55 protein-coding genes (1 of these 55 cut by a window edge) are annotated in these 55,917 nt (G+C 64.1%); 26 read left to right on the top strand and 29 right to left on the bottom strand.

Annotated elements, in window-relative coordinates:
- The first annotated feature begins 75 nt into the window (after positions 1-75).
- Positions 76-891: an exodeoxyribonuclease III gene (xth, locus tag UB31_RS25430; RefSeq protein ID WP_045012847.1), complete on the top strand. Its 816-nt coding sequence runs from the start codon at positions 76-78 to the stop codon at positions 889-891.
- Positions 892-948: 57 nt separating this feature from the next.
- On the opposite strand, the gene UB31_RS25435 is transcribed toward xth, so the two are convergent.
- Together UB31_RS25435 and UB31_RS25440 are read right to left on the bottom strand one after the other, a co-directional pair.
- A complete protein-coding gene (locus tag UB31_RS25435; RefSeq protein ID WP_045004601.1) occupies positions 949-1,392 on the bottom strand; it encodes a cyclic nucleotide-binding domain-containing protein in 444 nt (147 codons plus the stop codon).
- A gap of 58 nt (positions 1,393-1,450) precedes the next feature.
- Positions 1,451-2,137 (bottom strand): response regulator transcription factor, encoded by a 687-nt coding sequence (locus UB31_RS25440; protein WP_007598630.1) that lies wholly within the window; start codon positions 2,135-2,137, stop codon positions 1,451-1,453.
- Positions 2,138-2,340: 203 nt separating this feature from the next.
- Between UB31_RS25440 and UB31_RS25445 the strand changes: the two genes are divergently transcribed.
- Complete coding sequence (locus UB31_RS25445; protein WP_045012990.1) at positions 2,341-2,910, top strand: L,D-transpeptidase family protein; 570 nt, start codon at positions 2,341-2,343, stop codon at positions 2,908-2,910.
- Between the two features lie 5 nt (positions 2,911-2,915).
- Complete coding sequence (locus UB31_RS25450; protein ID WP_045012848.1) at positions 2,916-3,689, top strand: 2-keto-4-pentenoate hydratase; 774 nt, start codon at positions 2,916-2,918, stop codon at positions 3,687-3,689.
- Positions 3,690-3,741: 52 nt separating this feature from the next.
- Here the strand turns inward: UB31_RS25450 and UB31_RS25455 are convergent, their stop codons facing one another.
- The gene (locus UB31_RS25455; RefSeq protein WP_045012849.1) at positions 3,742-4,431 is read right to left on the bottom strand and encodes a YggS family pyridoxal phosphate-dependent enzyme; all 690 of its coding nucleotides are present in this window, start codon (positions 4,429-4,431) and stop codon (positions 3,742-3,744) included.
- 109 nt (positions 4,432-4,540) lie between these two features.
- On the opposite strand from UB31_RS25455, the gene UB31_RS25460 reads away from it, so the two are divergent.
- Positions 4,541-6,238 carry a diguanylate cyclase domain-containing protein gene (locus tag UB31_RS25460; protein ID WP_045012850.1) on the top strand — a complete coding sequence of 566 codons (1,698 nt, stop codon included), beginning with the start codon at positions 4,541-4,543 and terminating at the stop codon, positions 6,236-6,238.
- A gap of 3 nt (positions 6,239-6,241) precedes the next feature.
- Here UB31_RS25460 and UB31_RS25465 read toward each other — a convergent pair whose 3' ends face one another.
- The gene (locus UB31_RS25465; RefSeq protein WP_197090856.1) at positions 6,242-7,288 is read right to left on the bottom strand and encodes a GGDEF domain-containing protein; all 1,047 of its coding nucleotides are present in this window, start codon (positions 7,286-7,288) and stop codon (positions 6,242-6,244) included.
- 194 nt (positions 7,289-7,482) lie between these two features.
- Here UB31_RS25465 and leuS point away from each other — a divergent pair, with 194 nt between their 5' ends.
- The 3 genes from leuS to holA are packed head-to-tail and all read left to right on the top strand — an operon-like array spanning position 7,483 to position 11,703.
- On the top strand, positions 7,483-10,107 hold the full coding sequence (gene leuS / locus UB31_RS25470; protein WP_045012851.1) for a leucine--tRNA ligase: 2,625 nt from the start codon (positions 7,483-7,485) through the stop codon (positions 10,105-10,107).
- Positions 10,094-10,645: an LPS assembly lipoprotein LptE gene (lptE, locus tag UB31_RS25475; RefSeq protein ID WP_045012852.1), complete on the top strand. Its 552-nt coding sequence runs from the start codon at positions 10,094-10,096 to the stop codon at positions 10,643-10,645. Before leuS ends, lptE begins: the two co-directional genes overlap by 14 nt.
- A 29-nt stretch (positions 10,646-10,674) precedes the next feature.
- Complete coding sequence (gene holA, locus UB31_RS25480; RefSeq protein WP_045012853.1) at positions 10,675-11,703, top strand: DNA polymerase III subunit delta; 1,029 nt, start codon at positions 10,675-10,677, stop codon at positions 11,701-11,703.
- Positions 11,704-11,865: 162 nt separating this feature from the next.
- On the opposite strand, the gene UB31_RS25485 is transcribed toward holA, so the two are convergent.
- From UB31_RS25485 to hemJ, 7 genes are all read right to left on the bottom strand, one after another.
- Positions 11,866-12,750, bottom strand: a complete 885-nt coding sequence (locus UB31_RS25485) for a ParB/RepB/Spo0J family partition protein (protein ID WP_045012854.1) — start codon at positions 12,748-12,750, stop codon at positions 11,866-11,868.
- A gap of 149 nt (positions 12,751-12,899) precedes the next feature.
- Positions 12,900-13,754, bottom strand: coding sequence for a ParA family protein (locus UB31_RS25490; RefSeq protein ID WP_045012855.1), 855 nt, complete (start codon positions 13,752-13,754; stop codon positions 12,900-12,902).
- A 29-nt stretch (positions 13,755-13,783) separates the two neighbouring features.
- Positions 13,784-14,425: a 16S rRNA (guanine(527)-N(7))-methyltransferase RsmG gene (gene rsmG / locus UB31_RS25495; protein WP_045012992.1), complete on the bottom strand. Its 642-nt coding sequence runs from the start codon at positions 14,423-14,425 to the stop codon at positions 13,784-13,786.
- A gap of 75 nt (positions 14,426-14,500) precedes the next feature.
- Positions 14,501-16,381 (bottom strand): tRNA uridine-5-carboxymethylaminomethyl(34) synthesis enzyme MnmG, encoded by a 1,881-nt coding sequence (gene mnmG, locus UB31_RS25500; protein ID WP_045012856.1) that lies wholly within the window; start codon positions 16,379-16,381, stop codon positions 14,501-14,503.
- 244 nt (positions 16,382-16,625) lie between these two features.
- Positions 16,626-17,957, bottom strand: a complete 1,332-nt coding sequence (mnmE, locus tag UB31_RS25505) for a tRNA uridine-5-carboxymethylaminomethyl(34) synthesis GTPase MnmE (RefSeq protein ID WP_045012857.1) — start codon at positions 17,955-17,957, stop codon at positions 16,626-16,628.
- 311 nt (positions 17,958-18,268) lie between these two features.
- Positions 18,269-19,534, bottom strand: a complete 1,266-nt coding sequence (gene rho / locus UB31_RS25510) for a transcription termination factor Rho (RefSeq protein ID WP_045004625.1) — start codon at positions 19,532-19,534, stop codon at positions 18,269-18,271.
- 247 nt (positions 19,535-19,781) lie between these two features.
- The gene (gene hemJ, locus UB31_RS25515; protein WP_045012993.1) at positions 19,782-20,216 is read right to left on the bottom strand and encodes a protoporphyrinogen oxidase HemJ; all 435 of its coding nucleotides are present in this window, start codon (positions 20,214-20,216) and stop codon (positions 19,782-19,784) included.
- A 459-nt stretch (positions 20,217-20,675) separates the two neighbouring features.
- Here hemJ and UB31_RS25520 point away from each other — a divergent pair, with 459 nt between their 5' ends.
- From UB31_RS25520 to dnaQ, 4 genes are read left to right on the top strand one after another with little or no spacing between them, the layout of a single operon-like run.
- The gene (locus tag UB31_RS25520; RefSeq protein WP_045004629.1) at positions 20,676-21,515 is read left to right on the top strand and encodes a pyruvate, water dikinase regulatory protein; all 840 of its coding nucleotides are present in this window, start codon (positions 20,676-20,678) and stop codon (positions 21,513-21,515) included.
- 8 nt (positions 21,516-21,523) lie between these two features.
- Complete coding sequence (locus UB31_RS25525; RefSeq protein ID WP_045012858.1) at positions 21,524-22,132, top strand: Maf family protein; 609 nt, start codon at positions 21,524-21,526, stop codon at positions 22,130-22,132.
- Positions 22,133-22,155: 23 nt separating this feature from the next.
- The gene (gene coaE / locus UB31_RS25530; protein WP_045012859.1) at positions 22,156-22,755 is read left to right on the top strand and encodes a dephospho-CoA kinase; all 600 of its coding nucleotides are present in this window, start codon (positions 22,156-22,158) and stop codon (positions 22,753-22,755) included.
- 25 nt (positions 22,756-22,780) lie between these two features.
- Positions 22,781-23,506 (top strand): DNA polymerase III subunit epsilon, encoded by a 726-nt coding sequence (gene dnaQ, locus UB31_RS25535; RefSeq protein WP_045012860.1) that lies wholly within the window; start codon positions 22,781-22,783, stop codon positions 23,504-23,506.
- On the opposite strand, the gene secB is transcribed toward dnaQ, so the two are convergent.
- On the bottom strand, positions 23,497-23,979 hold the full coding sequence (gene secB / locus UB31_RS25540) for a protein-export chaperone SecB (RefSeq protein WP_045004637.1): 483 nt from the start codon (positions 23,977-23,979) through the stop codon (positions 23,497-23,499). The two genes, dnaQ and secB, sit on opposite strands and share 10 nt — an antisense overlap.
- 401 nt (positions 23,980-24,380) lie before the next feature.
- Here secB and UB31_RS25545 point away from each other — a divergent pair, with 401 nt between their 5' ends.
- Genes UB31_RS25545 through UB31_RS25555 form a run of 3 tightly spaced genes read left to right on the top strand, consistent with a single transcriptional unit; the run spans position 24,381 to position 27,191 of the window.
- A complete protein-coding gene (locus tag UB31_RS25545) occupies positions 24,381-25,085 on the top strand; it encodes a Tim44/TimA family putative adaptor protein (RefSeq protein ID WP_045004638.1) in 705 nt (234 codons plus the stop codon).
- Positions 25,063-26,601, top strand: coding sequence for a murein transglycosylase A (gene mltA / locus UB31_RS25550; protein ID WP_045012861.1), 1,539 nt, complete (start codon positions 25,063-25,065; stop codon positions 26,599-26,601). Before UB31_RS25545 ends, mltA begins: the two co-directional genes overlap by 23 nt.
- Positions 26,598-27,191, top strand: a complete 594-nt coding sequence (locus tag UB31_RS25555) for a Smr/MutS family protein (protein ID WP_045012862.1) — start codon at positions 26,598-26,600, stop codon at positions 27,189-27,191. Before mltA ends, UB31_RS25555 begins: the two co-directional genes overlap by 4 nt.
- Before the next feature lie 52 nt (positions 27,192-27,243).
- Here the strand turns inward: UB31_RS25555 and UB31_RS25560 are convergent, their stop codons facing one another.
- The 4 genes from UB31_RS25560 to hslV all read right to left on the bottom strand — a co-directional run bounded on the left by UB31_RS25560 (position 27,244) and on the right by hslV (position 31,081).
- The gene (locus UB31_RS25560) at positions 27,244-28,368 is read right to left on the bottom strand and encodes a hypothetical protein (protein WP_045012863.1); all 1,125 of its coding nucleotides are present in this window, start codon (positions 28,366-28,368) and stop codon (positions 27,244-27,246) included.
- A 179-nt stretch (positions 28,369-28,547) separates the two neighbouring features.
- A complete protein-coding gene (hslU, locus tag UB31_RS25565; protein WP_045004642.1) occupies positions 28,548-29,852 on the bottom strand; it encodes an ATP-dependent protease ATPase subunit HslU in 1,305 nt (434 codons plus the stop codon).
- A gap of 52 nt (positions 29,853-29,904) precedes the next feature.
- On the bottom strand, positions 29,905-30,516 hold the full coding sequence (locus UB31_RS25570) for a DUF2585 domain-containing protein (protein WP_045012864.1): 612 nt from the start codon (positions 30,514-30,516) through the stop codon (positions 29,905-29,907).
- A gap of 4 nt (positions 30,517-30,520) precedes the next feature.
- On the bottom strand, positions 30,521-31,081 hold the full coding sequence (hslV, locus tag UB31_RS25575) for an ATP-dependent protease subunit HslV (protein WP_045012865.1): 561 nt from the start codon (positions 31,079-31,081) through the stop codon (positions 30,521-30,523).
- 184 nt (positions 31,082-31,265) lie between these two features.
- On the opposite strand from hslV, the gene hisB reads away from it, so the two are divergent.
- From hisB to coaA, 7 genes are all read left to right on the top strand, one after another.
- A complete protein-coding gene (hisB, locus tag UB31_RS25580; protein ID WP_045012866.1) occupies positions 31,266-31,859 on the top strand; it encodes an imidazoleglycerol-phosphate dehydratase HisB in 594 nt (197 codons plus the stop codon).
- Positions 31,860-31,924: 65 nt separating this feature from the next.
- Positions 31,925-32,452: a DUF2628 domain-containing protein gene (locus UB31_RS25585; RefSeq protein WP_045012867.1), complete on the top strand. Its 528-nt coding sequence runs from the start codon at positions 31,925-31,927 to the stop codon at positions 32,450-32,452.
- Positions 32,449-33,099, top strand: a complete 651-nt coding sequence (hisH, locus tag UB31_RS25590; RefSeq protein ID WP_045012868.1) for an imidazole glycerol phosphate synthase subunit HisH — start codon at positions 32,449-32,451, stop codon at positions 33,097-33,099. Before UB31_RS25585 ends, hisH begins: the two co-directional genes overlap by 4 nt.
- Positions 33,096-33,833, top strand: coding sequence for a 1-(5-phosphoribosyl)-5-[(5-phosphoribosylamino)methylideneamino]imidazole-4-carboxamide isomerase (gene hisA / locus UB31_RS25595; RefSeq protein ID WP_045012994.1), 738 nt, complete (start codon positions 33,096-33,098; stop codon positions 33,831-33,833). The genes hisH and hisA overlap by 4 nt, the downstream gene beginning before the upstream one ends.
- Before the next feature lie 10 nt (positions 33,834-33,843).
- On the top strand, positions 33,844-34,620 hold the full coding sequence (hisF, locus tag UB31_RS25600; RefSeq protein ID WP_045004650.1) for an imidazole glycerol phosphate synthase subunit HisF: 777 nt from the start codon (positions 33,844-33,846) through the stop codon (positions 34,618-34,620).
- Positions 34,621-34,694: 74 nt separating this feature from the next.
- Complete coding sequence (locus tag UB31_RS25605) at positions 34,695-35,018, top strand: phosphoribosyl-ATP diphosphatase (RefSeq protein ID WP_045004651.1); 324 nt, start codon at positions 34,695-34,697, stop codon at positions 35,016-35,018.
- Positions 35,019-35,036: 18 nt separating this feature from the next.
- Positions 35,037-35,993 (top strand): type I pantothenate kinase, encoded by a 957-nt coding sequence (coaA, locus tag UB31_RS25610; protein ID WP_045004653.1) that lies wholly within the window; start codon positions 35,037-35,039, stop codon positions 35,991-35,993.
- Between the two features lie 125 nt (positions 35,994-36,118).
- Here coaA and UB31_RS25615 read toward each other — a convergent pair whose 3' ends face one another.
- The 3 genes from UB31_RS25615 to UB31_RS25625 all read right to left on the bottom strand — a co-directional run bounded on the left by UB31_RS25615 (position 36,119) and on the right by UB31_RS25625 (position 40,571).
- Complete coding sequence (locus tag UB31_RS25615; protein WP_045012869.1) at positions 36,119-38,344, bottom strand: PAS domain-containing hybrid sensor histidine kinase/response regulator; 2,226 nt, start codon at positions 38,342-38,344, stop codon at positions 36,119-36,121.
- Between the two features lie 122 nt (positions 38,345-38,466).
- On the bottom strand, positions 38,467-38,934 hold the full coding sequence (locus UB31_RS25620; RefSeq protein WP_045012870.1) for a hypothetical protein: 468 nt from the start codon (positions 38,932-38,934) through the stop codon (positions 38,467-38,469).
- Positions 38,935-39,032: 98 nt separating this feature from the next.
- On the bottom strand, positions 39,033-40,571 hold the full coding sequence (locus UB31_RS25625) for a YifB family Mg chelatase-like AAA ATPase (RefSeq protein ID WP_045012871.1): 1,539 nt from the start codon (positions 40,569-40,571) through the stop codon (positions 39,033-39,035).
- 397 nt (positions 40,572-40,968) lie between these two features.
- On the opposite strand from UB31_RS25625, the gene UB31_RS25630 reads away from it, so the two are divergent.
- From UB31_RS25630 to UB31_RS25640, 3 genes are all read left to right on the top strand, one after another.
- Positions 40,969-42,027 (top strand): DNA sulfur modification protein DndB, encoded by a 1,059-nt coding sequence (locus UB31_RS25630; RefSeq protein WP_045012872.1) that lies wholly within the window; start codon positions 40,969-40,971, stop codon positions 42,025-42,027.
- A gap of 220 nt (positions 42,028-42,247) precedes the next feature.
- Complete coding sequence (locus UB31_RS25635) at positions 42,248-42,493, top strand: PilZ domain-containing protein (RefSeq protein ID WP_045004729.1); 246 nt, start codon at positions 42,248-42,250, stop codon at positions 42,491-42,493.
- Between the two features lie 83 nt (positions 42,494-42,576).
- A complete protein-coding gene (locus tag UB31_RS25640) occupies positions 42,577-43,353 on the top strand; it encodes a tetratricopeptide repeat protein (RefSeq protein ID WP_045012873.1) in 777 nt (258 codons plus the stop codon).
- Between the two features lie 80 nt (positions 43,354-43,433).
- Here the strand turns inward: UB31_RS25640 and UB31_RS25645 are convergent, their stop codons facing one another.
- The 7 genes from UB31_RS25645 to rsmI all read right to left on the bottom strand — a co-directional run bounded on the left by UB31_RS25645 (position 43,434) and on the right by rsmI (position 50,621).
- Positions 43,434-44,723, bottom strand: a complete 1,290-nt coding sequence (locus UB31_RS25645; protein ID WP_045004732.1) for a CpaE/TadZ family protein — start codon at positions 44,721-44,723, stop codon at positions 43,434-43,436.
- The gene (locus UB31_RS25650) at positions 44,720-45,457 is read right to left on the bottom strand and encodes a CpaD family pilus assembly protein (RefSeq protein ID WP_045012874.1); all 738 of its coding nucleotides are present in this window, start codon (positions 45,455-45,457) and stop codon (positions 44,720-44,722) included. The genes UB31_RS25645 and UB31_RS25650 overlap by 4 nt, the downstream gene beginning before the upstream one ends.
- Before the next feature lie 55 nt (positions 45,458-45,512).
- Positions 45,513-47,030: a type II and III secretion system protein family protein gene (locus tag UB31_RS25655; RefSeq protein ID WP_045004734.1), complete on the bottom strand. Its 1,518-nt coding sequence runs from the start codon at positions 47,028-47,030 to the stop codon at positions 45,513-45,515.
- 14 nt (positions 47,031-47,044) lie between these two features.
- Positions 47,045-47,860, bottom strand: a complete 816-nt coding sequence (gene cpaB / locus UB31_RS25660; protein ID WP_045004735.1) for a Flp pilus assembly protein CpaB — start codon at positions 47,858-47,860, stop codon at positions 47,045-47,047.
- 455 nt (positions 47,861-48,315) lie between these two features.
- Entirely contained in the window at positions 48,316-49,260 is a 945-nt protein-coding gene (gene gshB / locus UB31_RS25665) for a glutathione synthase (RefSeq protein WP_045004736.1), read from the bottom strand.
- Between the two features lie 10 nt (positions 49,261-49,270).
- Positions 49,271-49,684, bottom strand: coding sequence for a YraN family protein (locus UB31_RS25670; RefSeq protein WP_045012875.1), 414 nt, complete (start codon positions 49,682-49,684; stop codon positions 49,271-49,273).
- Positions 49,671-50,621, bottom strand: coding sequence for a 16S rRNA (cytidine(1402)-2'-O)-methyltransferase (gene rsmI, locus UB31_RS25675; protein WP_045012876.1), 951 nt, complete (start codon positions 50,619-50,621; stop codon positions 49,671-49,673). The genes UB31_RS25670 and rsmI overlap by 14 nt, the downstream gene beginning before the upstream one ends.
- Positions 50,622-50,974: 353 nt before the next feature.
- On the opposite strand from rsmI, the gene UB31_RS25680 reads away from it, so the two are divergent.
- Positions 50,975-52,228: a penicillin-binding protein activator gene (locus tag UB31_RS25680; RefSeq protein WP_197087316.1), complete on the top strand. Its 1,254-nt coding sequence runs from the start codon at positions 50,975-50,977 to the stop codon at positions 52,226-52,228.
- A gap of 110 nt (positions 52,229-52,338) precedes the next feature.
- Here the strand turns inward: UB31_RS25680 and hemW are convergent, their stop codons facing one another.
- The 3 genes from hemW to rph are packed head-to-tail and all read right to left on the bottom strand — an operon-like array spanning position 52,339 to position 54,840.
- Entirely contained in the window at positions 52,339-53,493 is a 1,155-nt protein-coding gene (gene hemW, locus UB31_RS25685; protein ID WP_045012877.1) for a radical SAM family heme chaperone HemW, read from the bottom strand.
- On the bottom strand, positions 53,480-54,115 hold the full coding sequence (gene rdgB, locus UB31_RS25690; RefSeq protein WP_045012878.1) for an RdgB/HAM1 family non-canonical purine NTP pyrophosphatase: 636 nt from the start codon (positions 54,113-54,115) through the stop codon (positions 53,480-53,482). Before rdgB ends, hemW begins: the two co-directional genes overlap by 14 nt.
- 11 nt (positions 54,116-54,126) lie before the next feature.
- Positions 54,127-54,840 carry a ribonuclease PH gene (gene rph / locus UB31_RS25695; protein WP_045004741.1) on the bottom strand — a complete coding sequence of 238 codons (714 nt, stop codon included), beginning with the start codon at positions 54,838-54,840 and terminating at the stop codon, positions 54,127-54,129.
- Between the two features lie 173 nt (positions 54,841-55,013).
- Here rph and hrcA point away from each other — a divergent pair, with 173 nt between their 5' ends.
- Positions 55,014-55,917 carry the 5' portion of a heat-inducible transcriptional repressor HrcA gene (hrcA, locus tag UB31_RS25700; RefSeq protein WP_045004742.1) on the top strand. Its footprint extends 185 nt past the window's final position, so the window shows 904 of its 1,089 coding nt (coding positions 1-904); the start codon lies at positions 55,014-55,016; its stop codon lies off the right edge, out of view.

Raw genomic sequence — 55,917 nt, forward strand, 5'->3', positions numbered from 1 at the left:
AAGTGGTGGGCACGCTTCGCTTTGCCCACCCTACGGCTGGATCACCCTACGAGAGCTTGCTAAGACGCATGCCTCATGCGTTTTTCCCTGACAACCTGGAACATCAATTCGGTGCGGCTGCGCATCGATCTGGTCGCGAAGTTTCTCAAGAGCGCGCGGCCGGACGTGCTGTGTCTCCAGGAGACCAAGTGCATCGACGACGCCTTTCCACTGAAGCGCTTCAAGCGGCTCGGCTATGAGCACGTCGCGCTGAACGGGCAGAAGGGCTATCACGGCGTTGCCATCGTCTCGAGGATTCCGTTCGAGTCGAAGGACATCCGCACCTTCTGCGACAAGGTGGATTCGCGCCACATTTCCGTGTCCTTTGGTGAAAAAGCCAACATCGCAAAGCCGCTGGTGCTGCATAATTTCTATGTCCCCGCCGGCGGCGACATTCCCGATCCCGCGCTCAACGAAAAGTTCGACCACAAGCTTCGCTTCCTCGACGAGATGAAAGCGTGCGAGCCGCTGCATCCGCGCGGCGAGGACCGCCACATCCTGGTCGGCGATCTCAACGTCGCGCCGCACGAGAACGACGTGTGGTCGCACAAGCAGCTTCTGAAGGTGGTCTCGCACACGCCGATCGAAACCGAGAAGCTACAAGCCGCGCTCAGCGCCGGCGAATGGGTCGACGTCGCACGCGAGCGCATCCCGATGTCGGAAAAGGTCTACACGTGGTGGAGCTACCGCTCCGCCGACTGGACCGTCGGCGATCGCGGCCGCAGGCTCGACCACATCTGGGTCTCGCGCGCGCTGAAAGACGCCGTCAGCGATTTCAAGATTTTGCGCGATGCACGAAGCTGGGAGCGGCCGTCGGACCACGTGCCGGTGACGGTGACGCTGGAGGTTTAGCCTCTTGTCATTCCGGGCTCACGACTTCGTCGCGCCCCGGAATGACGAGCGAGAGACCTAGGTGCTCAGCTTCGCACCCGCCATCAGAATATCGCTGGCGATTTGGCTGGAGCGAATCGCGAATTCATCGCGCAGGCGCAGCGCAGCGGCAGGGTCGCTCTCCAGCACACGCTGAAACAGGCTGCGCGCGACGCGGATGACGGAAGAATGCTCCAGCGCGATCGCGCCCGACGGCCGCTTCATCGGCACCACCAGCGCGAGCTCGCCGATCAGCGTGCCGGGGCCGGCGATCATCTCGGCGCCGGCACCGTCATCGACGCGAAAGGCGCCGCGCTGGACCACGAAGCCGGCATCGGCGTCATCACCGAGATTGAACAGGACGTCGCCGCGGACGAAATCACGTTGCTCGGAGCCGATCGCCAGCATGCGCAACGAGGCTTCTCCCAACAGGCGCAGTGTCGGGACACGCTCGAGAAGCGCTACGTCGTCGTCGATTGACATTCAGATCCGAGGCTCAAGGGCACGCGATCTAAAACGATTCGCATGCCCCCGAAGCGTATCACGGCACCAGCTTGTAGCCACCGGCTTCCGTCACCAGGATTTCCGGGTTGGCGGCATCCTTCTCGATCTTCTGGCGGAGGCGGTAGATGTGGGTTTCCAGCGTGTGGGTGGTGACGCCGGAATTGTAGCCCCAGACCTCCTGGAGCAGGGTCTCGCGCGACACCGGCATCTGGCCGGCCCGGTAAAGGAAGCGCAGGATCGCGGTCTCCTTTTCCGTCAGCCGCACCTTGCGGGCGTTGGCAGCGGTCAGCATCTTGGAGCCGGGACGGAAGCTGTAGGGCCCGACCGAGAACACCGCATCCTCGCTGGCCTCGTGCTGGCGAAGCTGGGCGCGGATGCGGGCCAGCAGCACGGCAAAGCGGAAGGGCTTTGCGACATAGTCGTTGGCGCCTGATTCCAGGCCCAAAATCGTATCGGAATCGGTGTCATGCCCGGTGAGCATGATGATCGGCGCCTTGAAGCCGCCCTTGCGTAAGGAACGGACCACCTCGCGGCCGTCGGTGTCGGGGAGGCCGACGTCCATCAGGACGAGATCGGGGGCATTGGCCTTGGCCGCGCTCGCGCCCTTGGCGCCGGTATCGACGGCAGAGGCTTCAAATTCTTCGTGTAGCGATAATTGCTCCACCAACGTGTCGCGCAGATCGGTATCGTCGTCCACGATCAGGATCTTGCGGGCATTGGCCATAGGGGGTCATCCTTTTGGGGTCCGGCTCGGCGCGCATTCATGCCGCACCCAGCCGTAATGGAAAGTTTTGGGGTCGCTGTTTTTATTGTTGTTCGTGTTGAAGTAGTGGGCTGTTACCGATTCACAAGCCGGAATTACTCTAACCTAGAATAGCAGGGCGGTCTGATGAATGTCCTGTAATGAATTCGACACCGCGCTTTCACATGAAAAACAACGCCAATTCAACCGGTTACACCAAGATTCGGCGCTCCGGGCAGCTCTCCGCGATCCGCGTTAAGCCTTCCGCCGGCAATCCACGCCGCGGCTGGCTGACCGCCGGACCGCTGACGATCCCGGTGGCGCTGGGTCGCGGCGGCATTTTGGCCAACAAGCGCGAGGGCGACGGCGGCACCCCCAGAGGCAGCTTCCGGCCGCGGCAATTGTGGTGGCGGGGCGACCGTCACAGCCGGCCGCGAACATTCCTGCCGGCCCGGATCATCACCAGCGCGGACGCCTGGTGCGAGGACCCCGGCGATCGCCACTACAACCAGTGGATTCGGCGCGGAAGCGAGCAGGGCGGTGACCGGCTCAAGCGCGCCGACCATCTCTATGACTTCATCATCGAGATCGATCACAATACCAGGCCGCGGATCGCCGGCCGCGGCAGCGCGGTGTTCCTGCATCTGACCCGCGACAATTTCGGCCCGACCGCGGGCTGCGTCTCCATGACGAAATCTGCGATGCTGCGATTGCTGCGGCGATTGGGGCCACGAACAAGAATCATCATCGGGTGAGACACATGCTCGACAAGGATCAGATCGCCGCCGCATCGCGAATCCTCGCTCAACACTGGCGCGACGGCACCAAGCTTGATGCGCTCGAGCCACGCTTGCGGCCGCAGACCCGCGCCGAAGGTTACGCGGTACAGGCCGCGCTCAGCGGAAAAGTGTTTGGTTGGAAGATCGCGGCGACAAGCGAGGCTGGCCAGAAGCACATCAATGTCGCTGGCCCAATGGCTGGAAGGATTCTCAGCGACACCGTCATTGCCGATGGCGGCACCGCGTCAATGAAGGCCAATGCGATGCGCGTCGGCGAACCGGAATTCTGCTTCCGCATGGGCCGCGATCTGGCGCCGCGGCCGGCGCCTTACAGCGTCGATGAAGTGCTCGCGGCCGTCGACACATTGCACCCCGCGATCGAGATTCCCGATTCGCGCTTTGCCGATTTCGCCAGCGCCGGCGAAGCCCAGCTCATTGCCGACCATGCCTGCGCACATCTGTTCGTATTGGGCGCGCCGACCACAACCAATTGGCGCGCGATGGACCTGGTCGAGGAACGGCCAGAGATCACACTGCGCGGCCAGCGCTATATCGGCCACGGCAAGAACGTGCTCGGCGATCCCCGTGTTGCGTTGACCTGGCTCGCCAATGAATTGCGCGGGCTCGGTATCACCTTGCGGGCAGGGGAGGTGGTGACAACAGGCACATGCCATCCGCCGCTGCCGATTGAGGCGGGCGATCAGTTTGCGGTGGATTTTGGGGCGCTGGGGAAGGTGTCGGTGAGGTTCGCGTAATCACTACTGTCGTCCTGGCTTTCGCCAGGACGGCCCAAAACAACTTCGCAAACTACCGATGCCCGAAAATCGCACTCCCCACGCGCACATGCGTGGCGCCGAGCATGATGGCGGTCGCATAGTCCGCGCTCATGCCCATTGACAGGTTCTGCAAGCCGTTACGCGCGGCGATCTTGGCGGTGAGCGCGAAATGCGCGGCCGGAGGCTCGTCGACCGGCGGGATGCACATGAGGCCGGAGATCGTCAGCCCATAGGTGTCGCGGCAGCTCGCGAGGAAGGCGTCGGCCTCACCCGGCGCGATGCCGGCCTTCTGCGGCTCCTCGCCGGTATTGATCTGGACGAAGAGCTGCGGGTGCTTTTCCTGGGATTCGATTTCTTTGGCTAACGCCTGGCAAATGCTCGGACGGTCAACCGAGTGGATGGCATCGAACAGCGCCACCGCCTCTTTCGCCTTGTTGGATTGCAGCGGCCCGATCAGATGCAGCGCGATATCCGGGTAAGCAGTCGTTAACTCCGGCCACTTGCCTTTGGCCTCCTGCACGCGATTCTCGCCGAATACGCGCTGTCCGGCGCCGATTACCGGGATAATTGCATCCGCGGCGAAGGTCTTGGACACTGTGATCAACGTCACCGCGCTCCGTTCACGGCGCGCATCCTTGCAGGCGCGCGCAATTTCCGCTTCGACCGCGGCAAGCGCGTTTGGTGAATGGCCGGTTACCGGCGCAGCGTTGGCTTCTGTCATGACGTCGATCGACTCGCGCGAGTAACGGAAGTAGTTCCAATTTTACCGAGTTCAAGAAAGGGTTTTTGAACCCTTCGCTTTACCTTGCCAATTGGGGTGGGTAGCGAAGATGGCGAACGTCAGTTTCAACCGCAAACGCGTAAAACTCAAGCAGGTCCTCGGAATCCGGGCGCGGCTTGCGTTGCTCGCGGTGATTCTTGTAGCCCCCTTGATGCTCGAGCGCATCCGCTCGCTCGAAGACACCCGTACCAAGCAGATTGCACAGGCCACGGCCGAATTCACCACCGTGGCAAGGCACAGCGCCGATGCGCAGCGCGAGGTGATTTCGTCAGTCGAGACCATCCTGAAATCCGAGGCCTTCATCCGCGCTTCTGCCGGCGGCGTCAGCAAGAGCTGCGACGTGCTGCGCGCGAGCCTGCCGACGAGCCTTCCCTGGATCCGCACGCTGCTGATCGCCAGTCAGGAAGGCCGCATCCAGTGCGCGACAAATAACATGTATGTGGGTCTCGACCTCAGCGACCGGCCCTACTTCCAGCAGGCGCAGGAGACCGGCCGCTTCGTGCTGTCCGACTTCATCCTGTCGCGCCCCGTGCAGACGCCGACCGTCATGGCGGTGTATCCGGTCTCCGCATTCAGCGGCGTCGCCGACGCCGTCGTGCTTGCGACCGTCAATCTCGACTGGATGTCGAAGGTCATGAATAATCTCGGCGGCCGCGCCGGCATCACGGCGGTGCTGGTCGACAGCGCCGGCACCGTGCTGGCTGCGCCCGCCGACCAGCATAACGCGGTCGGACGCCCGCTCGACAACATGCCGCTGATGTCGGCGATTGCCGACATGGCGCTGCGGTCCGACCAGGATGAAGGCTCGCTGTCGTTCCTCGCCGCCGATGGCTCACGCCGCGCGGTCAGCTATACCCGCATCGCCGGCACCAATGCCCGCCTGATCGCCAGCATCGACGAGGACAAGGTGTCCGCGGCGGTCAGCCGCGACATCCGCACCGCCTATCTCCAGTTGGCCTTCGTCGTCGTGTTCGTGCTGTTCGGCGCGCTAATCGCTGCCGAGAAGCTCGTTATCAAGCCGATCGAGATGCTGGCAGACATGGCCAAGCGTCTCGGCGAAGGCGATTTGTCGGCGCGCGCAGCGCGCAATCGCCTGCCGTCCGAATTCGTGCCGCTGGCGCGCGCATTCAACGGGATGGCCGCGCAGCTCAGCCAGCGCGAGCGCCAGCTGATCGAGAGCAACGATCGGCTGACGGTGATGGCCTCGATTGACATGCTGTCGGGGCTCGCCAACCGCCGCGGTTTCCAGAGCCGCCTCGACTTCGAATGGATGCGCGCCCAGCAATATGGCAGTGAGCTCGCGCTGCTGATGATCGACGTCGACCATTTCAAGCTGTTCAACGACACCTACGGCCATCTCGAAGGCGATTCCTGCCTGACCCGGCTCGGAGAGTCGCTGTCCGGCATCGCCGCCGACACCATGGGCTTTGCGGCGCGCTATGGCGGCGAGGAGTTCTGCCTGCTGCTGCCGAACACCGACGTGATGCGCGCGGTCGAGATCGGCGAGCTGGTGCGCGCAGCCGTGCTCAAGCTCTGCCTGCCGCACATCACATCCGCCCACATGATCGTCACCGTCTCGATCGGCGTTGCCGCGACGCGGCCCAACGAGACCTTGCGTCCGGGCGATCTGATCGAGGCCGCTGACGCCGCGCTCTACGCAGCAAAGCACCGCGGCCGCAACAATGTCGTCGAGCACGGCATTTTGCGGATCGAGGGCACCACGGCCGAAATCGCGATGGCAGGCTAGCGGCTAACCCGCGGCCCAGGCGCGATCGAGCTCGGTCTCCGTCACCACCCGATTGCGGCCCCCGCCCTTGGCAAGATAGAGCGCGCGGTCACAGCGCTCGACCAGATCGGCGATCGTCTCGCCCGCCCGATATTGAGCCACACCGATCGACACCGTGATGTTGGGCAAGACCTCGCCGGTCGAGCGGCGCGTGATCTTGCACTCCCCGATCGCACGCCTGATGCGCTCGGCAATCTCTGTGCAAGCCGCAAGATCGGCATCCGGCAGCACCGCGATCAGCTCTTCGCCGCCATAGCGGGCCGAAAGATCCTGCTCGCGCACCTTTTCACGCAACACCTTTGCGATCAGGCGCAGCACCTGATCGCCCACGCCGTGGCCGAAATTGTCGTTGAAGGTCTTGAAGTGGTCGATGTCGAGCAAGAGCACGCTGAGCGGCTCGCCCCAATCCGCCGTCGTCTGCGCCTTGCGCAGGAATTCATCCAGCGCCCGCCGGTTCGCTAATCCCGTCAACGTATCGGTGCGGGCCCGCTCCTCGGATTTGGTCAGCGAATCGCGGATCACATCGAGCTCACGGGTCTTCTCCGCAAAGCCGGCCTCCAGCCGCGTCGCCCGGGTCGCGGCACGGGCCAGCTCGCTCATGAGCTGTGCCACCAGCGCCTTCGGATCGACGCCGGCCTGGCCCTGATCGGCAACGTCGCTGATCGCCTGCATCTGGGAATGATTGTCGGCGATCGCGGTGGCCAGAAACTCCTTCGCCGCGCCCATCAACCCATGCAGCCGCTCGGAGGTCTCGGAGGCGACGGCGCCCGCATTGGGCGCGACATAGGTCTCGAACAGGTCCTGATTGGTCCCTGTCTCAAAGGGACGGTTGTGGTCGATCAGAAGATCGATGGCATTGCGCAGATCGTCATTGCTGCCTGCGAAATAGTGGAACCAGACCGCGAAATTGGTCGGCGTCGGCGGAATCCGTTGATCGGCCATGCCGCGCATCGCCCTTTCGGCGACGGAGGCGGCATAGTCGTGGTCGAGATCGTCGAAGCTGGAATCCATCGCGGGCTTTGGGGTCCTGTCTGGCCCAACCTCGCATCGAGCCCTTAATCGTACCCAAATAGCGACCTCAGTAGTTATGCGGGGGGCGGCCCGGCAGACTCCGCCCCCACGGCAACCCATTGACCCCTTGAGGACTTCTATGGCCTAGTCCCGCCTCTTTGGACGGCCCGAACTCACGAAAACCCAACGATTCCATGACCTCCGAACGCTACAACGCCCGCGACGCCGAACCGCGCTGGCAACGCCAATGGGACGAACAAGCGATCTTCGTCTCCAAGAACGACGATTCGCGGCCGAAATACTATGTGCTGGAGATGTTCCCCTACCCGTCCGGGCGCATCCATATCGGCCATGTCCGCAATTACACGCTCGGCGACGTGCTGGCCCGCTTCATGCGCGCCAAGGGCTTCAACGTGCTGCACCCGATGGGTTGGGACGCCTTCGGCCTGCCGGCTGAGAACGCCGCCATCGAGCGCAAGGTCGCGCCAAAAGCCTGGACCTACGACAACATCGCCGCGATGAAAAAGCAGCTCCGTTCGATCGGGCTGTCGCTGGACTGGTCACGCGAATTCGCGACCTGCGACCCCAGCTACTACAAGCATCAGCAGAAGATGTTCCTGGACATGCTCGCCGCGGGCCTCGCCGAGCGCGAGAAGCGCAAGCTCAACTGGGACCCCGTCGACATGACCGTGCTCGCCAACGAGCAGGTGATCGACGGCCGCGGCTGGCGCTCGGGTGCCGTTGTCGAACAACGCGAAATGAGCCAGTGGGTCTTCAAGATCACGAAGTACGCGCAGGAGCTGTTGTCGGCGCTGGATGGGCTCGACCGCTGGCCCGACAAGGTGCGGCTGATGCAGCGCAACTGGATCGGCCGCTCCGAGGGCCTGCTGGTCCGCTTCGCGCTGGATCCGGCGACGACGCCTGCCGGCGAGAGCGAGCTGAAGATTTTCACGACGCGCCCCGACACGCTGTTCGGCGCGAAATTCATGGCGATTTCGTCGGATCATCCGCTGGCTCAGGCTGCCGCCGCGAAGAACCCGAAGCTTGCGCAGTTCATCGCCGACATCAAGAAGATCGGCACGGCGCAGGAGATCATCGACACCGCGGAGAAGCAGGGTTTTGACACCGGCATCCGCGCCGTGCATCCGTTCGATCCGTCCTGGAAGCTGCCGGTCTATGTCGCCAACTTCGTACTGATGGAATACGGCACCGGCGCGATCTTCGGCTGCCCTGCGCATGACCAGCGCGACCTCGACTTCGTCAACAAGTACAGCCTCGGTGTCACGCCGGTGGTGTGCCCCGAAGGCCAGGATCCGAAGACGTTCGTCATATCGGACACCGCCTATGACGGTGACGGCCGCATGATCAATTCGCGCTTCCTCGACGGCATGACGATTGATCAGGCCAAGGACGAAGTCGCAAAACGGCTTGAAAACGAGCTGCGCGGCAACGCGCCGGTCGGCGAGCGGCAGGTCAATTTCCGCCTGCGTGACTGGGGCATTTCGCGGCAGCGCTATTGGGGCTGCCCGATTCCGGTGATCCACTGTCCGAAGTGCGACGTGGTGCCGGTGCCGGATGCCGATCTGCCGGTGGTGCTGCCCGAGGACGTGAGCTTCGACAAGCCGGGCAACGCGCTCGACCATCATCCGACCTGGAAGCACGTGACGTGCCCGAAATGCGGCGGCAAGGCTAGCCGCGAAACCGACACCATGGACACCTTCGTGGATTCGTCCTGGTACTTTGCGCGCTTCACCGATCCGTGGAACGAGAACGCACCGACGACGCCTGCCGTCGCCAACCGGATGCTGCCGGTCGACCAATATATCGGCGGCGTCGAGCACGCGATCCTGCATCTGCTCTACAGCCGCTTCTTCACCCGGGCGATGAAGGCGACCGGCCATATCGCGCTGGACGAGCCGTTCGCCGGCATGTTCACGCAGGGCATGGTGGTGCACGAGACCTATCAGAAGGCCGACGGCACCTATGTGCAGCCGGCCGAGGTGAAGATCGAAGTCGGCGGCAACGGCAAGCGTGCTGTTTTGATGGCGACCGGTGAGGACATCACGATCGGTCCGATCGAGAAGATGTCGAAGTCGAAGAAGAACACGGTCGACCCCGACGACATCATCGAAACCTACGGCGCCGACGTCGCGCGCTGGTTCATGCTGTCGGACTCCCCGCCCGACCGCGACGTGATCTGGAGCGACGAGCGCGTCCAGGGCGCCTCGCGCTTCGTACAGCGGCTCTGGCGGCTGGTGAACGACTCCCAGGAACTCGGCAAGGACGCACCGGCGGCTCGACCGGCCAACTTCGGTCCGGATGCGACCGCCTTGCGCAAGGCCGCCCATGGCGCGCTGGACAAGGTCACCACCGGCATCGAGCGGCTGCACTTCAATGTCTGCCTCGCCCATATCCGCGAATTCGCCAACACGTTCTCGGAGGTGCTCCAGCGCCCCGGCCAGCCTGCTCCTGACTTGACCTGGGCGATCCGGGAGGCCGGCCAGATCCTGGTCCAGCTGTTCTCCCCGATGATGCCGCATCTGGCCGAGGAGTGCTGGCAGGTTCTGGGGCACACCGGGCTGGTTTCGGAGGCCGATTGGCCCCAAATCGAACGCGATTTGCTGGTTGAAGACGCTGTGACCCTGGTGGTCCAGGTCAACGGCAAGAAGCGGGGTGAGGTCACGGTTGCAACAGCGGCCCAAAATCCGGAAATCGAGGCTGCCGTTTTGGCGCTCGATGCGGTAAAACTGGCGCTGGACGGCAAGCCCGTCCGCAAGGTGATCATCGTCCCCAAGAGGATCGTGAATGTTGTCGGCTAGGATCCGCATCGCAGCCCGCTTGCTGGCAGTCGCCGCATTGGCGGCGCTGACGGCCGGCTGCTTCCAGCCGATGTATGCCGAGCATACCGACGGCACCCCCGGCCTGCGCGAGAAGCTGATGGGGGTCGACCTCCCGCCGATCAGCAAGGCCAACGCATCGCGCGAGGCCCGGGTCGGCGTAGAAGTCCGCAACGCCCTCGCCTTCAAGCTTTACGGCTCGGCCACGGGCATGCCGCCGACCCACCGCCTGGATATCCGCTTTTCCTCCAGCAAGTCGTCGCTGATCGTCGATCCCAATACCGGCCTGCCGAACAGTGAGAACTACGGCATCGATTGCCAGTACAATCTGACCGAGGTCGCGACCGGCAAGTCGGTCATGACCGGCACCACGTTCTCGCGCGTGTCCTATGATATGCCCGGCTCCTACCAGCGCTTCGCCCGCAACCGCGCGGTGCGTGACGCCGAGGATCGTGCCGCCAACGAGATCGCCGAGAACATCAACACCCGGCTCGCCGCGTTCTTCACCGCAGGCACGTGAGCTTGCCTCCTGTCATGACGATCTAGGTCATGGTCGCGCTGCGCGGAAAAGAAATCGACGCGTTCCTCGCCCGCCCTGACGCGGGCCGTCCGATCATCCTGCTCTACGGTCCTGATGCCGGCCTCGTGCGCGAACGCGCCGACGCACTGATCGCCTCCGCAGTCGACGATCCCAACGATCCCTTCTCGCTGGTCAAGCTCGATGGCGACGAGCTCTCGGCCGAGCCGTCGCGCCTGGTCGACGAGGCCATGACCGTGCCGCTGTTCGGCGGACGGCGCGCCATCCGCATCCGCGCCGGCTCGCGCAGCTTCGCCAGCGGCGTCGACACGCTGGCGGAGATGGGCGTGAAGGATTGTCGCATCGTGATCGAGGCCGGCGAGCTGCGTGCCGAGTCGCCGCTGCGAAAAGCCTGCGAGCGCGCCAAAACCGCGGTGGCGATCGGCTGCTATCCCGACACGGAGCGCGATCTCGCTAAGCTGATGGACGACGAGCTCCGCATCGCGAACTTGCGCATCACGCAGGACGCCCGCGCCGCGCTGATGTCGTTCCTCGGCGGTGACCGCCAGGCCTCGCGCAATGAGCTGCGCAAGCTCACGCTCTACGCTCATGGCAAGGGCGAGATCACGCTGGATGACGTGATGGCCGTTGTCGCCGATGCCTCCGAGCTGAAACTCGATCCGATCGTCGACGGCGCCTTCGCCGGCCGGCCCGACATCGTCGAGACCGAATTCGCAAAGGCCATGATCGCCGGCACCTATCCCGGCGTCATCATCTCCGCGGCGCAGCGCCAGGCCGCGTGGCTGCACAAATCCGCGCTCGCGATTGCCGACGGAACGCCGGCCTCCGCCGTGCTCGACGGTGGATTTCCGCGGCTGCATTTTTCAAGAAAGCCCGCGGTCGAAACCGCGCTACGCAATTTCAGCGTGGCGCGGCTCGCAGGAATCATTGAGCAGCTCGCGACCGCCGCGCTCGACACCCGCAAGCAATCCACGCTCGCCGCCGCCATCGCCCAGCGCACGCTGATGGCGATCGCCGCGAATGCAAAGCGGCGGGGCTAGGGCCGCACTCTCTCCGCACGTCGTCCCGGCGAAGGCCGGGACCCATAACCACAGGGAGAAGTTTGGCGAAGACTCGTGGTTCGGTACTGCTGCCTTCCGCAATCGACGGATCACGCGGTATGGGTCCCGGCCTTCGCCGGGACGACACCGAGGGTGGCGGGGCTAGACCGCGCCCTTCGCGAGCCGCTTCATCACCTCGTCGAGCTGATCGAGATTGCGGTAGTTGATCTGCACCGAGCCGCCGGGATCGCGATGGCTGACCGTGACCTTGAGACCGAGCGCATCGCTGACGCGCTTTTCCAGGTCGATCGTATCAGGGTCCTTTTCCTTGGCCCCAGCGCGCACCTTTTGCGGCTTGCGCTCCGGCACGCCCTCTTCATGCGCAAGCGCCTCAGTCTGGCGGACGTTGAGGCCCTCTTCGACGATGCGCTTGGCAACCGCCAGCGGATCGGGCACGCCGATCAGCGCGCGGGCGTGGCCCGCCGTCAGCTTGCCATCTGCGATGAAGGCCTGCACCTCGGCCGGCAGTTTCGTCAGCCGCATCATGTTGGCGATGTGGCTGCGGCTCTTGCCGACGACTTTTGCGATCTCGTCCTGGCTGCGTTTGAACTCGTTGGCGAGCGCGTGATAGCCCTGCGCCTCTTCCATCGGGTTGAGGTCCTCGCGCTGCACGTTCTCGACGATCGCGAATTCCAGCGCATCGCTGTCGCTGATGTCGACGGGGACGATCGGCACTTCGTGCAGGCCGGCCATTTGCGAAGCGCGCCAGCGCCGTTCGCCGGCGATGATCTCAAAGCGATCCTGCGCGCCCTTCACGGGGCGCACCACGATTGGCTGGATCACGCCGTGCTGCTTGATCGAATCGCTGAGCTCCTTGAGCTCGGTCTCCGAAAAGGTGCGGCGCGGATTGCGCGGATTGGGCTTGATGAATTCGATCGGCACCTTGCGCTGCGCGCGCGGGCGGTCGACATGCTGTGCCTCGCCGCCGACGTCACCGATCAGACTCGCAAGACCCCGGCCCAGTCGCGAACGCGCTTCGTCGGCCATCGCCAGCTCCCTTGGATTCACGGTGCAACACTCCAGAACTGAATTTCGAATTGTAGGGTCGTAGGGCGGGCAAAGCGAAGCGTGCCCACCGATTGTGTGCGGAAGACGGTGGGCACGGCGAAGACGCCTTTGCCCACCCTACGGCATCGTCAATGCGTGACGCGCAGCTCGCGCTCGCGCTGGATCACTTCAGTGGCGAGCCGCAAGTAAGCTTCGCTGCCAACGCATTTGAGATCGTAGACCAGCACCGGCTTGCCGTAGGACGGCGCCTCCGAGATGCGCACGTTGCGCGGGATCATGGTCTTGTAGACCTTCTCGCCCATGAACTGCCGGACGTCGGCAACGACCTGGTTCGAGAGGTTGTTGCGCGAGTCGAACATGGTGAGCACGATGCCGTGGATCGACAGGTTCGGATTGAGCGTCGAGCGCACCTGCTCCACCGTCTGCAACAATTGCGACAGACCTTCGAGCGCGAAGAACTCGCATTGCAGCGGCACCAGGATCGCATCAGACGCGGCCATCGCGTTCACCGTCAGCAGGTTGAGCGAAGGCGGGCAGTCGATCAGCACATAGGTGTAGTCGGCATCCGGCGAGACGTTGTTGTTGAGCGAAGAGATCGCATCGCGCAGTTTGAAGGCGCGGCCGGGCGTGGTGCCGAGCTCGAGCTCGAGGCCGGAGAGATCCATGGTCGAGGGCGCGATGTGCAGCCGCGGCACCGCAGTCAACACCACCGCCTCGCGCAAACTCGCTTCGCCGATCAGCACGTCGTAGGTCGAGCAGGAGCGGTTGCGGCGATCGATGCCGAGGCCGGTCGAGGCGTTACCCTGCGGATCGAGATCGACGATCAGGACACGCTCGCCAATCGCGGCGAGCGCCGTACCGAGATTGATCGCTGTGGTTGTTTTGCCCACACCGCCCTTCTGATTCGCCAGCGCCAGGATGCGCGGGTGCCCTTGCGGGACCACGGCCGTCTGCTCTTGCTGCGGTTCGTCAATCACGGTCATCGCAATTCCCCACTCAACCCCTGAACGCCTCAGCCACGCCGTTCGGCGGTATCAAGCTCCACGATCCAGCCGTCACCCGTTCGGCTTTGGTGGAGTCGAGGCTGAATATTCCAATATTTAGCGGCTTCGGTCAATTCAGCCTCTACATCTTGACCCTTGAGAAACAACGCCTTTGCGCCTTGGCGCATCAGCGGCTCCGCAAAGCCGATGAGTTGGTGTAGCGGAGCCAGTGCGCGTGCGGTGACGCAATCGACCGGGCCGGTGATTCTATCCACATTATCCCCGATCTCAGCGAGATGTACGACTCCCGGAGATATGGTGATGCGGATCGCTTCGCGCAGAAACGCGGCCTTCTTGGCGATCCGCTCGACGAGATGAATGCGGGAGCCCGGCGTCTCGGCCAGGACGCAGGCCAGGACGACGCCCGGAAAGCCACCGCCGCTGCCGAGGTCGGCCCAGCGTTTTGCTGACGACGCGAGATCCACGAGCTGAAGCGAGTCGGCGATGTGCCGGGTCCAGAGATGCGGCAGGGTCGACGGCGCGACCAGGTTTGTCTTGGCCTGCCACTCCCGGAGCAACGCGATGTAGCGATCGAGCCGGGCTTCCGTTTCACGTGAAACGGGAGCGAGCTTGAGCGCCGCTTCCTTGTCGGCTGCGATGACGGGGTCCAGCGATCTGTCGTTTGCGCTGGCCTTGTCGATCTTCTGGCCGGTCGAGGTCGGCCCGGGTTGTTTCACGTGAAACGCCTATGCGATTGCTTTGGAAGTCTTTCGCGCTTCGCGGCGGAGATAGGCCGCGAGAATGCCGAGCGCTGCCGGCGTCATGCCATCGATGCGGCCGGCCTGGCCGACGGTGAACGGCCGTGCCTTCTCCAGCTTGGCGCGGACCTCATTGGAGAGACCGGGGACCAGCTTGTAGTCGACATCCGATAGCGCCAGCCCCTCGTCCCGCCGGAAAGCTTCGACATCTGCGCTCTGGCGCTCGAGATAGACATCGTATTTGGCGTCGATCTCGAGATGGGTCGCGATCACCGGATCAATCGCCGACAGCTCAGGCCAGATCGCGCGAACCTGGCTCCAGCCGATGTCCGGATAGGCCATCAGCTCGAAGGCAGACCGGCGCTGGCCATCGCGGTTCAGGGTCAGCCCGTGCTTGATGGCCTCGTTCGGGGTGATGGTCAGCGACTTCGACAGCGTGCGGGCCGCATTCAGAGCGTCCATCTTGGCGCGATGATGCTGGGTCCGGGCGCTGCCGACGCATCCGAGCGCGATCCCCTTCTCGGTCAGGCGCTGATCGGCATTGTCAGCCCGCAGCGTCAGCCGGTATTCGGCTCGCGAGGTGAACATCCGATAGGGCTCGCTGATCCCGCGGGTGACGAGGTCGTCGATCATCACACCGAGATAGCCATCTGCCCGATCGAACACGGTCAGCGCGGTCCCGCTGGCCGCCAGCGCCGCGTTCAGGCCGGCCACGATGCCCTGCCCCGCGGCTTCCTCATATCCGGTGGTCCCGTTGATCTGCCCAGCGAGAAAGAGACCGCGCAGACGCTTGGTCTGGAGGGTCGGATCGAGCTCGCGGGGATCGATGTGGTCGTATTCGATGGCGTAGCCCGGCCGGACCATCGTCACTCGCTCCAAGCCAGGAATGGTAGCGAGGATTGCGAGCTGGACCTCTTCCGGCAGTGATGTGGAGATCCCGTTGGGATAGACGGTGCTGTCGTCTAGCCCTTCCGGCTCCAGGAAGATCTGGTGGCCGTCGCGATCGCCGAAGCGAACGATCTTGTCCTCGATCGAGGGGCAATAGCGCGGCCCAGAGCTCTTGATCTGACCGGAGTACATCGGCGAACGATGGACATTGGCCCGGATCACCTCATGGGTGGCGGCCGTGGTCCGGGTGATGCCGCATTGGATCTGCGGCGTCGTAATCCGCTCGGTCATGACTGAGAACGGCTCCGGCGGCTCGTCGCCGGGCTGCATTTCGACGGCGGACCAGTCGATCGTGGTACCGTCGAGGCGCGGCGGCGTGCCAGTCTTCAGACGGCCCAGCGTGAAACCTGCGCGCTCGAAGGAGCTCGACAGGCCCATCGCTGGCGCCTCGCCGACCCGGCCGGCTGGCCAGTTCTTCTCACCGAGATGGATCAGACCGCGCAGGAAGGTGCCGGTGGTGACGACAATGGCCCCTGCTCCGAACTCCCGGCCATCGGCCAGGCGCAGACTGGTCACCCGTCCCTCGACCACGATCAGCTCGTCGGCCTCGCCTTCGATGACAGAAAGTCCCTCGGTCTCCCGGATCGCGGTCTGCATCGCAGCCGCATAGAGCTTACGGTCAGCCTGGGCCCGCGGACCACGGACGGCGGGACCCTTGCGGCGATTGAGGACGCGAAACTGGATGCCGCCGGCATCGGCCACACGGCCCATCAGACCATCAAGCGCATCGACCTCGCGGACCAGATGACCCTTGCCGAGGCCCCCGATGGCGGGGTTGCAGGACATCGCGCCGACGGTCGAGAAACGGTGCGTGACCAGAGCGGTCGCCGCGCCCATCCGGGCGGCCGCAGCCGCGGCTTCACAGCCGGCGTGGCCGCCGCCAATCACGATGACGTCGAAACTCTCTCGCTCTGTACGCATGCGCGGACTTCTAGCTCAGAGTGGAAAAAGCCGGAAGTGGAAACTCGGGGAGTCGGTTGTTTCACGTGAAACAGAGGCCCGATCGACCCAGAACAGATTTCTCGAAAACAACCCCATGCACAGTAGAGCGGGGCTTGAAATCATTACGTTTCACGTGAAACAGCCGGAGCCCATTGCTGGCCTGTTTCACGTGAAACCAACCAAGCAGTGGAACAAGCGCTAGTTCTAGAATGTAGAACTAACGCTACTTTCCAATACAGAACTTCTGGAAAATGGCTCCGAGGACGTCCTCGACGTCCACCCGGCCCAACAGCCGACCCAGGGCATAAGCAGCGGCACGCAACTCTTCGGCGGCCAGCTCCTCGCCCTCTTCTACAAGCTCCAGACTCCGGCGCAAGCTGCCTGACGCCTGACGCAGCAAATCGCGCTGGCGCGCCCGGGTGACCAAGGCGCCCTCGCTGGCTCCAAAGAATTCGGCCGCGAACTCGACCATGGCCCTGATCAGATCGGGTAACCCGTCGCCCCGGCTGGCCGAAATCGCGAAGGACTTGTCCGCGCCCGCCCCGACGACCGAGACGCCCTCCTCAAGGTCGATCTTGTTACGGACCATCCAGACCGGTGCGGTCCTGGATGCCTGCTCCTCCGTCGTCACCTCAGGACCCGTCAGCCAAAGCACGAGGTCCGCATCCGCCGCCCGCGCCTTGGCCCGGCGGACGCCCTCCTGCTCGACCGGATCCTCAGTCTCGCGAATGCCGGCGGTGTCGATCACCGTGACGGGATAGCCATCGAGATCGAGCTGCACCTCGATCACGTCGCGCGTGGTGCCGGCATGTGGCGAGACGATCGCGACCTCGCGGCGCGCGAGCTGGTTGATCAGCGTCGACTTGCCGACATTGGGTGGGCCGGCAATCGCAACGACAAGGCCATCGCGTAGACGTTCAGCTTGTCCCTGTGCCGCAAGCACTTCTGCGATTTCGTTATGCAGCGCCTTGATCGCCTTCACCGCCGGCGCCCTCAACTCGGCCGGCACATCGCCCTCGTCGGAGAAATCGATGCCGGCCTCGATCAGCGCCGAGGCCTCGATGATGCGCTCGCGCCAATCGCGAGCGCGATCGCCGAGCAGGCCCTGCAACTGACGCAGCGCCTGACGGCGCTGGCGATCGGTGTCGGCGTGGATGAGATCGTCCAGGCCTTCGGCTTCCGTGAGGTCGAGCTTGCCGTTCTCGAAAGCGCGCCGCGTGAACTCGCCCGGCTCGGCCGCCCGCGCATTCGGAATGATGGAAATCGTAGCCAGAAGTGCGGCGAGCACCGCGCGACCACCATGAACGTGGAATTCGGCAACATCTTCCCCCGTCGCGCTGGCCGGGCCAGGAAACCAGAGCACGACCGCATCATCGACCGGCTGACCCGCGCGGTCCCGGAGCAGCCGGCGGTTGGCCTGTCTCGGCGCCGGCAACCTTCCCGCCAGCGTCGTCAGCACCAGGCCGGCCTGCGGCCCGGAGACGCGCACGACCGCCAGCGCGCTCGGCGGACGACCGGATGACAGCGCAAAGATGGTCTGATCTCGCGGATGCATGGCCTATTTGTCCGGCTACCGCGGAAAAGGCAAATATCCGTTTTGGCGGACAACCGACACGATTTTGCTGCGCATATCTCGCAGCAAAATCTCCTATTGCAATGCAGCATAACCGAGGATTTTGCTGCAAAAGTTCATCCGCTGAAGTCGGATGGCTCCGATAAATCATATCATTAGTTATAAATATCAATACGTTAGGCGGAATTAGGATTCGGTGGCCAGCCGCTCGCCATGCTGCACATTCGGTGCAGCAAAGCCGCACAATAAAAAGGGCGCCCGAAGGCGCCCTTTGGTCTCGTGCTGCACTGCACTCAGGTGTTCATCGAGTCGAAGAACTCGGAATTGCTCTTGGTCGAGCGCAGCTTGTCGAGCAGGAAGTCGATCCCATCCATGGTGCCCATCGGGTTCAGGATGCGGCGGAGCACGTACATCTTCTTGAGGACCTGCGGATCGGTGATGAGCTCCTCCTTGCGGGTGCCGGAGCGCGAGATGTCGATCGCCGGGAAGGTGCGCTTGTCCGAGACCTTGCGGTCGAGGATCAGTTCCGAGTTACCGGTGCCCTTGAACTCTTCGAAGATGACTTCGTCCATGCGGCTGCCGGTATCGACCAGTGCGGTCGCGATGATCGTCAGCGAGCCGCCCTCCTCGATGTTGCGGGCGGCACCGAAGAAGCGCTTCGGGCGCTGGAGCGCGTTGGCGTCGACACCACCGGTCAGCACCTTGCCGGATGACGGCACCACGGTGTTGTAGGCGCGGCCAAGGCGCGTGATCGAATCGAGCAGGATCACGACGTCGCGGCCATGCTCGACCAGACGTTTTGCTTTCTCGATCACCATCTCGGCGACCTGGACGTGGCGTACCGCCGGCTCGTCGAACGTCGAGGACACGACCTCGCCCTTCACCGAGCGCTGCATGTCCGTGACTTCTTCCGGACGTTCGTCAATCAGCAGCACGATCAGATAGCACTCGGGGTGATTGTGCGCGATCGAATGCGCGATGTTCTGCATCAGCACGGTTTTACCCGTACGTGGCGGCGCAACGATCAGTGCGCGCTGGCCCTTGCCGATCGGCGCGACGATGTCGATCACCCTTGCAGAAAGGTCTTTTCGCGTCGGGTCGTCGATTTCCATGCGGAAACGCTGGTTCGGAAACAGCGGCGTGAGGTTGTCGAAATTGACCTTGTGCTTGGCCTTTTCCGGGTCCTCGAAATTGAGCGTGTTGACCTTCAGCAGCGCAAAATAGCGTTCGCCCTCTTTCGGGCTGCGAATGTGGCCTTCGATGGTGTCGCCGGTGCGCAGGCCGAAGCGGCGGATCTGCGAGGGCGAGACGTAGATGTCGTCCGGTCCTGGCAGATAATTGGCGTCCGGCGAGCGGAGAAAGCCGAAGCCGTCGGAGAGCACCTCGACGACGCCCTCGCCAACGATGTCGGTTTCAGCAATCGCGAGCTGCTTGAGGATGGCGAACAGCAGCTCCTGCTTGCGCATGGTGCTGGCATTCTCGACCCCATTCTCTTCCGCGAACGAGACGAGCTCGGCCGGCGTCTTCGACTTGAGGTCCTGGAGTTTAATTTCCCGCATTGGGGTGGTCCTGTGGGGTAACCTTGGGAGGGGGTGCGAGGAGGCTCTGAAATGCGGACGCGAGAAGGTAAGGTCCGCAGGTCTGGCAAGGAGAGCGCCGGTGAGGCTTCAAACCTGATGCGGTGTCCGGCCTCTGGAAAGCTCAGACACAACCACATCCGCCTGCGTTGGGTGGGATATCGCTAATATAGAAAATCGTGTCTCACTCCGCAAGCTGAAGCGCTGAGCGATCGTTCACAATCCTTGCCTAGAACGGCTTCACGATCACCATGATGACGATGACAATCATCAGGACGGTCGGCACCTCATTGATAATCCGATAGAATTTCTGGCTCCGCGGGCGCCGGTCGGCAGCGAAGTCCTTGACGCAGCGCGAAAAAAAGCCGTGGACCGCGGACATCGCCAGCACCAGTGCCAGTTTTACATGCAGCCAGCCGAAGGTGAACCAATGGCCGGACCAGGCGAGGTAGAGCCCGGCGAGCCATGTGACGCCCATAGCCGGGTTGATGATTGCCCTGAGCAGCCGGCGTTCCATGACCTTGAACGTTTCCGACTGCTTCGAACCGATGTCGGCGTCGCAGTGATAGACGAACAGTCGCGGCAGATAGAGCATGCCCGCCATCCAGGAGATCACGGCAATCACATGCAGCGCCTTGATCCAGAGATAGACGTCTTCAGACATGTTCGGCATCCGAATTTGCGACCGGCCTTCCGGTGGCTGGGGATAGTAAGAAGTCGTTAAGGTCTTCCAGTGCACACATATCTGCTTATTGGGCTCCCCTACACTTAAACCTTTTAGAATCTTAAGGTTTGAGTCTGTGTGACCGTGATTATGACTCATGCAATGTAGTCCGCCACCTCACGCGCGTTTGTTCACATCCATCAACATATCCCGCAAAGGTCTCGCCTGACCGGATAAGTCATCCGGTCTCAAGGGCTTGCGTGCGGCTCTCGGCAGCTTATCAAGAGGGTTGTCCGCACGATTCCATTTTTCCGTTTGGCAGGCGCCGAACTTGTTCTGATGGGCAGGGGTGTGAACAAAATTCGCAGTTGTCCCGCCCCCGGTGTCGCGCAACCGTTTCCGAGGGGTTAAGGTCCACAAAAATCCACAGACCACACCGTGTTCATACAAAGGGCTTTTGTGCCGACCTCGAACAATTACTTCCATCTGCATCTGGTCTCCGACTCCACCGGCGAGACGCTGATTACGGTGGCGCGCGCCGTCGCGGCGCAGTACGCGAATGTCACCCCGGTCGAGCATGTCTATCCGCTGGTGCGCAGCCAGAAGCAGCTTGATCGCGTGCTCGACGAGATCGAGGAAGCGCCGGGGATCGTGCTGTTCACGCTGCTGGAGAAGGATCTGGTCTCCAGGCTCGAGAATAAGTGCCAGGGGATCAATGTTCCGAGCCTGTCGATCATCGGGCCGGTGATGCAATTGTTTGAGGCGTATCTCGGGGCTGCGACGACCGGCCGGGTTGGCGCCCAGCACGTGCTCAACGCCGAATATTTCAAGCGCATCGACGCGCTGAACTACACGATGATCCATGACGACGGCCAGCATGTCGAAGGACTTGAAGACGCCGACGTTGTACTCGTCGGTGTCTCCCGCACCTCGAAGACGCCGACGTCGATCTATCTCGCCAACCGCGGCATCCGCACTGCCAATGTGCCGCTGGTGCCGGGCATTCCGGTTCCGGCGCAGTTGGAGACGCTGACCCGGCCGCTGGTCGTGAGCCTGCACGCGACGCCCGAACGCCTGATCCAGGTTCGTCAGAACCGCCTCCTCTCCATGGGGGCCGACTCCAGCAGCGACACCTATACCGACAGGCAGGCCGTCGCCGAGGAGGTCGCGTTCGCGCGCAAGCTGAGCGCCAAGCACGATTGGCCGCTGCTGGACGTCACGCGGCGCTCAATCGAGGAAACCGCCGCGGCGATCATGAAGCTCTACAGTGATCGCCAGCGTAACCGGCCGTCTGAATAGTTTTCGCGATGGGTCTCTGGTGCGGCAAATCTCCGTTGATTTTGGCGTCGCAAAGCAGCGCGCGAAAGATGCTGCTGGCCAACGCCGGGCTGGAGTTTACGGCGCTGACAGCCGATATCGACGAGCGCCGCATTCAGGCTGCTTCGAAGCTGTCGAACCCGCGCGAGATTGCTCTGCTGCTGGCGCGTGAAAAGGCCAAGGCGGTCTCGATCAATCACCCCGCAAGCTACGTGATCGGTGCTGATCAGACGCTGGCCCTTGGCGATCGCCTCTTCAACAAGCCCGCAGGCCGCCCCCAGGCTTTGGCGCAATTGCACGAGCTCGCCGGCAACAGCCACGAGCTGAATTCGGCCGTGGCCGTTGTGCGCGACGGCAAGATTATTTTTGAGGACGTCTCGGTGGCCCGCATGACCATGCGGCAGATGACCGAGGCGGAGCTTTCGGCCTATCTCGACGTGGCCGGCGACGCCGTGACGACAAGTGTCGGCGCCTATCAGCTCGAAGGCCTCGGTATCCATCTGTTCGAGCGTATCGAAGGCGACCATTTCACCATTCTCGGCCTGCCGTTGCTGCCGTTGCTTGCGTTCCTGCGGCGCGAGCGGCTAGTTGCGGTGTGACGGACAGGGATGGCAGAACGCTGATGCGGATTGTGGGACTGACCGGCTCGATCGGGATGGGAAAATCCACCACCGCGAAATTGTTCGCGGAGGCTGGCGTCCCCGTCTACGACGCCGATGCCGCGGTCCATCAACTCTATGAGGGCGAGGCGGCGCCTGCGATCGAGGCGGCCTTCCCCGGCACGACGTCCGACGGCAAGGTCGATCGGCCAAAGCTGTCCGCGCGTGTCGTGCATGATCCCGCCGCGATCAAGCAGCTTGAGCAGATCGTCCATCCGATGCTCGGTGCCTCCCGCAAGAAATTCTTTGCCGATGCGGAAGCAGCCCAAGCACCGGTCGTGGTTCTCGATATCCCGTTGCTGTTCGAGACCGGCGGCGAGAAGCGCGTCGATGCCGTGGTGGTGGTCTCCACGTTTCCGGAACTTCAGCGCGAGCGCGTGCTGGCCCGCGGCACCATGGACGAGGCAAAACTCGACGCCATCATCGCCAAGCAGATGCCTGATGCCGAGAAGCGCAAGCGGGCCGATTTCGTAGTGGATACGTCCCACGGACTTGAGCCGGTGCGCGCGCAAATCACGCACATCCTGGCCGAGGTCGTTAAGATGCCGCAGCGGCGAGCCTGATTCGCCACCTGACACGGCTGACCTCATGCGCGAAATCGTTCTCGACACCGAAACCACCGGCCTCGATCCCCTGCGCGGCGATCGCCTGGTCGAAATCGGCTGCGTCGAGATTTTCAATCGCATGCCGACGGGACAGACCTACCACGTCCATATCAATCCCGAGAGGGACATGCCGGCGGAAGCATTCGCCGTGCACGGCCTGTCGGCTGAGTTCCTGTCGACCAAACCGCTGTTCCACGAGGTCGTCGACGCGTTTCTGGAATTCATCGGCGACGCGCCGCTGGTGATCCACAACGCCTCGTTCGACATCAGCTTCATCAATGCCGAGCTCGACCGGATCAAGCGTGCCGCGATCCCGCGCGAGCGGCTGGTCGATACGCTGCTGCTGGCGCGGCGCAAGCATCCGGGTGTGTCGAACCGGCTCGACGACCTCTGCTCGCGCTATTCGATCGACAATTCACGCCGGACCAAGCATGGCGCGCTGCTCGATTCCGAACTGCTGGCCGAAGTCTATGTCGATCTGGTCGGGGCGCGGCAGTCGCAGCTGCTCCTGGCTTCGGAGAGCGAAGAGACTCGCGTCAATGCTGCCGGCGATGCGCCGCGGCGGCAGCGGCTGGTGCCGCTTGCGCCGCGGGTGACAGACGCCGAGCGCGAGGCCCACCGGACCTTCATCGCAACGCTCGGCGACAAGGCGATCTGGAACGAGTTCCTCGCCGCTCCAGCTGCCGCCAATCCAGCCGGTCAGGCCTGACCGGCCGGCTGAGCGGCCATTTGCCGCTCCATGTTCTGACGATAGAGACCGACGAAGTCGACCGGATCCAGCATCAGGGGCGGGAACCCGCCGTCGCGGACAGCGGTCGCGATGATCTCGCGGGCGAACGGGAACAACAGCCGCGGGCACTCGATCATGACCAGCGGGTGCAGGTTCTCCTTCGGCACGTTGGTGATTCGGAACACGCCGGCATAAGCCAGCTCGAACGAGAACATCACCTTACCGGCGGTCTCGGCCTTGCCCTCGACCGACAACGTCACCTCGAACTCCTGTTCGCTGAGGTTGTTGGCGCTGACGTTGATCTGGATGTTGATCTGCGGGGGCTGGCCCTGCTGCTGGAGCGAGGTCGGCGCGTTCGGATTTTCGAACGAGAGGTCCTTGGTATATTGCGCCAGCACGTTGAGCTGGGGTGCCTGGGCCGCCTCGGGAGGGGTGCCGTTGCCGTTGGTCATAAGATGTCTCCTTACCCGATTGGGGCTGAATTTCGCGGCGGTTGGCTAACATAGGGCCGCCTCATTCCACAAGGACGAACGGCTTCCGACGGTATATCCGGGCCGCGCCCACAACTGTGACGTCCAACCTGCCCCGGACCCGAAATCGCCCGTTAAACGATTGAAGATGCGCGATTTCCGGGCAGGATCGGGTTTCCCCTTAAGCATAAAACGCGCTACACTTCACGCTGTGCCAAAAGGCGCCATTGGCCCGGCAAGATTTCGTGCCTACATCCGGCGGACGTGACGCGCGGACCCAAAATGGTGATGTAGACTTGCCGTTCCCGTATGGAACGGTCTACTGGCCGGATCGATTTTCCCGGCACGGCCCCTTCTCGAGAAGACCAGAAAGCGAATACCACGTGGACATCTACACCATCATCTTCCTGGCGCTGGCGGTCTTTATTTTCCTGCGGCTGCGTAGCGTGCTGGGGCAGCGGACGGGTAGCGAGCGCCCGCCGTTCGACCGCACCGCCCGCAATGCGCTCCAGGGGGCCCCGGACAAGAACGTCGTGACCATGCCGGGCAAGGTGATCGACCAGGCCCCGCTGGCGCCGACGGCCGAGCCGACCCCGCCCTCCGACCGCTGGAAGGGCCTGACCGAGCCGGGTACCCCGCTGGCGCAGGGCCTCGATGCCATCGTCGAGAAGGACTCCACGTTCGATCCCCGCCACTTCATCTCCGGCGCCCGTGGCGCCTACGAGATGATCGTGCTGGCCTTTGCCAATGGCGACCGCCGCGCGCTGCGCGACCTGTTGTCGTCGGAGGTCTATGAGAGCTTCGACGCTGCGATCAAGGAGCGCGAGAAGAACGAGCAGAAGACCGAGACGCGCTTCGTCTCGATCGACAAGGCCGAGCTCGCCGGCGCCGAGCTGCGTGACCGCACCGCGCAACTCACCATCCGCTTCGTCTCGCAGATGATCTCGGCCACCCGCGACAAGGCCGGCACCATCGTTGACGGCAGCGCTGACACGGTCGCCGACATTACCGACATCTGGACTTTCGCCCGCGACGTCACCTCTCGCGATCCGAACTGGAAGCTGGTTGGCACCGGAAGCGCGACTTAAACTTGTCTTCAGGAATGGCGTGACGGCGCTCTGTGCAGGTGCCGTTGCGCTGTTGTCGTTTTCGCTCGGCGCCGAGGCTGCACGGCGTCACTATCGCAGCCATCAGCACCATGTTCCCGAAGTGGCTGCGCTTCCTCCGCGAGCCCTGCCCTATCCGCAGCTCCCGCTCCCGTTTGAAATTCCAGGCGCGCAATATCTGCCGCTGGTCTGGGCGGACGTGAAGGGCTGGAGCGATGACGATCATCTCGCGGCCTACAAAACATTTCGCGCGAGCTGCCGCTCGATCAACGCGCAGACCGGCGCGGCCGAGTCAAAGGCCTTGGGCGCCTCGCTGAGCGAACCCTGCCGCGCCGCCAAAACGCTTGACCTTACCGACGACGCCAAGGCGAAGACGTTCTTCGAGGACAACTTTTCGCCGCTGCGGATCTCGCGCCTCGGCGAGCCCGACGGCTTTGTCACCGGCTATTACGAGCCGGTGCTCGACGGCTCGCGCACCCAGACCGACATCTACAACGTTCCGGTCTACCGCCGGCCCTCGAACCTGTTCGTGCGCGGCTACAATCAGGCCTCGGTCAGCCTGCCCAACAAGGGGGCTGTTTACCGCAAGATCGGCCGCCGCAAGCTCGTGCCCTATTACGATCGCGGCGAGATCGAGGACGGCAAGATCGCCGGCCGCGGGCTGGAGATTGCCTGGCTGAAGGACCCAACCGATCTGCTGTTCGCGCAGATCCAGGGCTCGGCCCGGATCAAGTTCGATGACGGCGCCACACTCCGGCTCAACTACGATTCTTATAACGGCTATCCCTACACGGCCGTGGGACGCATCCTGATCGAGCGCGGCATCATTCCGAAGGAGGAGATGTCGATGCAGAAGATCAGGGAATGGATGGCGCAGAATCCTGACGGCGCCAAGGAGCTGCGGCGCCAGAACCGCTCCTACATCTTTTTCCGCGAGGTCAATCTGTCCGACAAGGACGAGGCGGTGGGTGCGCAAGGCATTCCGCTGACGGCCGGGCGCTCGATTGCGGTCGACAAATCGCTGCATGTCTACGGCACGCCGTTCTTCATCGAGGGCGAGCTGCCGATCGATTCCGAACGCGCCAAGACGCCATTCCACCGCCTGATGATCGCGCAGGACACCGGCTCGGCCATCATCGGCCCCGCGCGCGCCGATCTCTATTTTGGCGCCGGCCAGGACGCCGGTCGCGTCTCGGGCCGGCTGCGCCACGCCATGCACTTTGTGATGCTGGTGCCGAAGAGCCTCGATCCCGGCGTGCGCGCCGCGCGGCTGCCGGTGCCGGACCCGCGGCCGTCGGAGAAGATCGCAAAACTGTTTCCGCAGACTGATCCGGTCAAGGATTCGGCCAAGCCGGCGGCTGCCGCCGCGGCTGTGACGCCAGGCAAGGGCGAAACGGTCGCCGTCGCCAACCCGATCCCGTTGCCGGCGCCGCGTCCCGTGATAGAGCCTGTCCGCGAGCCGCGTCGGCACCCGAAGAGTCGTCCCCACCAGCAATGAAGCGATCGTCCCGTCCGCCCGTGCTGGATCCTCCTCGTCCCTCGCCGCGCCGGCGTGGGCTGAGTGAGGAGGACCGCGAGCTCTGGGAGCTTGTCGCGAAACAGGTCAAGCCGCTCAGGAAGCATCGTGTGACGAAGGTGCACGCCGCACCGCGAGCTGAACCTTCGCCCGCAGCGCCGGTTGCCAAACCTATGCCCTCAGCGCGGCCGTTGGCAGCCGCGCCGGTGCCACGCCCATCAAAGCCGGCGATGCCGCCGCTGGCTCCACTCGGCAAACGCGAGCGGACAAAACTGTCGCGCGGTCGCAGCGAGATCGAGGCGCGGCTCGATCTGCACGGCATGACCCAGTTGCGCGCCCATCGCGCTTTGTCCGGTTTCCTCCACCGCGCCCATGATGACGGCCTGACCTTTGTTCTCGTTATCACCGGCAAGGGCCGCAGCGGCGGCGAAAGCGGCGTGCTGCGCCGCCAGGTGCCGGAATGGCTGAGCCTGCCGGAATTCCGTGCCTTCGTGGTCGGGTTCGAGGAAGCCGGCATCGGTCATGGCGGCGAGGGCGCGCTTTATGTGCGCATTCGCCGGGCGAGGTACTAGAGAGCATGATCCGAAAAAGTGGAGACCGGTTTTCCGACCGGATCATGCTCAACTAAAAAGGCCGCACGATTCCGACGCGCGGGATCAGCGTGAGCACCAGGCCGAAAATGTTGGTGTTGCGATCCTCGGCCGGGATCAGCGGCGTCTCCTGTTTTGCCGGCAGCATCTTCACCGCATGCAAGATCAGGAACATGCAGACCGCCCAGTTCGAGATCCAGCGCGAATAGTCGAATACCATCGCGAACATCACGAGATAGGCGAGGCTGACGCCGATCAGTGCCGCGATGACGAGGCGGCGATGCATGTCGTTGGCGAGCGCTCGGATCAGTTTCGCAAAATAGCGCCATAGCGGCGTGTGCAGCCAGATCAGCAGTGCGAACACGGGCACGCCGAGGATGTTGTGGGGCAGGCGTCCCCACGTGTCCGAGATTTCCTTCGCCAGCGGCTGGTACCAGATGTAGCTGAATTGCAGCAGATCAGTACGCGCCGGATCGGCCATCCGGGTTTTGAGGTAGGCGACGAAATCCGCCTCCGGGATCGGCATCGTCCCCAAAAACTGCGCGGCGAAGAACAGGATGCTCACGCAAAGCAGTGCGACCAGTCCGAACGCGACGTTGGTTCGGGTGACGCCGTGTGAAAGATAGTGCCTGGTCACAACGATGGTGATGATCGTCGGCACATACATCAGCAGATGAATGTGGTGGATCAGCACGAGAACGATCGAGAACAGCGCAGCTGTCGCCACGAACACAAGTGAGCCGGCCGGCATCAGCAGCAGGATGATCGCAAACGCACAGCCATAGATGTCGAAATGACCGAGCGTGTGCATGAAGTTCTTCAGGAAGAACGGCGAGCCCGCGATGAAGACGAACAGCGGCAGCGTCTTCGCGGCAAAGCCGAACGTCTTCTGGAACAGCTTTGCGTACAGCCCAAGTGTCACCAGCCACGTCACCCCGCCGATTGCGAACACCAGCCAAACCGGCACCTTCGCCGTGAACAGTGCGACGATCGCGCCGATCAGTCCGCGCTTGATGAAGCCGAAATGATAGTCGACGAGGAGGTGGATGTAGGGGACGTAAGGCGGCAGCTGGATCTTGTGAATGAACACGCCAGCGATGATCGCGGCGTTGATCGCGAGCAGAAGGCGCCAGGGATTTTTCTGGACGTTAGCGAGCATGTGGCACTCGATGCGCACAAAACTCCGCTCTCGTCCCGGCGAAGGCCGGGACCCATAGCCACGAATGTTCGTTTTGAGCCAAGGCTGGAGCCGCTATCTTTTCCAACAATAACCGCTGGTGGTTATGGGTCCCGGCCTTCGCCGGGACGACGGCGGATAGATAGCGGACTGGAAGGAAATTACAAAATAAACCGGCTCAAATCGGCGTTCTTGGCAAGATCGCCGACGTGCTTCTGCACATAATCCGCATCAACCCGGAGGGTCTCGCCGTTGCGGTCGGGGGCGGCGAAGGAGATTTCGTCCAGCACCCGCTCCATCACCGTCTGCAGCCGCCGCGCGCCGATGTTCTCGACGGTGGAATTGACGGCGACCGCGACGTCGGCGAGCGCATCGATGGCGTCGTCGGTGATGTCGAGCGTGACGCCCTCGGTTTGCAGCAGCGCGACATATTGCTTGATCAGGGAGGCCTCGGGCTCGGTGAGGATCCGCCGCATGTCGTCGCGGGTCAGCGCCTGCAACTCTACCCGGATCGGCAGGCGGCCCTGCAATTCCGGCAGCAGGTCGGACGGCTTTGCGACGTGGAAGGCGCCGGACGCAATGAACAGGATGTGGTCGGTCTTGACCGCGCCGTGCTTGGTCGAGACCGTGGTGCCCTCGATCAGCGGCAACAGATCGCGCTGCACGCCTTCGCGCGAGACGTCGCCGCCGACGCGGCCGTCGCGGGCGCAGATCTTGTCGATCTCGTCGAGGAACACGATGCCGTTGTTCTCGACCGCGCTGATCGCTTCCTGCGTCAGCTGATCGGTGTCCAACAGCTTGTCGGATTCCTCGTTGACGAGGATCTCGTGCGAGCTTTCCACCGTCAGCCGCCGCGTCTTGCTGCGGCCACCGAGCTTGCCAAAGATGTCGCCGATCGAGACCGCGCCCATCTGTGCACCCGGCATGCCCGGGATTTCGAACATCGGAAAGCCGCTGCCGGAGGACTGCGTCTCGATCTCGATTTCCTTGTCGTTCAACTCGCCGGCGCGCAGCTTCTTGCGGAAGGAGTCCCGCGTCGCGGCGCTTGAATTGGCTCCGACCAGGGCGTCGAGCACGCGCTCCTCGGCGGCAAGCTGGGCGCGCGCCTGCACGTCCTTGCGCTTGCGCTCGCGCACCTGGGCGATCGCGACCTCGACGAGGTCGCGCACGATCTGCTCGACGTCGCGGCCGACATAGCCGACCTCGGTGAATTTCGTCGCCTCGACCTTCAGGAAGGGTGCATTGGCAAGCTTCGCCAGCCGCCGCGCGATCTCGGTCTTGCCCACGCCGGTCGGGCCGATCATCAAGATGTTCTTCGGCAGCACTTCCTCACGCAAGGAACCGGTGAGCTGCTGCCGGCGCCAGCGGTTGCGCAGCGCGATCGAGACGGCGCGCTTGGCGTCGGCCTGGCCGACGATGTAACGGTCGAGTTCGGAAACGATTTCGCGGGGCGAGAAGTCTGTCATGGGACCTTAGCTAGGGTCAGATGGCGGCCGGGACAAGCCGCTTTTTGGGTCGTCAGATGATCGGCGGACCCGATTGCCATTGTTTCACGGCCTCGATCGGATGGATCAGCATCAGGATGTTCAGCGTCAGATTGTCGCGAATGTGCAGCGCCAGCATGATCTCGAAGGCGAGCCCGATCACGACCGTCGCCGGAATCGGCAGCACGCGCGCGGTGAGGAACCCCAGCACCATGAACAGCGTGTCCGAGATCGAATTGACGATGCTGTCGCCAAAGTAATCCAGCGAGATCGTGCCGGCGCGGTAGCGCTCGATGATGAACGGCGAATTCTCGACAATCTCCCAGGCGCCCTCGATCAGCATCGCGATGATCAGCCGGGCCGGCCACGATAGCCGGCGCGAGAACACCAGCCAGGTCAATCCGTAGAACAGGAAGCCGTGGAGCACGTGCGAGAAGCTGTACCAGTCGGCGATGTGCTGGGAATTCTCAGAGCTGTTCACCACGCCATGCCAGAGCTTGACGTAGCCGCAGGTGCAGATCGGCACCCGGCCCATCGCAAACAGGATCGAGGCCTGGAGCGCCAGCAGCAGCAGTGCGATGCCGAGGAAGGCCAGCGGCCGGAGAGCTGCGGGCTGGGTCGGGCTGGAGCTCGGGGCCAATGCCATCCGCTCAGCCGGCCGTCAGCGCTTCGATGGTGACGTTGCGGTTGGTGTAGACGCAGATGTCGGCGGCGATGTCGAGGGAGCGGCGGACGATGGTCTCGGCGTCCTTGTCGGTGTCGAGCAGGGCGCAGGCGGCCGCCAGCGCGTAATTGCCGCCGGAGCCGATCGCCATGACGCCAGCCTCGGGCTCCAGCACGTCGCCAGTGCCGGTCAGCACCAGGGAGACGTCCTTGTCGGCCACGATCATCATGGCCTCCAGCCGCCTCAGATAGCGATCTGTGCGCCAGTCCTTGGCGAGCTCGACTGCGGCCCGGGTCAACTGCCCCGGATATTGCTCGAGTTTGGCTTCCAACCGCTCAAACAGCGTGAAGGCGTCGGCGGTGGCGCCGGCAAAGCCGCCGATCACGTCGCCCTTGCCGAGCTTGCGGACCTTCTTGGCGTTGGACTTGATCACGGTCTGGCCGATCGAGACCTGGCCGTCGCCGCCGACCACCACCTTGCCGCCCTTGCGGACCGTCAAAATCGTGGTGCCGTGCCAGACCGGCACGCTGTTCTGGGAATCCTGCATGAAATACCTCGTTGTCGGGCCTGATTTAGGCGGTCAGGGGCTGGGGCACAACCGGCCGCTCCGGACCCAATTTCGCTCACCATAGGTAGAAGTAGAGGCCCGTCAGCCGATCCCGCAGTAGCGAAGGCGTCATTGGGCTGTTAAAAGACCGGCGTTTTCAAATAGAAGCGAAAGCCAGCTTTCAATGCGCACCGCGACGATCAAGCGCAAGACCAAGGAGACCGACATCGAGGTCACCGTGAACCTCGATGGATCCGGCGTGTCCAAAATCGCGACCGGCATCGGCTTTTTCGACCATATGCTCGATCTCCTCGCCCGCCATTCCCGCATCGACCTCACGGTCAAGGCGGTCGGCGATCTGCACATTGATCATCACCATACCACCGAAGACACCGGCATTGCGCTCGGCCAGGCGGTCAAGCAGGCGCTCGGCACCATGGCGGGCATCACCCGCTATGCCGACGTCCACATGCCCATGGACGAGACGCTGTCGCGCGTGGTCATCGACATCTCGGGCCGCCCGGTCCTGGTGTTCAAGGTCGATTTCCCCCGCGACAAGATCGGCGAGTTCGACACCGAGCTGGTGCGCGAGTGGTTCCAGGCCTTCGCCATGAACGCCGGCGTGACTCTCCACGTCGAGACCCTATATGGCGATAACAGCCACCATATCGCCGAGTCCTGCTTCAAGGGTCTGGCGCGGGTGCTGCGGGCGGCGGTCACGATCGATCCACGGGCGGCGGGCGAGGTGCCCTCCACCAAGGGCTCGCTCGGCGGCTGACATCTCCGTCTTGCGGCAATCGCCGCCAGCGGCATCTACCCAATTCTCGAGAACGGGGCATCACCATGCCTGTCTATACAGTTCATGCACCCACCCCTGGAGGGGCCGATCTGCGCGCGACCGACAGATTCGTGTTCGTGCGCGACGGCTTCCATTTCTGGGCGATGGTGCTCGGCCCGTTCTGGCTGCTCTGGAACAGGCTTTGGCTGCCCCTGATCGGCTGGATCGTCTTCGTCGCTGCGTTCGATGCCGGGCTGTCCAGCCTCGGCGTTGGCCGCGGCTCGATCTTCTTCGCGAATATCATCGTCGCGCTCTTGATGGGCTTTGAGGCCTCGAGCCTGCGCCGCTGGACGCTGTCGCGCGGCAAGTGGCGGCAGCTCGACGTCGTCGTCGCTGACGACGAGGACACCGCCGAGCGCCGCTTCTTCGAGCGCTGGAGCCAAAAGCAGCGCGGCATCGTCAACGATCAATGGGCTGTCGATCGCGGCGGCCCGCCACCGACCCGCAATTTGCCGGGTCAGCAATTCTCCAGCCCGCCAATTCCGGCCGGTGGCATCATCGGATTGTTTCCAGAACCGGGAGGGTCAAGATGAGCGTCGCCATCATCGATTACGGTTCCGGCAATCTGCATTCCGCCGCCAAGGCGTTTGAGCGCGCCGCGCGCAGCATGGAGAATCCGCAAAAGGTCTTCGTCACCAGCGATCCGGACCAGGCCTACGGCGCCGATCGCCTGGTGCTGCCGGGCGTGGGTGCGTTCGCCGATTGCCGGCGCGGGCTCGATGCCGTCAACGGCATGGTCGAGGCGATCACCGAATCGGTGCGCGTCAAGGCGCGGCCGATGTTCGGCATCTGCGTCGGCATGCAGCTGTTCGCCACCCGCGGCAAGGAGCACGTCATCACGCAGGGCCTGAACTGGATCGGCGGCGACGTCGAGAAGATCACGCCGCGCGACGAAAGCCTGAAGATCCCGCATATGGGCTGGAATACGCTCGACGTGCTGCGCGATCACCCGGTGCTGGAGCGGCTGCCGCTCGGCCCCAAGGGCCAGCACGCCTATTTCGTGCACTCCTATCACCTCAACGCTGCCAATGAGGCGGACGTGCTCGCGCGCGCCGATTACGGCGGGCCGGTCACCGCGATCGTCGCCAAGGACACCGCCATCGGCACGCAATTCCACCCCGAGAAGAGCCAGCGCTTTGGGCTAGCCCTGATCTCGAACTTTTTGCGATGGAAACCGTGATCCTCTTCCCCGCTATCGACCTCAAGAACGGCCAATGCGTGCGCCTCGAGCAAGGCGACATGGCACGCGCGACCGTGTTCAACCTCGATCCCGCCGCACAGGCGCAGAGTTTTGTTGCGCAGGGTTTTGAGTATCTGCACGTCGTCGATCTCGACGGGGCCTTCGCCGGCAAGCCGGTGAATGCGCAGGCCGTCGAGGGCATGCTGAAGACGATCAAGATTCCGGTGCAGCTCGGCGGCGGCATTCGCGATCTTGCCACCGTCGAAGCCTGGCTCGAAAAGGGCATCAGCCGCGTCATCATCGGCACCGCCGCGGTGCGTGATCCGGAGCTGGTGAAGGTGGCTTCGAAAAAATTCCCCGGCCGTGTCGCGGTCGGGCTCGATGCCCGAGACGGCAAGGTCGCGGTCGAAGGCTGGGCCGAGACCTCGCAGGTGACGGTGCTGGAGATCGCACAGCGTTTTGAGGATGCCGGCGTTGCCGCCATCATCTTCACCGACATCGCCCGCGACGGCTTGCTCAAGGGCTTGAACCTCGATGCGACCATTGCTTTGGCCGATGCCATCTCGATCCCCGTGGTCGCCTCCGGCGGCCTGGCCTCGATCGAGGACGTCAAGGCCATGCTCACGCCGCGGGCAAAAAAGCTCGCCGGCGCGATCGCCGGCCGCGCGCTCTATGACGGCCGGCTTGATCCGGCCGCCGCGCTCACCTTGATCCGCAACACGCGCGCCGCCTAGGAGACATCAGATGTTCAAGGTGCGCGTGATCCCCTGCCTCGACGTCAAGGACGGCCGTGTCGTCAAGGGCGTCAATTTCGTCGATCTGCGCGATGCCGGCGATCCCGTCGAAGCTGCGATCGCCTATGACGCCGCCGGCGCCGACGAGCTCACGTTCCTCGACATTACCGCCACCCATGAGAACCGCGGCATCATGCTGGACGTGGTCCGGCGCACGGCGGAGGCCTGCTTCATGCCGGTGACCGTCGGCGGCGGTGTCCGTGAGGTCAACGATATCAAAACGCTGCTGCGCGCCGGCGCCGACAAGGTTTCGATTAACAGTGCCGCGGTGTCGCGGCGCGAGTTCGTCAAGGAAGCGGCCGAGAAGTTCGGTGGTCAGTGCGTGGTGGTTGCGATTGACGCTAAGCGGGTCAAGCGCGCGGGCGGCGGCGAGCGCTGGGAGATTTTTACCCATGGCGGCCGCAACTCGACCGGCATCGACGCCATCGAATATGCCCAGGAAGTGGTCTCGCTCGGTGCTGGCGAAATCTTGCTCACCTCGATGGACCGCGACGGCACAAGGCAGGGTTTTGACATCCCGCTGACCCGAGCGATCGCCGACAGCATTCCCGTTCCCGTGATCGCCTCGGGCGGCGTCGGCAATCTCGATCACCTCGTCGACGGTATCCGCGAGGGGCACGCCACCGCCGTCCTGGCCGCCTCGATCTTCCACTTCGGGGAATTCACCATCCGTGAGGCCAAGGAGCACATGGCCCGGCGCGGGCTACCCATGCGCCTGGATGCCTGACGACTCCCGTTCATAAAAATGCTAAAGGAGCCGGTGGAAGCCGGCCTTTCGGCTGGGCGTTTTGAGTATTCTGTATGCCGCGTTTCACGATCCACGATCTGGCCGCAACCATCGACGCCCGCGCGGCGGCCGTCGGCGAGGGCTCCTACACCCGCAAGCTCCTGGACAAGGGCGCCGAACATTGCGCCAAGAAGTTCGGTGAGGAAGCAGTCGAAACCGTAATCGCAGCAGTCGAAAACGATCGCGCACATCTGATCGCCGAGGGCGCCGATCTGCTCTACCATTTCCTTGTGCTGCTCAAGGTCCGCGGCGTAAAGCTGGAAGAGGTCGAGGCCGCGCTGGACAAACGGACCTCGATGTCAGGGTTGGAAGAGAAAGCGTCGCGCAAGGGCGACTAGCCAAGGTGGGAAGGCGTCATGGATATCCGCGCACCCGAGCAGCAGTATAATCCGTATCGCGTTTATACGCGCGCGCAGTGGGCGCATTTGCGTGACGATACGCCGATGACGCTGGAGCCGGGCGAGTTCGACCGGTTGCGTTCGCTGCACGATCGCCTGGACTTGCAGGAGGTCGAGGACATCTACCTGCCGCTGTCGCGATTGCTGTCGATCTACGTCGATGCGATGCAGCGCCTGTACTATGCGGAGCGCCAGTTCCTCAACATCCGCGATCGCAAGATGCCGTACGTCATCGGCGTCGCCGGTTCGGTCGCGGTCGGAAAGTCCACCACGGCTCGCGTGCTTCAGGCATTGCTGGCGCGCTGGTCGCCGCGGCCGAAGGTCGAGCTGATCACCACCGACGGATTTCTCTATCCCAACGCCGTGCTCGACCGGCAGGGCATCATGCAGAAAAAGGGCTTTCCCGAGAGCTACGATCTGCCGCTGCTGCTCAGTTTCCTGTCCGACATCAAGGCCGGCCGCCGCCATGTCCGCGCGCCCGTCTATTCGCATTTGACCTATGACATCGTGCCGAACCAGTGGGCCGAGATCGACCAGCCCGACATCCTGATCGTCGAGGGCGTCAACGTGCTGCAAACCGGCAAGCTGCCGCGCGACGGCAAGGCGGTGCCGGTTGTCTCCGACTTCTTCGACTTCTCGGTCTATATCGACGCCGACGAAGCGGCGCTGCGGCAATGGTACATCCGGCGCTTCCTGTCATTGCGCGACACCGCGTTCACCAATCCAAAGTCCTACTTCAACCGCTACGCGCTGTTGTCCGACGAGGAAGCCACCGCCACCGCTATCGCGATCTGGGAACGCACCAACCTCGCCAATCTCGAGGACAACATCCTGCCGACGCGTCCGCGCGCAACGCTGATTTTGAAGAAGGGCGCGGATCACACGGTGGAGAGCGTGGCGCTGCGAAGGCTGTAGGTTTCGGCTTCGTAGGGTGGGCAAAGGCGCGCTCTTCGCGCCGTGCCCACCATCTCTATCCGTTGCGTTGTTTGTGAGTGGTGGGCACGCTACGCTTTGCCCACCCTACGCAGCATCGCTTGCAGCTACATCACCAACTGCCGTGCCGCCGCGAGCCCCGCCAGCGCCTCATCCAGCTTTTCGCGATCGAGCGGCTTGATCAAAAATCCGTTCATGCCCGCCTCAAAACAGGCGTAGCGATCTTCCACCAGCGTGTTCGCGGTGAGCGCCAGGATCGGCGTGTGGTGACCGCCGGTGGCGGCCTCGTGGGCGCGGATGCGCTTGGTTGCCTCGATGCCGTCAAGCTGCGGCATCTGGATGTCCATCAAGACGAGATCAAAGGGCGCGCCAGCCGAGCTGGCCGCGAGCCAGGATTCCAGTGCCGCCTCGCCATGAACCGCGATGACGACGCGATGGCCGAGCTTGGTCAGCAGCGAGCGCATCAACAGCGCGTTGATCTCGTTGTCTTCGGCGACGAGGATCGAAAGGCCCTTTGCTGGCGCTCTCGCCGCAGCGGGTTCAACGGGCTCGGGCGCAAGGTCGGGTGAGGGGACTTCCGGCGTCAGCGCCAGGCGCGCGGCGAGCGAGGCTGCGCGCAGCGGCTTCACCAGAAAGCCCGTGAACGCAGCCGAAAGCTTTTCATGGCGTGAGCCTGACGTCAGCAGCACCAGCCGCTGCGTTGCATGGGCGCGGGCGACTTCGCCCAGACGATCGGCGAGAGTGGTTCCGATCGCACGATCGATCAGCACCGCATGCCACGAGCGTTCCGGCAGCAGCGCTTCGGCCACGGCCGCGTCCGCGACCAGGCAGGTCTGGCCGCCCCAGCGCTCCAGCCGACGCGCGATCAACGAGGCTTCGATGCCGTCGGCGACCAGGAGCATCGATTTGCCGGTGAGGTCGGGACTTGGAAAGGCTGTCTGTCCTGCGCCGGTTTGCGACGGGGCGAGCGGAACCGCGACCTCGAAGGTCGAGCCTTTGGCGGGCGCGCTCTCCAGCGTGATGCGGCCACCCATGCGCTTGACGATGCGCTCGCTGATGGCAAGGCCGAGCCCGGTGCCGCCATAGGTGCGCGCGACGCGGTCGTCGGCCTGCTCGAATTCGCGGAAGATGCGCGACTGCGCCTCGGGCGCGATGCCGATGCCGGTGTCGCGCACGAGGAAACTGATTTCATTGGGCCAGATGCCGGGCTCGACGATCAGCGCGACGCCGCCATTCGCGGTGAACTTGATGGCGTTGCCGGCGAGGTTGAGCAGCACCTGACGCAGCCGGCCGGCATCGCCGATGACCTCGAGCGGCAGGCGTTCGTCGATGTAAGCTGCGATCTCGAGATTCTTGGCCTGCGCGCGCGGCGCCAGCAGCTCGGTGATCTCTTCGATCAAGGTCGACAATGCGAAGGGGCGCTGCTCGAGGTCGAGTTTGCCGGCTTCGATCTTGGAATAATCGAGCAGCTCCTCGATCAGCGCCATCAAGGCTTCGCCCGACGTTTTCACCGCCTTGGCGTAGGTGGTCTGCTCCGGCGTCAGCGTGGTGTCGAGCAACAGCCCGCCCATGCCGATGATGCCGTTCAGGGGGTTACGGATTTCATGCGAGGCCATCGCCAGGAAGCGCGATTTGGCGCGGTTGGCGGCGTCGGCCTGGTCGCGTGCGTCCGACAGCGCGCGCTCGGTCTCGGTGCGGTCGGTGACGTCGCGTCCGACGCTCTGCAATTCGGCGGGCTGGCCGGCATCGTGTCGTACAAAGCCCTCGCGCCAGGCGATCCAGCGCGCGCCGAGCGGCGTTGTGATCTTCTGGTCGTGGATGCGGGTGCCGTTGCTCTCGCGGGCGCTGTCGCCCTGCTCCAGCACGTCGAAATCGAAGCGCGTGCCGACCAGCGCGCTGCGCGCCTGCCCGGCCAGCGCACAATAGGCGTCGTTGGCGAAGGTGATGCGGCCCTGATGATCGCGCAGCACGATCAGATCGCCCTGTGATTCGAACAGGCTGCGGGCGCGTTCTTCTGCTTCCTTCAGCTCCCAATTGCGATCGATCAGCGCCTCGTTGTGGGCGGCCAGCGTGCGCAGCCGCTTGTTGACGAAGCGCAGCCGCATGCTGAGCGTCGCCAGCCCAAGGCAGGCGAGCGCGAACAGGAAGCTCGCGCCGATCGCAAAAGTATTGGGATCGTAGCCGGAGTTCTCGGCGCGGCTGCCGGAGACGAAGCCATAGGCGCCGCCGAACGTCGCCGAGAAGATCATGAACGAGCGGATGGCGAAGGTGATTTTCGGGTAGCGGCGCCTGAAGCGGCGCATGCGCACCTTGATCCGGAACGTCCCACCCATCGCCACCGACCCCGACTCTTATAATCCTGCAATCGCCGAGCGGGACGATGTGCCTGTCGACCTTGCGAACAGTTTGAGGTGTTGGAGCCGCCTCGAAACAGGGTTGACGAGGTGTTAACGACTCAGAGCGAGGCGGCCTGAAGGTGGCGCTGGCCATCGCGGGCGCCGACGATCAGGGCAGCGGCTTCCTTCTGTGAAAACGTCTTCGAGCGCACATAGATGCGGTAGTCCGCCGGTCCCTCGGTGGAGAGATAGATCGTCGGCCGGTCACCGCCCGGCTGCCCGGAAATCGCAACGAGACGTGTCGACGGATTGCCCTGGCAAGCGCCCGGCTCGTCGCTCGCGCCGTCATCAACCACCGCGAAGTCCGCGGCGTCCGCGTCGTCGGTGATCTGCACCCGCACGGTCGCTTGTTTAGGATCGTCGGTGAAGGCGACCTGGATGCCGGCGGTCCAGAACAGGGACGTGAGCTCGACCGAGGTTTCGCCAATGGCGATGCAGGGATGCGAGACCGATCCGATCTCGCTGCGGGCGAACACCGCAGCCGCCAACAGGGGAACCACCGAGGCCAGGACCTTGAAACGCAACATGACACTCTACTCGCCAGGCCCGGTACGGGAACTAGTGGGCCTTATGGTTTGCAGAGCGTAAAGGAAACTCGTTACCGCCGGGTTGATGCGCGTTCACATTACGCCAACTGGCGCACATCCTCCGCGAGTGCGCGGTAGGACAGCGCCTCGGCGAGATGCAGCCGGCCGATCTTCTCAGTGCCGTCGAGGTCGGCGAGCGTGCGCGCCACCCGCAGCACGCGGTGATAGCCGCGCGCCGACAGCCGCATGGTCTCGGCCGCATCGCGCAGCAGCTTGGCGCCTTGCGCATCCGGCTTTGCGATTTCCTCCAGCACGGAGGCTGGCGCCTCGGCATTGGTGCGGACATGCGGCAGGCCGGCATCCGCATAGCGCGCGAGCTGGATGTCGCGCGCCGCCGCCACGCGCGCCGCGACTTCGGCGGAGCCTTCCGCCGGTGGCGGCAAGATCAGATCCGCTGCGGTTACCGCCGGGACCTCGATGCGCAGGTCAATGCGGTCCATCAAAGGACCAGAGATGCGCGCCTGGTAGTCGCCGGTGCAGCGATCGATGCGGCCGCGCTTGCAGCTATAGCCCGGCTCGAACGCGTTGCCGCAACGGCAGGGGTTCATCGCCGCGACCAGCATGAAGCGCGCAGGATAAGTCACGCGATGATTGGCGCGGGAGACCGAGACCTCGCCGTTCTCCAGCGGCTGGCGCAGCGAATCCAGCACGCGCGGATCGAACTCCGGCAGCTCGTCGAGGAACAGCACGCCCTGATGCGCGAGCGATATCTCGCCGGGCTTTGCACGCGCGCCGCCGCCGGTGAGCGCGGCCATGCTGGCGGAATGATGTGGGCAGCGGAACGGCCGCTGCGAGGTCAATGCGCCGCCTTTGATCTCACCGGCAACGGAGGCGATCATCGACACTTCGAGCAGCTCACCCGGCGACAGCGGCGGCAGGATCGAGGGCAGCCTCGCCGCCAGCATCGACTTGCCGGCGCCCGGCGCGCCGATCATCAAGAGGTGATGCCCACCGGCGGCTGCGATCTCCAGTGCCCGCTTGGCGCTCTCCTGGCCCTTGATGTCGCGCAGGTCGAGCAGTGAGGCTGCAGCCTCATGTACCTTCGGCACCGGCCGCGAGAGCACCTGCGTGCCCTTGAAGTGGTTGGCGATCTGGATCAGCGAGTGCGCGGCGACGATCTGGATGTCCGGGCTCGCCCACGCCGCCTCCGAGCCGCAGGCGGCCGGACAGATCAATCCCTCCTCGCGGACATTGGCGCCGATCGCGGCGGGGAGAACGCCGGCAACCGGCGCAATCGAGCCGTCGAGGCCGAGCTCGCCCAGAACGGTAAACCCCGTCAGCGCATCCGGCGGGATCGCACCGATCGCCGCCATCAGCCCGAGCGCGATCGGCAGGTCGTAATGGCTGCCTTCCTTGGGCAGATCGGCCGGCGCGAGATTGACGATGATCCGCCGCGCCGGCAGCGCCAGCCCTGAGGCGATCAGCGCCGAGCGGACGCGCTCGCGCGCTTCCGAGACCGCCTTGTCGGGAAGGCCGACGATGGCGAACGCCGGTAGGCCCGGGGCGACCTGCACCTGCACGTCGACCGCGCGGGCCTCGATCCCTTCAAAGGCGACGGTAGAAACCCGCTGAACCATACCCTAACCAGCCTGCCCTTATTGCACAATCGAGGGTAGCAGAGCCGAGTGGGTTAGACAAGAACAATACAGGAACTCACGACGTTCCTAACGGTGCGTCTCAAGTTCCTCGAGACCCTACGGACCCTCGGGGCGAACTGAGAACCGAAATAGACGAGGAGAACTGGACTACCTATGACGGGTGAAGAGCCCAACGCAGCCCCAAAATAAGCCGGGAGACGACGAAACTGGGCCCCCAGGAACAGAGGGCCCCAACGGCGGCTTACAGCTCTATACGATTACATTGCGAGCTGCATTGACAGTTCAGTACAGCTGTATAAATATAAAGTCAGAGCTGTATCCAAGAAATGAGCGAGCTGTCGCTCAAGGGCTAGACAGCTCTAAAGGAGTAACGAAAATGGAAGTTCATGTGTCTGCCATGCGCGGGAAGATGGGCACCCGCACCTACTACGCCTGCTTGATGCCGATGAATGCTGTTCCCCAGTTCTTCAAGTTTACTGATTGGTCTGGGATCAGCCCTGAGGACCGCGAACAGCGCGTGCTGAACATCAAGCGTGTGCCTGACCTTGCGACCTACATCACCGAGAACGAAGAGGATTACCTGTTCTCGTCGATCACGGCGTCGTACAAGTCGGAACCCAGGTTTGAGCCGTACGGCCCCGGTATGGACATCGGCGTGTTGAAGCTGCGGCTTGGTGATGAGCTGATCATCAATGACGGCCAGCATCGTGCGGCAGGCATCGTGCAGGCCCTCAAGGATGGCTCAGCGGAGTTCCGGGAGGACACGCTCTCGGTCCTTCTGTTCCCGTGGGAGAACACCGACCGCGTCCAGCAGATGTTCTCGGACTTGAACCGCTTCGTGCAGAAGACCTCGAAGTCGCTCGACATCCTCTACGACAAGCGCGACGACACGGCGGCAGCCACGCTCGCGATGATCGAGAAGGTGCCGGTGTTCAAGGAGCTGACCGAGAAGGAGAAGGTCTCGCTTGAGAGCAAGTCCACCAAGCTGTTCACGCTGGCAGCGCTATACGACGCCAACGTGGAGCTGCTGAAGGGACACGACAAGAACGACATCATGGCGAACGCACAGCTCCTCACCGACTACTGGACGGAAGTCGCTAAGCACATGCCCGATTGGACGAAGGTCCTCTCTGGCCAGAAGCTCGCGATTGAGCTGCGTCAGGAAAAGATTTCCTCGCACTCGACCGTGTTGCGTGCCTTGGGGGGCCTCGGTGTTGATCTGTTGGCGAACGAGGGTTGGTCGGCAGCGCTTTCCGGCCTCGAAGGGATCGACTGGTCTAAGAAGAACTCCGAATGGGAAAACGTCTGCATCGTCGCAAACTCGGTCGTGTCAAATCGTCAGGCGCGGGCGGCGACGAAGGCCTTCATCAAGGCCAAGCTCGGGCTCAACCTCACGGACGGTGAGCAGCGCTCGCTGGAGCGGGCTTCAGCGTAACACCTGCTCAAATCACCACGAAAGGGCGACTCCGGCCGCCCTTTCTCTCAGCTAGAACAATACGGGAGCGCTCTCCGGGCCGCGAAAGCCCTAATCAATCGTAAACAAGGCGCAGACACTACGCCTCGAATGCGAGCGGCTCCGATCAGCACATTCCAACGAATGTCCGCTACTCCTAGAGCCGCGGGATGGGCCGTGATCTAACAAGTGAACAATCAAAATGCTTGCAAATCGCCGCAGAAGCGAACGTCGGGGATGCACTCGGCTCGCCAAGATTCATTTTGGCGCGGGCTCGCTGCCGAGGGACTGCACGATCACGGATATCTCGGACGGGGGCGTGAAAGTGGTGGCGGAATTTCTCGAAGTGCCGCCGCAGTTCACGATCATCTTCGCGCCGGACTATTCCCGCCAGTGCCGCCTGCGCTGGCGCATCGGCTGCGAATTCGGTGCTGAATTCACCGACTGACCCCGACCAGCGCGTTTCCTTAACGGGAATTTAGCGTTAATCGGCAAAGCATCTCTGATCAGTCCGCCGGCGGTGATCAGAGTATGTCCAAGCGTTCGTGCCTCGCCTGTCCCCCGGCGAGATTACTGTTTCCCGCGCTTCTGGTGCTCGTTCTCGGCGGTTGTCAGACCACGAGCCTCGAGGACATCACCGGTGCGCTCGGCAGCAAGCCGGAATCAGCTAGCAAGGCCGACGCGAAGCCGGACATGGATGCCCTGCGCGAGCGCTATCGTGCCAAGCCGAGCGATGCCAACGTCGCCCTCGACTACGGCAAGGCGTTGCGCGAGACCGGCCAGCGCGCTCAGGCGGTCGCGGTGCTGGAGCAGGCCGTGCTTGCCCACCCCAGCAACAAGGCGCTGCTCGCCGGCTATGGCCGCGCGCTCGCCGACAATGGCAATTTCCAGCAGGCCTACGATGTGCTCAGCCGCGCGCATACGCCGGAGGATCCCGACTGGCGCATCCTGTCGGCGCAGGGCGCGGCGCTCGACCAGCTCGGCCGCAACGAGGAAGCGCAGCAATATTATGCGACCGCGCTGAAGATCGTGCCGGACGAGCCGCAGGTTTTGTCCAATCTCGGCCTGTCCTACGTGCTCCAGAACAATCTGCCGAGGGCCGAGGAGACCATGCGCCGCGCCTACGAGCGCAACGCCGCCGATCCCCGCGTGCGCGCCAATCTCGCGATGGTGCTGGGACTGGAAGGAAAGCAGGCCGAGGCCGAGACCATCGTGAAGGCCGATCTGCCGCCGGATCAGGCGGCAGCAAAGGTCACGGCGTTGCGGCAGCTGCTGACGAAGAAGCAGCAGCAGCGGGCGGACAAATAGTCCGCTAGCTGTATTGATTCTCGGTTGACGCGTTTTCTTGACGCGAACCGGTAGCCACTTCGCTCGAAAACGCTTCCGGCCTACGACGCCTTGCGATGTGGCGCAGACGGGCGTCCCGATTTGCCCTTCAGCTTCTTCAAGAGCGGTCCGAGCAGCGAACGCTTCGGCTTCTTCACCTCGCCGCGGCCGGCGAGGCGGTTCGCCATGTTCTGGAACAGCTCGGTGGTGCGGTGGCTCTTGGAGACCTCCGCGATCATCTGGCCGTTATTGGCCGCGGTCGAGAACAGCTTCGAATCGAACGGGATCACCGCGAGCGGCTGGCTCTCCATGGTCTTGGCGAACGACTTGACGTCGATCTCCGCCCGCTTGTGCATGCCGACCTGGTTGATGCAGTAGAGCGGCGGCCGGTCGTTCGGCCGCGCCGCCTTCAGCACCGTGAGCATGTTCTTGGTGTTGCGCAGATTCGCGAGATCGGGCTCGGCCACGATCACGATATCGTCGGCATTGACCAGCGCGCGCCGCGTCCAGCCCGACCATTGATGCGGCACGTCGAGCACGATGCAGGGCGTGGTCATGCGCAGTGTGTCGAACACTGCGTCGAAGGCTTCCGCGCCGAAATCATAGACGCGATCAAGTGTGGCGGGCGCCGCCAGCAGGCTCAGGCGCTCGGTGCATTTGGAGAGCAGGCGCTCCATCAGCGCCGTGTCCGGCCGGTCCTGCGACAGCACCGCGTTGGCGATGCCCTGCGCCGGGTCCTGGTTGTAGTCGAGGCCCGCGGTGCCGAAGGCGAGGTCGAGATCGATCACGACGGAATCCAGCGCCAGGTCGCGCGCGATGGTCCAGGCCACGTTGTGCGCGACGGTGGAGGCGCCGACGCCGCCCTTGGCGCCGACCACCGCGATGACGCGGCCGGTGATGATGGTCTCGGAAGCCGAGAACAGGCTACAGATCGAGCGCACCACGTCGATGGTCTCGACCGGCCCGATCACGTAGTCGTTGACGCCGCGGCGCACCAGCTCGCGATAGGGCGCCGTGTCGTTGGGATTGCCGATCACGACCACGCGGGTGCCGGGATCGCAGACGCCGGCGAGATCGTCGAGGCCCTCGAGAATGTCGCGCGTGCCGTCGGATTCGATCACGATCACGTTCGGCGTCGGCATCGTTTCATAGACTTCGATCGCCGCGGCAAGGCCGCCGTCTTTGGCGGTGAGATGTGCCTTGGCGAGACGGCGGTCCTGGCCTGCCGCGGTCATTGCGGCGAGCGTCTGCTCGGTCTCGCAAAATGCCTGCACCGAGATGCGAGGCACCGGCGCAATGTGTTCCTCGGGGTGCTGCGGATCGCCCGCTTCTTCGTCGTGGACGCTTGTCATTTGCCTGTGTCGCTGAGTTTGGCCTTTTCAGCCTCGGGATAAGTCGTCGCGGTTGCCGCGCCCTTGCGGTAGCGCTCGAAGGCGATGTCGCGGCGTGCGGTGTAGGCCGGCGTCTCGGCGCGCGGCTGCTCGAGGTCGGCGGGGTTGTCGATCATCGCCGCGAGATTGCGCTGGGTGGCGCAGCCGAGATTGAAATAGGGCCGGTTCTCGTTGTAGCCGGGGTCGAGGATGGACGGACCTACGTCCTCCGGCCACAACCCGCAGGGGCCGGCGACCGCGGCGATCCTGGAATAGCTCAGGCGGATGGTCGGCAGCAGCCCGGGATCTTCGGGACGATAGGGATGCTGGACGATGGCGCGCGATGGCACGCCGCTGGCGCCGAGCACGGCGCGGATTTCGTGATAGGTCGCGGCGGCCGCGCGCGAATTCGCTGTGTCGGTGGGCACGTCGACGATGACGGAGCCGGTGCCTTCGCGCGTCCAGTCCTGGGCAATGCCCGCGACGTCCGAGTGCTGCGCGGCCGAGAGGCCGCCACGGGCCTTGCCGACGAAGATCACGATCGAACGCTTGGCTTCCTGCACCGCGATCGGGTGGCGCTGGCGATAATCGGTCGGCACCGTCTGGGTGGTGACGACGTCGCCGGTGGTGTTGCACGCGCCCAGCATGACGGAGAGCCCCGTCAGTGCGAGCGCGACGCGCAAATTGCGGCGTCGATCAGCTGTCGTCTTCGTCATCGGCTTGTCCCCACTTGCCCCGTTTCTCGCCCCGTTCCCCAATCGCCCGTTCGCGTCAGTCGATGATGAAGCCGAAATCGCCCTGGTTGCCGTCCATCGGATCGGCGCGGCGCGCAATGCCATAGAGGCGGTTCATGCGGCCGAGCAGTGCGGACTGCGAATCCGACGACGGCGCGAAGCCGTCATCGGGCCGCGACAATTCCTTCTGGGCGACCGCGCGCACCACATAAGGCGTCACGATCACCATCAGCTCGGTCTCGTTGTTGACGAAGTCCTGGCTGCGGAACAGCGCGCCAAGGATCGGCAGCTGATCGACGCCGGGCAGGCCGTTGACCGCCTGCTTGGTCTGCTGCTGGATCAGGCCGGCCATCGCCATCGAGCCGCCCGAGGGAATTTCAAGCGTGGTCTCGGCGCGACGGGTCTGGACCGATGGGATGGTGATCGAGTTGGTCGTGCTCGAGGACAGCGCCTGCGACACCGTGATGGCGTTCTGGCTCGACAGCTCCGAGACCTCGGTCATCACGCGCAGGCTGATCCGCCCCTCACTCAGCACGACCGGGGTGAAGTTCAGCGAGATGCCGAACTTCTTGTAGGTGATCTGGGTGGTACAGACATGCGTGGTCGGATCGCAGGCATAGCCCCCGGGAATTGGAAATTCGCCGCCGGCGATGAAGGTTGCCGATTCACCGGAGATCGCCGTCAGGCTCGGCTCGGCCAGGGTGCGCATCACGCCCGCGCTTTCCATCGCGCGCATCGTGGCGCTGACGGTGGCGACGCCCTTGGTGAGGCCGCCAACGCCGAGCCCGTTGCCGCTGACCAGCGGTCCGCCGCTGGCCGAGAACGGGTTGGAATTGTTGAAATTCACGACGGCGGTGCCGGCGTTCAGGCTGGCGCTGAGATCGACGCCCAGCTGCTTGACGATGTCGCGGCGCACTTCGCCGACGACGACTTTCAGCATCACCTGGTCGCGGCCGCGCACGATGATGTTGTTGACGACCTTGTCTGCTCCGCCGACCAGCTTGGCGGCGACATCGCCGGCCTGCTGGGCTTCGACCGGGCTCGACACCGAGCCGGTCAACATCACGCTGTCGCCGACGCCCTCGATCTGCACGCCCGGCAGCGATGAGCGCAGCGCCGCGCGCATGCCGTTGAGGTCGCGCTTCACCGCGATATCGTAGGCGGCGACCTGCTGGCCGTCGGCAGAGAAGAACACGACATTGGTCTGTCCGACCTGGCCGCCGATGATATAGGCGCGCTGCGCCGAGCGGATCACCGCATTGGCGATCTTGGGATCGGCCACCAGCACGTCCTTGACCTCGCGCGGCAGGTCGATCACGGCCGACTTGCCGACGCCAAGCGACAGGAAACGCGTCCGGGCCGGCGCGATGGTCGCGACCGGCGCCACGCCGAGATCCGGCGCCTGCATCGGCGCCTGGTCTCCGACCGGCGCATCCGCGGCGCTGACCCGGTCAGGGGCTGCGACCAGCCCCAGCATCAGCATTGCCCCCGTCCAGAACGAGCGCACGCGCTTCCCCCGAATGCGCAGGCCCGTCTGATTATCCCCGTAGTTCATCTTGGGTGTCCCCATCACTTCTGTGACGTTAGTTGCCGCGCCTGCACGCCGTAGCGGATCACGTTCACGCCGCCGGCACGCCTGGCTGCTTGGTCTTCGACCGTAATCTCCGACGCGTTGGCATCGGCGATGCTCCGCAGCGCGAGCGTCAGCGTGCCGGCCTGGCGCGAGACCGATAGCGTGGCGACCTGGTCGGGCTTGAGCTCGAGCGTGACGGTCTTGCCGAGCACGGCGTTCTGGCCGTCCTTTTCCTTCGGCGCCTGGTCGATCGCGAGCACGCGGATGTTGGTCAGGACGATTTCGGACAGGATGAGGTCATTGCCGCCGGCCGGGCCGTTGGCGCCTTCGGGATTCTTCAGGCGGCGCGTCATGACGATGTCGACGCGGTCGTTCGGCAGGATGAAGCCGCCGGCGCCGGTCTCGGCTGAAATTTCGGTGGAGACGGCCCGCATGCCGGACGGCAGGATCGCGGCCATGAAGCCGGAGCCGTCGGCCTTCACCAGCTTCTGCTCGCGGATCGGTTCGCCCTGCATCAACGGCACGCGCGCGATTGAGCCTGCGATCTGGGTCTGTGCGTCGGGCCTGCTGTCACGGCGGATGAAGGCGCTGCTCGCGGTGGCTGACGGCCAGGTCTGCCATTGCAGGTCCTCGGCCTTCACGGCCTGGCCGAGCTGGATGTCGGATTTGGCGACGAGCACCTCGACCGTCGGCAGCTTCTCGGCCACCGGGAGGACGGGCGCGGGCTTGTTGTCATAGCCGCTCGCCAGATATGCGGCGACGCCGCCGGCGCCCAGCGCAATGACGAGAACGACAATGCGTGCGGTATTCATACGCCTCTACACTCTTACGCGGGGCACTTGAACCGCACGTGGCGGGTTCCCCGGCATCGATGAGTAGGGAGTAAAAGTATAAGGGGTGTTGCGAGGCCGAGTGTGATGGTCAGTGACGGTGCTGGTTTTGGGCAGATGGTGAATGCCGCGTTATTCGGATGGCGCCGGCCCCGTAGTTCACGCAAGCGCACTCCTGCGTTCGAATGAGACGCGGGACGTCATGGTGAATGGGTGGTTAGTGATGTCAGGTGCCGAGCGATGTCGCAGCGGTGAGACGGAAACATCGCGACACATCACCAGTGTCGTCCCGGCGAAGGCCGGGACCCATACCGCGTGATCTTTCGATTGCAGGAAGGCAGAAGTACCAACGACAAGTCTTCGCCAAACCACGCCCTGTGGTTATGGGTCCCGGCCTTCGCCGGGACGACGTTGGAGAGAGACCGCGCGCGTAGCCGCTACTTCGCCCGCTTCTGCTCGATCACGTCCCAGACCTTCGCCGCAACATCCGGGCCGCCGAGCCGCGCGATGGCGCGGATGCCGGTTGGCGAGGTCACGTTGATCTCGGTGAGGTTGCCGTTGATGACGTCGATGCCGACGAACAGCAGGCCGCGCTCGCGCAGCGCCGGTCCGACGGTGGCGCAGATCTCGCGCTCGCGCGGGGTGAGCTCGGTCTCATGCGCCGCGCCGCCGCGCACCATGTTGGAGCGGAGATCGTCGGCGGCGGGCACGCGGTTGACCGCGCCGGCGAACTCGCCATTGACCAGGATGATGCGCTTGTCGCCGTGCTTCACCTCGGGGATGAACTGCTGGATCACCCAGGGCTCTTTGAAAGTCACCGAGAACATGTCGAACAGCGAGCCGAAATTCATGTCCTGCGGCATCACGCGGAACACCGCCGCGCCGCCATGGCCGTGCAGCGGCTTCATCACCACGGCGCCATGCTTGTCGCGAAACGCGTTGATCTCGTCGAGGTCACGCGAGATCAGGGTCGGCGGCATCAGCTGCGGAAAATTCATCACGAACAGCTTTTCCGGCGCATTGCGCACCGACGCCGGATCGTTGACGACCAGCGTCTTGGGATGGATGCGCTCAAGCAGATGAGTCGAGGTGATGTAGGCGAGGTCGAACGGCGGATCCTGGCGCAGCAGCACCACGTCAAAGCCGTTGAGCGCCTCGCGCTTGGGCTCGCCGAGGGTGAAATGATCGCCGGGCTCGTCGCGCACGGTCAGGAGCTGAACCGGAGCGACGATCTCTTCGCCCACCATCGAAAGCTTGTCCGGCGTGTAATAGGACAGGCCATGGCCGCGCTTCTGCGCCTCCAGAAGCAGCGCAAAGGTGGAATCGCCCTTGATGTTGATGCGGGCGATGGGGTCCATCTGGACGGCGACGTTCAGTTTCATGGTCTGCCTTTCAGGTCGAGGCGTCGAATGCCGCCAACACATGGCGCGGAAGTGACCGCGGCGCAATCAGCATGGCGTCGAATCGCAGTTCGAATTCCGCATGCTCGGGATGCGCGACGAGCCAGCCCTGCGCGGCATTGATGATCCGCTGCTGCTGGCGCGGCGTCACGGCGAAAGCGGCGTCATCCAGCGTCGCGCGCGCCTTGACCTCGACGAAGGCGATCAGGTTGCGGCGGCGGGCCACGATATCGATCTCGCCATGCGGCGTGCGGTAGCGTTTTGCCAGGATGCGGTAGCCCTTGGCCATGAGGAAAGCTGCGGCGCGGCTCTCGGCCGAGATGCCGGTGCGGAACGCCGCGACGCGCTCGGGTGAGGCGATCTTCGGTTCCTGTTTCGATTCCTGGGCGCCCTCACGCTTCGCCATCGCCGCCTCGCATACTTTTTGCGAGCTCGAGCGCGCGAGCATAGACCTCGCGGCGCGCCCGTCCCGAGAGCTCGACCGCATGAGCGACGGCGTCCTTGACACTATGCGCGGCAAGTTGCTCGCGCAGGAGGTCGTCGAGCGCGTCCGCCGTCATCACCTCCGCGTCGGCTGCGGGCGGAGCGATCACCAGCACGAATTCGCCGCGCGTCTCCAGAGTGGCAGCGTCGCGCGCAAGCTCGCTCAGCGGCGCGCGCGAAATCTCCTCGTGCAGTTTTGTCAGCTCGCGGCAGATCGCGGCTTCGCGCGTGCCCATGATCTCAGCGAGCTCGGCGAGCGTGTCCTGCACGCGGTTGCCGGATTCGAACATCACCAGCGTCGCATCGATGCGGGCCAGCTCAGTGAGCCGGGTACGCCGGGCCGCGGATTTCGGCGGAAGAAAACCTTCGAAGAAGAAGCGATCGGTCGGAAGTGCTGCGACCGAAAGCGCCACCAGCACCGAGGAGGGGCCGGGCAGCGCGAACACCGCATAACCCGCGGCGCAGACCTCGCGCACAAGCTTGAAGCCGGGATCCGAGATCAGCGGCGTGCCGGCATCCGACACCAGCGCGATCGAGCCGCCCTGCGAAAGCCGCTCCAGGATCTTCGGACGCGCGGCCTCGGCATTGTGCTCGTGATATTGCTTGAGCTGCGCCGTGATGGCGTAGCGCTCGGTCAGGCGCCGCGTGATGCGGGTGTCCTCGCAGGCGATGACGTCGACCCCGGCGAGCGTCTGGAGTGCGCGCAGCGTGATGTCGCCGAGATTGCCGATGGGGGTCGCGACCAGATAGAGGCCCGGCGCGACCTTCGGCGCCACGAGCCTATAGGCGTCGATGGAGAAACCGCGCGGGGCGGCGTCCGTGTTTTCAGGTGTATTTATCGGGGCCGGCTTTGCGCGCATAATGAGACGAACTTAGGCATGATCCCGAGGGCTGGGAACCGGTCCTCCGAAAAAGATCGTACCGGGGCAAGATACGAGCGACGGGGCGGGGAAGGACTGGAATGTGATCCATCCGGTATCACATTCGAGGGGGAATGAAGCGCCAGCGCCATATTCGCGGCGGAAACGCCGCCTTGATGCTGCGAGAGCGTCGGCGAACAGCTTGCCAGGACCAGGAGACGGCCGCGTTAAGCGTTCCTTATCCTTTTGTTTTGGTTAACTATTTGCCGACAATATGCCTGAATCCGCGGCTTCTGTCGCGGGCATGAGTTGGTGTGATCGGCCGCAGACGGCTGGTCAGAAGAAGAGTTGCCATGGTGGGCCCGCGTACTCCCAGATCTTCCTTTTCGGAGGAGTCTCCCGTTCCGGGGCCCCAGACGTCGGGGGCGACCCGGCGGAGCGCGCTTGGGCTGTTGCTGGGTGCACCGCTGCTGTCGGCCTGCGCCGGCGTGCAGCAGAGCCTCAGCCAGTTCTCCAATCCGTTCAGCAGCTCCTCCCCGCCCCCGGCCCAGCCAGCCGGCCCGCCGCAGCAGGCGACGACCGCCGGTACCGGCGGCGTGAAGGTTGCCGTGATCCTGCCGCTCTCGGCCGCCGGCAATGCCGGGCTCGCCGCGCAATCCATGCGCAACGCCGCCGAGATGGCGCTGGCCGAGTTTCAGAATCCCAACATCCAGCTCTTGATCAAGGACGACAACGGCAGCCCGCAAGGCGCCCAACAGGGCGCACAGCAGGCGGTCGACGAAGGTGCCGAGATCATTTTGGGGCCGCTGTTCGCGCAGTCGGTGCCGGCGGTGGCGCAGGTCGCGCGCACGCGCGGCATCTCGGTGATGGCGTTCTCGACCGATTCCAGCATCGCCGGCCGCGGCGTCTATCTGCTCTCCTTCCTGCCGGAGTCCGACGTCAACCGCATCATCGAATATTCCGCCAGCATCGGAAAACGCTCCGTCGCCGTGCTCGTGCCCGACAATGCCTATGGCAATGTCGTCGAGGCCGCGGTGAAAGCGGCGGTGCCGCGGCGCGGCGGTCGCATTGTCGCGTTCGAGAAATACGGTGCCGATCGCGCCACGCCGGCACGCACCGTGGCGCAGCAGCTTGGTGGCGCGGATGCGCTGTTCATTGCCGATGACGGCGATGCCGTCGTCGCTGTGGCCGATGCGATGACTGCGGCGGGCGCCAATTTGCGCAACATCCAGTTGCTCGGCACTGGCCTCTGGGACAATCCGCGCGTCTATGCCAACGCCGCGCTTCAGGGCGGCCTCTATGCCGCGCCCGATCCGGCCGGCTTCCGCGCCTTCTCCGGCCGCTACCGCACCAAATACGGCGCCGAACCGGTGCGCACCGCAACGCTCGCCTATGACGCGGTGGCGCTGGTCGCGGCACTCGCACGCACGCAAGGCACCACGCGCTTCTCGCCCGACGTGCTCACCAATCCGTCCGGCTTCGCCGGCATCGACGGCCTGTTCCGTTTCCGTGCTGACGGCACCAATGAGCGTGGGCTTGCGGTGATGAAGGTGACGACCGGCGGCGGTGTGGCAGTCGCGGGCTCGCCGAAGAGTTTTGGGGCGTAGCAAGCTATCGTAGGGTGGGCAAAGCGAAGCGTGCCCACCGCGCCGATGCAATTTGCGGAGAAATGGTGGGCACGGCGCAAGTGCGCCTTTGCCCACCCTACGATAGCTCGCTACGCCGCCAGATCCGCGACCACCGCATCCAGCACAGGAAAACCGCTGCTCGTCACGCGCAACCGTCCTGTCGCATCAACCGTGATCGCGCCTTCTTCGCGCAGCAGCGCGATGCGCTTGGGGTCGAGCGGGCGGCCGGAGAGGGCGGTGTACCGCTCGGGGTCGATGCCCTCGGCGAGGCGCAATCCCATCAGCAAGAATTCGTCGGCGCGCTCCTCGCTGTTGAGGAGGTCGTCGGTCACGACGCCATTGCCGTTGGTTTCGACCCGCATCAGCCAGGCTTCGGGGCGCTTCTCGGTGGCGATTGCGTGCCTGATGCCATCGATATCGAGTCGTCCGTGCGCGCCGGGGCCGACACCGGCATATTCATGGCCGCGCCAGTACACCAGATTGTGCCGGCACTCGGCGCCACGCCGCGCGTGGTTTGAAATCTCGTAGGCGGGCAGCCCGAGCTTGTCGCAGGTCTCCTGCGTGACATCGTAGAGCGCGCGGGCGACCGCTTCGTCCGGCGTCTTCAATTTACCGGCCTGGTGCAGGCCGAAGAACGGCGTGCCTTCCTCGATCGTCAATTGATAGAGCGACAGATGCTCGGCGGCTTCATTGATGGCGAGCCGCAGTTCATCGGCCCACATCTCAGGCGTCTGGTCGGGACGGGCGTAAATCAGGTCGAACGAATAACGGTCGAACGAACGGCGCGCGATCGCGACCGCGTCGAGCGCCTCGCGCGCGCTGTGCATCCGGCCCAGCGCCTTCAGTGAGGCGTCGTCAAGCGCCTGCACGCCGAGCGAGACGCGGTTGACACCGGCCGCGCGATAGCCGGCGAAGCGTGTGGCCTCGACGCTGGTCGGGTTTGCTTCCAGCGTGACTTCGACGTCGCTCGCGACTGTCCAATGCTTGCCGATCGCATCGAGCACCGCGCCGACAGTTGCCGGCTGCATCAGCGATGGCGTGCCGCCACCGAGGAAGATCGATGTGACCTCGCGGCCGGGCGCGCGCTGCGCAGTTGTTTCAATCTCGCGCGCGAAGGCGGAGGCGAAGCGCGCCTCGTCGATCGCGACGTGGCGAACATGGCTGTTGAAGTCGCAATACGGACACTTCGACAGGCAGAACGGCCAGTGCACGTAGACGCCAAAGGCTTCCTTAGCGCGGCTCAAGGCAGATCTCCGCCAGTTTCACGAAGGCGCGGGCGCGATGCGACAGGCCAAGGCCGAGCGGCGGCAGGCCGTGCTTCTCGATGCTGGTCATCTCGCCGAACGTACGCGTGTGGCCATCGGGCAAAAACATCGGATCGTAGCCAAAGCCGGCCGTGCCGTGCGGCGGCCAGACCAGGGTGCCATCGACGCGCGCTTCGACCTCTTCGAGATGATCATCGGGCCAGGCGACGCAGAGCGCGGAGACGAAATGCGCCGTGCGCTTGTCCGCCGTGGTTGCGCCGCGCTCCTGCAACAGGCGTTCGATCTGGGCCATCGCCGCGGCGAAATCCTTGTTCGGGCCGGCCCAGCGCGCGCTGTAGATGCCGGGCGCGCCGTCGAGCGCATCGACCACGACACCGGAATCATCGGCAAAGGAAGGAAGCTTGGTCGCCTGCGCCGCCGCGATCGCCTTGATCGCGGCATTGCTGCGGAAATCGTTGCCGGTCTCTTCCGGCTCGGGAAGGCCGAGCTCACCGGCCGACACCGCCTCGATGCCGTAAGGCGCCAAAAGCTCCTTCATCTCGGCGAGCTTGCCGGGATTGTGGGTGGCGATGACGAGCTTTCCGGTGATTCGGCGGTGCATGGGCTTATTGACTACGCCACGGCCAGTTTCTGCAAGTCCACGAGACGCGCAACGCCCTTGCGGGCCAGCGCCATCAGCGCCAGGAACTCGGCTTCCGTGAACGGCTCGCGTTCCGCGGTGCCCTGCACCTCGATGATGCGGCCATCGCCGGTCATGACGAAATTGGCGTCGGTATCGGCCTCGGAATCCTCGGCATAGTCGAGATCCAGCACCGGTGTGCCCTTGTAGATGCCGCAGGAGATCGCGGCGACGTTGTCGCGCAACACCTTGGCCTTGATCATGTTGCGCGTCTTCATCCAGCTGATGCAGTCGGCGAGCGCGACCCAGGCGCCGGTGATCGAGGCCGTGCGCGTGCCGCCGTCGGCCTGGAGCACGTCGCAATCGACCGTGATCTGGCGCTCACCGAGCGCTTCGAGATCGACGATGGTGCGCAACGAGCGGCCGATCAGGCGCTGGATCTCGACGGTGCGGCCGCTTTGCTTGCCCGCGGCCGCTTCGCGGCGGGTCCGTTCCGAGGTGGCGCGCGGTAGCATGCCGTATTCGGCAGTGACCCAGCCCCGGCCCTGGCCCTTCAGCCACGGCGGCAGGCGGTCTTCCAGCGTGGCAGTGACCAGCACATGGGTGTCGCCGAATTTCACCAGGCAGGAGCCTTCCGCATATTTGACCACGCCACGCTCAAGCGTCACGGGGCGCAATTCATCGGGCGCACGGCGGCTTGGCCGCATGGGAAATCCTCCAAAACTCACGGGAATAGGCTGTTCGCGGTGCTTGTAGGGGGGGTGAGGGTGAGCAGCAAGGGCTTTTCGGCCCCCAAGCAACTATCGAGCAATCGCAAAACCCCGCTTGTCAGGGGGCTCCCGGATGGACAGATTACAGGCAGCCGAGAGGAGTTACGTCCGTGGCCCATCACGATCCGATCCATCTGATCGCGCCGCGCGCGGGCCTTGCCCAGCTCAACGAGCGTTCTCGCGACATCTTTCGTCAAATCGTCGAGAGTTATCTCACGACCGGCGAGCCGGTCGGCTCACGCAATATCTCGCGCCTGATCGCCATGCCGTTGTCGCCGGCCTCGGTCCGCAATGTCATGGCCGATCTGGAACAGCTCGGCCTGATCTACGCGCCGCACACCTCCGCCGGCCGCTTGCCGACGGAACTCGGCCTGCGCTTCTTCGTCGATGCCCTGATGCAGGTCGGCGACCTCAACGAAGCCGAGCGGCAGTCGATCCAGAGCCAGTTGACGTCGGTGGGCCACGCCCAATCGGTCGAGGCGGCGCTGTCGGAAGCGCTGACGCGGCTGTCCGGCCTCACCCGCGCCGCCGCCGTGGTGCTGACGCCAAAATCCAATTCGCGGCTGAAACATATCGAATTCGTCCGACTGGAACCCGAGAAGGCGCTGGTGATCCTGGTCGGCGAGGACGGTCAGGTCGAAAACCGTGTGTTGACCCTTCCGCCCGGAGTTCCGTCCTCGGCGCTGACGGAGGCCGGCAATTTCCTCAATGCACGGATTCGCGGCCGGACGCTGGCCGAGGCCCGGCTCGAGCTCGAAACTGCACTGGGCGAAGCCCGTGCGGAGCTCGACCAGCTCACCCAGAAGGTAATCGCAGCCGGTATCGCCAGTTGGTCCGGCGGCGAGAATGAAAATCGTCAGCTGATCGTGCGTGGCCACGCCAATCTGCTGGAGGATTTGCACGCGCTGGAGGACCTCGAGCGGGTCCGGCTGCTGTTTGATGACCTTGAGACCAAGCGCGGCGTGGTCGATCTGCTCGGCCGCGCCGAGACCGCCGAGGGTGTGAGAATCTTCA

This window comes from Bradyrhizobium sp. LTSP849 (assembly GCF_000938255.1).
In the GTDB taxonomy this organism is placed as follows: Bacteria; Pseudomonadota; Alphaproteobacteria; order Rhizobiales; family Xanthobacteraceae; genus Bradyrhizobium.

Excerpts from the sequence above, each read along its gene's own strand:
- UB31_RS25585 (WP_045012867.1), top strand. The coding sequence starts at position 31,925 with ATGCCTGTCTATACAGTTCATGCACCCACCCCTGGAGGGGCCGATCTG.
- UB31_RS25465 (WP_197090856.1), bottom strand. The coding sequence starts at position 7,288 with ATGGATTCCAGCTTCGACGATCTCGACCACGACTATGCCGCCTCCGTC.
- UB31_RS25670 (WP_045012875.1), bottom strand. The coding sequence starts at position 49,684 with ATGGCGAAGCGTGAGGGCGCCCAGGAATCGAAACAGGAACCGAAGATC.
- UB31_RS25455 (WP_045012849.1), bottom strand. The coding sequence starts at position 4,431 with ATGACAGAAGCCAACGCTGCGCCGGTAACCGGCCATTCACCAAACGCG.
- hslV (WP_045012865.1), bottom strand. The coding sequence starts at position 31,081 with ATGCAGGATTCCCAGAACAGCGTGCCGGTCTGGCACGGCACCACGATT.
- UB31_RS25435 (WP_045004601.1), bottom strand. The coding sequence starts at position 1,392 with ATGTCAATCGACGACGACGTAGCGCTTCTCGAGCGTGTCCCGACACTG.
- UB31_RS25460 (WP_045012850.1), top strand. The coding sequence starts at position 4,541 with ATGGCGAACGTCAGTTTCAACCGCAAACGCGTAAAACTCAAGCAGGTC.
- lptE (WP_045012852.1), top strand. The coding sequence starts at position 10,094 with ATGTTGTCGGCTAGGATCCGCATCGCAGCCCGCTTGCTGGCAGTCGCC.
- UB31_RS25635 (WP_045004729.1), top strand. The coding sequence starts at position 42,248 with ATGCTTGCAAATCGCCGCAGAAGCGAACGTCGGGGATGCACTCGGCTC.
- UB31_RS25620 (WP_045012870.1), bottom strand. The coding sequence starts at position 38,934 with ATGTTGCGTTTCAAGGTCCTGGCCTCGGTGGTTCCCCTGTTGGCGGCT.
- leuS (WP_045012851.1), top strand. The coding sequence starts at position 7,483 with ATGACCTCCGAACGCTACAACGCCCGCGACGCCGAACCGCGCTGGCAA.
- rdgB (WP_045012878.1), bottom strand. The coding sequence starts at position 54,115 with ATGCACCGCCGAATCACCGGAAAGCTCGTCATCGCCACCCACAATCCC.
- mnmG (WP_045012856.1), bottom strand. The coding sequence starts at position 16,381 with ATGCGTACAGAGCGAGAGAGTTTCGACGTCATCGTGATTGGCGGCGGC.
- xth (WP_045012847.1), top strand. The coding sequence starts at position 76 with ATGCGTTTTTCCCTGACAACCTGGAACATCAATTCGGTGCGGCTGCGC.
- UB31_RS25570 (WP_045012864.1), bottom strand. The coding sequence starts at position 30,516 with ATGGCATTGGCCCCGAGCTCCAGCCCGACCCAGCCCGCAGCTCTCCGG.
- UB31_RS25655 (WP_045004734.1), bottom strand. The coding sequence starts at position 47,030 with ATGAACTACGGGGATAATCAGACGGGCCTGCGCATTCGGGGGAAGCGC.
- hisB (WP_045012866.1), top strand. The coding sequence starts at position 31,266 with ATGCGCACCGCGACGATCAAGCGCAAGACCAAGGAGACCGACATCGAG.
- UB31_RS25605 (WP_045004651.1), top strand. The coding sequence starts at position 34,695 with ATGCCGCGTTTCACGATCCACGATCTGGCCGCAACCATCGACGCCCGC.
- UB31_RS25650 (WP_045012874.1), bottom strand. The coding sequence starts at position 45,457 with ATGACGAAGACGACAGCTGATCGACGCCGCAATTTGCGCGTCGCGCTC.
- coaA (WP_045004653.1), top strand. The coding sequence starts at position 35,037 with ATGGATATCCGCGCACCCGAGCAGCAGTATAATCCGTATCGCGTTTAT.
- cpaB (WP_045004735.1), bottom strand. The coding sequence starts at position 47,860 with ATGAATACCGCACGCATTGTCGTTCTCGTCATTGCGCTGGGCGCCGGC.
- dnaQ (WP_045012860.1), top strand. The coding sequence starts at position 22,781 with ATGCGCGAAATCGTTCTCGACACCGAAACCACCGGCCTCGATCCCCTG.
- UB31_RS25450 (WP_045012848.1), top strand. The coding sequence starts at position 2,916 with ATGCTCGACAAGGATCAGATCGCCGCCGCATCGCGAATCCTCGCTCAA.
- hemJ (WP_045012993.1), bottom strand. The coding sequence starts at position 20,216 with ATGTCTGAAGACGTCTATCTCTGGATCAAGGCGCTGCATGTGATTGCC.
- UB31_RS25645 (WP_045004732.1), bottom strand. The coding sequence starts at position 44,723 with ATGACAAGCGTCCACGACGAAGAAGCGGGCGATCCGCAGCACCCCGAG.
- rsmI (WP_045012876.1), bottom strand. The coding sequence starts at position 50,621 with ATGCGCGCAAAGCCGGCCCCGATAAATACACCTGAAAACACGGACGCC.
- hisH (WP_045012868.1), top strand. The coding sequence starts at position 32,449 with ATGAGCGTCGCCATCATCGATTACGGTTCCGGCAATCTGCATTCCGCC.
- secB (WP_045004637.1), bottom strand. The coding sequence starts at position 23,979 with ATGACCAACGGCAACGGCACCCCTCCCGAGGCGGCCCAGGCACCCCAG.
- UB31_RS25680 (WP_197087316.1), top strand. The coding sequence starts at position 50,975 with ATGGTGGGCCCGCGTACTCCCAGATCTTCCTTTTCGGAGGAGTCTCCC.
- UB31_RS25490 (WP_045012855.1), bottom strand. The coding sequence starts at position 13,754 with ATGACCGTGATTGACGAACCGCAGCAAGAGCAGACGGCCGTGGTCCCG.
- holA (WP_045012853.1), top strand. The coding sequence starts at position 10,675 with ATGGTCGCGCTGCGCGGAAAAGAAATCGACGCGTTCCTCGCCCGCCCT.
- mnmE (WP_045012857.1), bottom strand. The coding sequence starts at position 17,957 with ATGCATCCGCGAGATCAGACCATCTTTGCGCTGTCATCCGGTCGTCCG.
- UB31_RS25440 (WP_007598630.1), bottom strand. The coding sequence starts at position 2,137 with ATGGCCAATGCCCGCAAGATCCTGATCGTGGACGACGATACCGATCTG.
- gshB (WP_045004736.1), bottom strand. The coding sequence starts at position 49,260 with ATGAAACTGAACGTCGCCGTCCAGATGGACCCCATCGCCCGCATCAAC.
- UB31_RS25525 (WP_045012858.1), top strand. The coding sequence starts at position 21,524 with ATGGGTCTCTGGTGCGGCAAATCTCCGTTGATTTTGGCGTCGCAAAGC.
- rph (WP_045004741.1), bottom strand. The coding sequence starts at position 54,840 with ATGCGGCCAAGCCGCCGTGCGCCCGATGAATTGCGCCCCGTGACGCTT.
- UB31_RS25445 (WP_045012990.1), top strand. The coding sequence starts at position 2,341 with ATGAAAAACAACGCCAATTCAACCGGTTACACCAAGATTCGGCGCTCC.
- UB31_RS25615 (WP_045012869.1), bottom strand. The coding sequence starts at position 38,344 with ATGGGTGGGACGTTCCGGATCAAGGTGCGCATGCGCCGCTTCAGGCGC.
- UB31_RS25630 (WP_045012872.1), top strand. The coding sequence starts at position 40,969 with ATGGAAGTTCATGTGTCTGCCATGCGCGGGAAGATGGGCACCCGCACC.
- UB31_RS25555 (WP_045012862.1), top strand. The coding sequence starts at position 26,598 with ATGAAGCGATCGTCCCGTCCGCCCGTGCTGGATCCTCCTCGTCCCTCG.
- hslU (WP_045004642.1), bottom strand. The coding sequence starts at position 29,852 with ATGACAGACTTCTCGCCCCGCGAAATCGTTTCCGAACTCGACCGTTAC.
- hisF (WP_045004650.1), top strand. The coding sequence starts at position 33,844 with ATGTTCAAGGTGCGCGTGATCCCCTGCCTCGACGTCAAGGACGGCCGT.
- UB31_RS25485 (WP_045012854.1), bottom strand. The coding sequence starts at position 12,750 with ATGGCCGACGAAGCGCGTTCGCGACTGGGCCGGGGTCTTGCGAGTCTG.
- UB31_RS25625 (WP_045012871.1), bottom strand. The coding sequence starts at position 40,571 with ATGGTTCAGCGGGTTTCTACCGTCGCCTTTGAAGGGATCGAGGCCCGC.
- coaE (WP_045012859.1), top strand. The coding sequence starts at position 22,156 with ATGCGGATTGTGGGACTGACCGGCTCGATCGGGATGGGAAAATCCACC.
- UB31_RS25560 (WP_045012863.1), bottom strand. The coding sequence starts at position 28,368 with ATGCTCGCTAACGTCCAGAAAAATCCCTGGCGCCTTCTGCTCGCGATC.
- rho (WP_045004625.1), bottom strand. The coding sequence starts at position 19,534 with ATGCGGGAAATTAAACTCCAGGACCTCAAGTCGAAGACGCCGGCCGAG.
- UB31_RS25640 (WP_045012873.1), top strand. The coding sequence starts at position 42,577 with ATGTCCAAGCGTTCGTGCCTCGCCTGTCCCCCGGCGAGATTACTGTTT.